52 protein-coding genes, 1 other RNA gene and 3 pseudogenes (2 of these 56 running past the window's edge) are annotated in these 53397 nt (G+C 73.6%); 26 read left to right on the top strand and 30 right to left on the bottom strand.

Features of this window, described 5'->3' with window-relative positions; all coding sequences use genetic code 11:
• Positions 1–620, bottom strand: the 5' portion of a protein-coding gene (locus tag ACFWUY_RS19695; protein WP_384109577.1) for a DUF998 domain-containing protein. The gene continues 187 nt to the left of window position 1, outside the view; the window shows 620 of its 807 coding nt (coding positions 1–620); it begins with the start codon at positions 618–620; its stop codon lies beyond the left edge, outside the window.
• A gap of 199 nt (positions 621–819) precedes the next feature.
• Here ACFWUY_RS19695 and ACFWUY_RS19690 point away from each other — a divergent pair, with 199 nt between their 5' ends.
• Positions 820–2583: an NAD+ synthase gene (locus ACFWUY_RS19690; protein ID WP_384109574.1), complete on the top strand. Its 1764-nt coding sequence runs from the start codon at positions 820–822 to the stop codon at positions 2581–2583.
• Here the strand turns inward: ACFWUY_RS19690 and ACFWUY_RS19685 are convergent.
• Both ACFWUY_RS19685 and ACFWUY_RS19680 read right to left on the bottom strand, forming a co-directional pair.
• On the bottom strand, positions 2546–3784 hold the full coding sequence (locus tag ACFWUY_RS19685; RefSeq protein WP_384109571.1) for an MFS transporter: 1239 nt from the start codon (positions 3782–3784) through the stop codon (positions 2546–2548). The two genes, ACFWUY_RS19690 and ACFWUY_RS19685, sit on opposite strands and share 38 nt — an antisense overlap.
• A gap of 104 nt (positions 3785–3888) precedes the next feature.
• The gene (locus ACFWUY_RS19680; RefSeq protein ID WP_384109564.1) at positions 3889–4920 is read right to left on the bottom strand and encodes an endonuclease/exonuclease/phosphatase family protein; all 1032 of its coding nucleotides are present in this window, start codon (positions 4918–4920) and stop codon (positions 3889–3891) included.
• A gap of 430 nt (positions 4921–5350) precedes the next feature.
• Between ACFWUY_RS19680 and panB the strand changes: the two genes are divergently transcribed.
• The 3 genes from panB to ACFWUY_RS19665 all read left to right on the top strand — a co-directional run bounded on the left by panB (position 5351) and on the right by ACFWUY_RS19665 (position 8176).
• Positions 5351–6214 carry a 3-methyl-2-oxobutanoate hydroxymethyltransferase gene (gene panB, locus ACFWUY_RS19675; protein ID WP_384109561.1) on the top strand — a complete coding sequence of 288 codons (864 nt, stop codon included), beginning with the start codon at positions 5351–5353 and terminating at the stop codon, positions 6212–6214.
• A gap of 118 nt (positions 6215–6332) precedes the next feature.
• Complete coding sequence (locus tag ACFWUY_RS19670; RefSeq protein ID WP_384109558.1) at positions 6333–7325, top strand: ATP-binding cassette domain-containing protein; 993 nt, start codon at positions 6333–6335, stop codon at positions 7323–7325.
• Positions 7322–8176, top strand: coding sequence for an ABC transporter permease (locus ACFWUY_RS19665; RefSeq protein ID WP_384109556.1), 855 nt, complete (start codon positions 7322–7324; stop codon positions 8174–8176). The genes ACFWUY_RS19670 and ACFWUY_RS19665 overlap by 4 nt, the downstream gene beginning before the upstream one ends.
• 27 nt (positions 8177–8203) lie before the next feature.
• Here the strand turns inward: ACFWUY_RS19665 and ACFWUY_RS19660 are convergent, their stop codons facing one another.
• Positions 8204–11752, bottom strand: coding sequence for a BTAD domain-containing putative transcriptional regulator (locus ACFWUY_RS19660; RefSeq protein ID WP_384109553.1), 3549 nt, complete (start codon positions 11750–11752; stop codon positions 8204–8206).
• Between the two features lie 116 nt (positions 11753–11868).
• Between ACFWUY_RS19660 and ACFWUY_RS19655 the strand changes: the two genes are divergently transcribed.
• Positions 11869–12663 carry a site-2 protease family protein gene (locus tag ACFWUY_RS19655; protein ID WP_384109550.1) on the top strand — a complete coding sequence of 265 codons (795 nt, stop codon included), beginning with the start codon at positions 11869–11871 and terminating at the stop codon, positions 12661–12663.
• On the opposite strand, the gene ACFWUY_RS19650 is transcribed toward ACFWUY_RS19655, so the two are convergent.
• Together ACFWUY_RS19650 and npdG are read right to left on the bottom strand one after the other, a co-directional pair.
• On the bottom strand, positions 12660–12845 hold the full coding sequence (locus ACFWUY_RS19650) for a hypothetical protein (protein ID WP_384109547.1): 186 nt from the start codon (positions 12843–12845) through the stop codon (positions 12660–12662). The two genes, ACFWUY_RS19655 and ACFWUY_RS19650, sit on opposite strands and share 4 nt — an antisense overlap.
• 77 nt (positions 12846–12922) lie before the next feature.
• Positions 12923–13621 (bottom strand): NADPH-dependent F420 reductase, encoded by a 699-nt coding sequence (gene npdG, locus ACFWUY_RS19645; protein ID WP_384109544.1) that lies wholly within the window; start codon positions 13619–13621, stop codon positions 12923–12925.
• A 103-nt stretch (positions 13622–13724) separates the two neighbouring features.
• Here npdG and ACFWUY_RS19640 point away from each other — a divergent pair, with 103 nt between their 5' ends.
• Positions 13725–14327 carry a hypothetical protein gene (locus tag ACFWUY_RS19640; RefSeq protein WP_384109541.1) on the top strand — a complete coding sequence of 201 codons (603 nt, stop codon included), beginning with the start codon at positions 13725–13727 and terminating at the stop codon, positions 14325–14327.
• A 74-nt stretch (positions 14328–14401) separates the two neighbouring features.
• On the top strand, positions 14402–15709 hold the full coding sequence (locus tag ACFWUY_RS19635) for an MFS transporter (protein WP_384109538.1): 1308 nt from the start codon (positions 14402–14404) through the stop codon (positions 15707–15709).
• 32 nt (positions 15710–15741) lie between these two features.
• Here ACFWUY_RS19635 and ACFWUY_RS19630 read toward each other — a convergent pair whose 3' ends face one another.
• Positions 15742–15972, bottom strand: coding sequence for a hypothetical protein (locus ACFWUY_RS19630; protein WP_384109535.1), 231 nt, complete (start codon positions 15970–15972; stop codon positions 15742–15744).
• A gap of 62 nt (positions 15973–16034) precedes the next feature.
• Between ACFWUY_RS19630 and map the strand changes: the two genes are divergently transcribed.
• Both map and ACFWUY_RS19620 read left to right on the top strand, forming a co-directional pair.
• Complete coding sequence (map, locus tag ACFWUY_RS19625) at positions 16035–16892, top strand: type I methionyl aminopeptidase (RefSeq protein WP_384109532.1); 858 nt, start codon at positions 16035–16037, stop codon at positions 16890–16892.
• Between the two features lie 114 nt (positions 16893–17006).
• Complete coding sequence (locus ACFWUY_RS19620; protein ID WP_384109529.1) at positions 17007–17657, top strand: heme oxygenase (biliverdin-producing); 651 nt, start codon at positions 17007–17009, stop codon at positions 17655–17657.
• 34 nt (positions 17658–17691) lie between these two features.
• Here ACFWUY_RS19620 and ACFWUY_RS19615 read toward each other — a convergent pair whose 3' ends face one another.
• Positions 17692–18360 (bottom strand): PhzF family phenazine biosynthesis protein, encoded by a 669-nt coding sequence (locus ACFWUY_RS19615; protein ID WP_384109526.1) that lies wholly within the window; start codon positions 18358–18360, stop codon positions 17692–17694.
• 34 nt (positions 18361–18394) lie between these two features.
• On the opposite strand from ACFWUY_RS19615, the pseudogene ACFWUY_RS19610 reads away from it, so the two are divergent.
• Positions 18395–18616 (top strand): annotated as a pseudogene (locus ACFWUY_RS19610) (iron transporter); the annotation flags it as partial.
• Entirely contained in the window at positions 18576–19598 is a 1023-nt protein-coding gene (locus ACFWUY_RS19605; protein WP_384109522.1) for a hypothetical protein, read from the top strand. The pseudogene ACFWUY_RS19610 and the gene ACFWUY_RS19605, both read left to right, overlap by 41 nt.
• A gap of 85 nt (positions 19599–19683) precedes the next feature.
• On the opposite strand, the gene ACFWUY_RS19600 is transcribed toward ACFWUY_RS19605, so the two are convergent.
• Positions 19684–20463, bottom strand: a complete 780-nt coding sequence (locus ACFWUY_RS19600) for a bifunctional DNA primase/polymerase (RefSeq protein ID WP_384109520.1) — start codon at positions 20461–20463, stop codon at positions 19684–19686.
• Between the two features lie 103 nt (positions 20464–20566).
• A complete protein-coding gene (locus ACFWUY_RS19595) occupies positions 20567–21187 on the bottom strand; it encodes a TetR/AcrR family transcriptional regulator (RefSeq protein WP_384109517.1) in 621 nt (206 codons plus the stop codon).
• Positions 21188–21350: 163 nt separating this feature from the next.
• Here ACFWUY_RS19595 and ddaH point away from each other — a divergent pair, with 163 nt between their 5' ends.
• The gene (ddaH, locus tag ACFWUY_RS19590) at positions 21351–22181 is read left to right on the top strand and encodes a dimethylargininase (RefSeq protein WP_384109514.1); all 831 of its coding nucleotides are present in this window, start codon (positions 21351–21353) and stop codon (positions 22179–22181) included.
• 94 nt (positions 22182–22275) lie between these two features.
• Entirely contained in the window at positions 22276–22719 is a 444-nt protein-coding gene (locus ACFWUY_RS19585) for a hypothetical protein (RefSeq protein ID WP_384109511.1), read from the top strand.
• A 132-nt stretch (positions 22720–22851) separates the two neighbouring features.
• On the opposite strand, the gene ACFWUY_RS19580 is transcribed toward ACFWUY_RS19585, so the two are convergent.
• Positions 22852–23835, bottom strand: a complete 984-nt coding sequence (locus ACFWUY_RS19580; RefSeq protein WP_384109508.1) for a small ribosomal subunit Rsm22 family protein — start codon at positions 23833–23835, stop codon at positions 22852–22854.
• Between the two features lie 125 nt (positions 23836–23960).
• Here ACFWUY_RS19580 and ACFWUY_RS19575 point away from each other — a divergent pair, with 125 nt between their 5' ends.
• Positions 23961–24677, top strand: a complete 717-nt coding sequence (locus ACFWUY_RS19575) for a hypothetical protein (protein WP_384109505.1) — start codon at positions 23961–23963, stop codon at positions 24675–24677.
• A 48-nt stretch (positions 24678–24725) separates the two neighbouring features.
• On the opposite strand, the gene ACFWUY_RS19570 is transcribed toward ACFWUY_RS19575, so the two are convergent.
• Entirely contained in the window at positions 24726–26006 is a 1281-nt protein-coding gene (locus ACFWUY_RS19570; protein ID WP_384109672.1) for a multidrug effflux MFS transporter, read from the bottom strand.
• A gap of 83 nt (positions 26007–26089) precedes the next feature.
• On the opposite strand from ACFWUY_RS19570, the gene ACFWUY_RS19565 reads away from it, so the two are divergent.
• Positions 26090–27106, top strand: coding sequence for a Gfo/Idh/MocA family protein (locus ACFWUY_RS19565; RefSeq protein ID WP_384109502.1), 1017 nt, complete (start codon positions 26090–26092; stop codon positions 27104–27106).
• Here the strand turns inward: ACFWUY_RS19565 and ACFWUY_RS19560 are convergent.
• Complete coding sequence (locus tag ACFWUY_RS19560; RefSeq protein WP_384109499.1) at positions 27093–28724, bottom strand: alkaline phosphatase D family protein; 1632 nt, start codon at positions 28722–28724, stop codon at positions 27093–27095. The genes ACFWUY_RS19565 and ACFWUY_RS19560 overlap by 14 nt on opposite strands.
• A gap of 102 nt (positions 28725–28826) precedes the next feature.
• Between ACFWUY_RS19560 and ACFWUY_RS19555 the strand changes: the two genes are divergently transcribed.
• The gene (locus ACFWUY_RS19555; protein WP_384109496.1) at positions 28827–29603 is read left to right on the top strand and encodes an SDR family oxidoreductase; all 777 of its coding nucleotides are present in this window, start codon (positions 28827–28829) and stop codon (positions 29601–29603) included.
• Between the two features lie 125 nt (positions 29604–29728).
• Here the strand turns inward: ACFWUY_RS19555 and ACFWUY_RS19550 are convergent, their stop codons facing one another.
• On the bottom strand, positions 29729–30052 hold the full coding sequence (locus ACFWUY_RS19550; protein WP_384109493.1) for a nuclear transport factor 2 family protein: 324 nt from the start codon (positions 30050–30052) through the stop codon (positions 29729–29731).
• Between the two features lie 171 nt (positions 30053–30223).
• Here ACFWUY_RS19550 and ACFWUY_RS19545 point away from each other — a divergent pair, with 171 nt between their 5' ends.
• On the top strand, positions 30224–30658 hold the full coding sequence (locus ACFWUY_RS19545) for a hypothetical protein (protein ID WP_384109490.1): 435 nt from the start codon (positions 30224–30226) through the stop codon (positions 30656–30658).
• 63 nt (positions 30659–30721) lie between these two features.
• Here ACFWUY_RS19545 and ACFWUY_RS19540 read toward each other — a convergent pair whose 3' ends face one another.
• The gene (locus ACFWUY_RS19540) at positions 30722–31183 is read right to left on the bottom strand and encodes a VOC family protein (RefSeq protein WP_384109488.1); all 462 of its coding nucleotides are present in this window, start codon (positions 31181–31183) and stop codon (positions 30722–30724) included.
• Positions 31184–31399: 216 nt separating this feature from the next.
• On the opposite strand from ACFWUY_RS19540, the gene ACFWUY_RS19535 reads away from it, so the two are divergent.
• Complete coding sequence (locus ACFWUY_RS19535) at positions 31400–31951, top strand: SMI1/KNR4 family protein (protein ID WP_384109485.1); 552 nt, start codon at positions 31400–31402, stop codon at positions 31949–31951.
• Positions 31952–32030: 79 nt separating this feature from the next.
• Positions 32031–32540 (top strand): DUF1203 domain-containing protein, encoded by a 510-nt coding sequence (locus ACFWUY_RS19530; protein ID WP_384109482.1) that lies wholly within the window; start codon positions 32031–32033, stop codon positions 32538–32540.
• Between the two features lie 66 nt (positions 32541–32606).
• On the opposite strand, the gene rnpB is transcribed toward ACFWUY_RS19530, so the two are convergent.
• Both rnpB and ACFWUY_RS19520 read right to left on the bottom strand, forming a co-directional pair.
• Positions 32607–33005: RNase P RNA component class A (gene rnpB / locus ACFWUY_RS19525), an RNA gene on the bottom strand.
• Positions 33006–33071: 66 nt separating this feature from the next.
• A pseudogene (locus tag ACFWUY_RS19520) lies at positions 33072–33356 on the bottom strand (Uma2 family endonuclease); the annotation flags it as partial.
• A gap of 133 nt (positions 33357–33489) precedes the next feature.
• Between ACFWUY_RS19520 and ACFWUY_RS19515 the strand changes: the two are divergent.
• Both ACFWUY_RS19515 and ACFWUY_RS19510 read left to right on the top strand, forming a co-directional pair.
• Positions 33490–34281, top strand: coding sequence for a MerR family transcriptional regulator (locus ACFWUY_RS19515; RefSeq protein WP_384109479.1), 792 nt, complete (start codon positions 33490–33492; stop codon positions 34279–34281).
• Positions 34278–35210 (top strand): hypothetical protein, encoded by a 933-nt coding sequence (locus ACFWUY_RS19510; RefSeq protein ID WP_384109476.1) that lies wholly within the window; start codon positions 34278–34280, stop codon positions 35208–35210. Before ACFWUY_RS19515 ends, ACFWUY_RS19510 begins: the two co-directional genes overlap by 4 nt.
• Here ACFWUY_RS19510 and ACFWUY_RS19505 read toward each other — a convergent pair.
• On the bottom strand, positions 35155–36624 hold the full coding sequence (locus ACFWUY_RS19505) for an RNB domain-containing ribonuclease (protein ID WP_384109473.1): 1470 nt from the start codon (positions 36622–36624) through the stop codon (positions 35155–35157). The two genes, ACFWUY_RS19510 and ACFWUY_RS19505, sit on opposite strands and share 56 nt — an antisense overlap.
• Positions 36625–36827: 203 nt before the next feature.
• Between ACFWUY_RS19505 and yaaA the strand changes: the two genes are divergently transcribed.
• Together yaaA and eda are read left to right on the top strand one after the other, a co-directional pair.
• Positions 36828–37595, top strand: coding sequence for a peroxide stress protein YaaA (gene yaaA / locus ACFWUY_RS19500; RefSeq protein ID WP_384109470.1), 768 nt, complete (start codon positions 36828–36830; stop codon positions 37593–37595).
• Between the two features lie 63 nt (positions 37596–37658).
• The gene (gene eda, locus ACFWUY_RS19495) at positions 37659–38321 is read left to right on the top strand and encodes a bifunctional 4-hydroxy-2-oxoglutarate aldolase/2-dehydro-3-deoxy-phosphogluconate aldolase (RefSeq protein WP_384109467.1); all 663 of its coding nucleotides are present in this window, start codon (positions 37659–37661) and stop codon (positions 38319–38321) included.
• On the opposite strand, the gene ACFWUY_RS19490 is transcribed toward eda, so the two are convergent.
• From ACFWUY_RS19490 to ACFWUY_RS19465, 6 genes are all read right to left on the bottom strand, one after another.
• Positions 38318–39199, bottom strand: coding sequence for a hypothetical protein (locus tag ACFWUY_RS19490; RefSeq protein ID WP_384109464.1), 882 nt, complete (start codon positions 39197–39199; stop codon positions 38318–38320). The two genes, eda and ACFWUY_RS19490, sit on opposite strands and share 4 nt — an antisense overlap.
• Positions 39200–39222: 23 nt before the next feature.
• Entirely contained in the window at positions 39223–40029 is an 807-nt protein-coding gene (locus ACFWUY_RS19485; protein WP_384109461.1) for a GNAT family N-acetyltransferase, read from the bottom strand.
• Positions 40030–40078: 49 nt separating this feature from the next.
• Positions 40079–41767, bottom strand: a complete 1689-nt coding sequence (locus tag ACFWUY_RS19480; RefSeq protein WP_384109458.1) for a bifunctional RNase H/acid phosphatase — start codon at positions 41765–41767, stop codon at positions 40079–40081.
• Positions 41767–42510: a zinc ribbon domain-containing protein gene (locus ACFWUY_RS19475; RefSeq protein ID WP_384109669.1), complete on the bottom strand. Its 744-nt coding sequence runs from the start codon at positions 42508–42510 to the stop codon at positions 41767–41769. Before ACFWUY_RS19475 ends, ACFWUY_RS19480 begins: the two co-directional genes overlap by 1 nt.
• Positions 42507–43325 (bottom strand): Nif3-like dinuclear metal center hexameric protein, encoded by an 819-nt coding sequence (locus ACFWUY_RS19470; protein WP_384109455.1) that lies wholly within the window; start codon positions 43323–43325, stop codon positions 42507–42509. Before ACFWUY_RS19470 ends, ACFWUY_RS19475 begins: the two co-directional genes overlap by 4 nt.
• A gap of 259 nt (positions 43326–43584) precedes the next feature.
• Positions 43585–44622, bottom strand: a complete 1038-nt coding sequence (locus ACFWUY_RS19465) for an ABC transporter substrate-binding protein (protein WP_384109449.1) — start codon at positions 44620–44622, stop codon at positions 43585–43587.
• A 226-nt stretch (positions 44623–44848) separates the two neighbouring features.
• Here ACFWUY_RS19465 and ACFWUY_RS19460 point away from each other — a divergent pair, with 226 nt between their 5' ends.
• Together ACFWUY_RS19460 and ACFWUY_RS19455 are read left to right on the top strand one after the other, a co-directional pair.
• Positions 44849–46036, top strand: a complete 1188-nt coding sequence (locus tag ACFWUY_RS19460) for a hypothetical protein (RefSeq protein WP_384109443.1) — start codon at positions 44849–44851, stop codon at positions 46034–46036.
• A gap of 48 nt (positions 46037–46084) precedes the next feature.
• Positions 46085–46213, top strand: a complete 129-nt coding sequence (locus ACFWUY_RS19455) for a hypothetical protein (RefSeq protein ID WP_384109436.1) — start codon at positions 46085–46087, stop codon at positions 46211–46213.
• A 94-nt stretch (positions 46214–46307) separates the two neighbouring features.
• Here ACFWUY_RS19455 and ACFWUY_RS19450 read toward each other — a convergent pair whose 3' ends face one another.
• From ACFWUY_RS19450 to ACFWUY_RS19440, 3 genes are read right to left on the bottom strand one after another with little or no spacing between them, the layout of a single operon-like run.
• A complete protein-coding gene (locus tag ACFWUY_RS19450) occupies positions 46308–47252 on the bottom strand; it encodes a 3-oxoacyl-ACP reductase (protein ID WP_384109429.1) in 945 nt (314 codons plus the stop codon).
• Between the two features lie 9 nt (positions 47253–47261).
• Complete coding sequence (locus ACFWUY_RS19445) at positions 47262–48338, bottom strand: Zn-dependent alcohol dehydrogenase (protein ID WP_384109426.1); 1077 nt, start codon at positions 48336–48338, stop codon at positions 47262–47264.
• Between the two features lie 33 nt (positions 48339–48371).
• Complete coding sequence (locus ACFWUY_RS19440; protein WP_384109666.1) at positions 48372–49226, bottom strand: MaoC/PaaZ C-terminal domain-containing protein; 855 nt, start codon at positions 49224–49226, stop codon at positions 48372–48374.
• 322 nt (positions 49227–49548) lie between these two features.
• Here ACFWUY_RS19440 and ACFWUY_RS19435 point away from each other — a divergent pair.
• A pseudogene (locus ACFWUY_RS19435) lies at positions 49549–49947 on the top strand (response regulator); the annotation flags it as partial.
• An 89-nt stretch (positions 49948–50036) separates the two neighbouring features.
• Here ACFWUY_RS19435 and ACFWUY_RS19430 read toward each other — a convergent pair.
• The 3 genes in view from ACFWUY_RS19430 to ACFWUY_RS19420 are tightly spaced (at most 40 nt apart) and all read right to left on the bottom strand, a layout consistent with a single transcriptional unit that may run on beyond the window.
• Positions 50037–51329 (bottom strand): phosphatidylserine/phosphatidylglycerophosphate/cardiolipin synthase family protein, encoded by a 1293-nt coding sequence (locus ACFWUY_RS19430; RefSeq protein ID WP_384109423.1) that lies wholly within the window; start codon positions 51327–51329, stop codon positions 50037–50039.
• The gene (locus tag ACFWUY_RS19425) at positions 51326–52810 is read right to left on the bottom strand and encodes an MFS transporter (protein ID WP_384109420.1); all 1485 of its coding nucleotides are present in this window, start codon (positions 52808–52810) and stop codon (positions 51326–51328) included. The genes ACFWUY_RS19430 and ACFWUY_RS19425 overlap by 4 nt, the downstream gene beginning before the upstream one ends.
• A 40-nt stretch (positions 52811–52850) precedes the next feature.
• Positions 52851–53397 carry the 3' end of a lipid-transfer protein gene (locus ACFWUY_RS19420; protein WP_384109417.1) on the bottom strand. It continues 644 nt past the right edge of the window, so the window shows 547 of its 1191 coding nt (coding positions 645–1191); its start codon lies off the right edge, out of view; its stop codon occupies positions 52851–52853.

Below are 53397 nucleotides of genomic sequence, written 5' to 3'. Positions count from 1 at the left end.
AGGACGACGAGGACCGGTCCGGTACGGGCGAGGGGCCGCAGGCGGCCGTAGCGGCGGGCGGCGACGGTCAGGGCGATCATGGCGGCGAGCGCGCCGGTCATGGCGAGGCCGGAACTGACGGCATGGGCCGTATGGGTGGCGGGCACGAGGCCGGCGGCCTCGCGCGCCGCGCAGGCGGGGTCGGTGGTCGGGGCGCAGCTGAGCGGAAGGCGCGAGTCGGCGGCGGTGGCGGCCCCGAAGACGGCGAGCGCGCCCCAGCCGGCGAGGGCCCAGGGCTCACGGAACCGGGCCCCGCCGGCGCGGGACCCCTTCCCGTACCGCCGTCGTGTCCCCACCGGCCCCGTGGCCGCGCCGACAGGCCCCGTCGCCGCTCCTCCCGCGTACCCCGTCACCGCGCCCGCGAGCCCCGTCGCCGCACCCGCCAGGACGAGGAGTCCCGCCGCCAGGTCCGTCGACCGGAACAGGCCGCCGAACGGCTGGTCCGCCGCCGCGAGTTCGGAGACGTACGCCCTGACCGGATCGAGCCCGGTCCCGAGGACGACTTCGAGGACCCAGGCGGTGTACACGAGCGCGCCGAGGGCCGGCAGGGCGGCCGAGACCCGCGTCACCGTTCCGGACATGGTGGGTCAGACGCCACGGCGCGCCCGGGAGTTGCCGGCGGTCGGGGCGGAACCGGCCGCGTCCGGCTCCGCCGGTTCGTCCGTCGTGGTCGTCATGGGGCCATGATCGACGGAGTGCGGGCGCCGCGCACGTCGGGGTTCCGGGACGCGGAGCCCGTACCCCAGGACATAACGTCGGTCTGACGATTACACTGGGCGGGTGCCTCAACTACGCCTCGCCCTCAATCAGATCGACTCGACCGTCGGAGACATCGCCGGGAACGCCGAGGCGATCGTGCACTGGACCCGGCACGCCGCCGGACAGGGCGCGCATCTCGTCGCGTTCCCCGAGATGGCGCTGACCGGATACCCCGTCGAGGACCTCGCGCTGCGCACCTCCTTCGTCGAGGCGTCCCGGGCGGCCCTGCACGCCCTCGCCCGCCGGCTCGCCGACGAGGGCTTCGGGGAGCTGCCGGTCGTCGTCGGCTACCTGGACCGCTCCGATCAGGCCGAGCCCCGGCTCGGCCGGCCGGCCGGCTCCCCCGAGAACGCCGCCGCCGTGCTGCACCGGGGCGAGGTGGTGCTGCGCTTCGCCAAGCACCACCTGCCGAACTACGGCGTCTTCGACGAGTACCGCTACTTCGTGCCGGGTGACACCCTCCCAGTCGTACGGGTCCACGGCGTCGACGTGGCCCTGGCGATCTGCGAGGACCTGTGGCAGGACGGCGGCCGGGTGCCGGCGGCGCGCAGCGCGGCGGCCGGGCTGCTGCTGTCCGTGAACGCCTCGCCGTACGAGCGGGACAAGGACGACACCCGTCTCGAACTGGTCCGCGCGAGGGCGCGGGAGGCCGGTTGCGTCACCGCCTACCTGGCGATGACGGGTGGTCAGGACGACCTGGTCTTCGACGGGGACTCGATCGTCGTGGACGCGGCGGGCGAGGTGATCGCGCGGGCCCCGCAGTTCGTCGAGGGCAGCGTGATCGTCGACCTGGACCTGCCGGCGGCCGAGCCGGACGCGCCCGAAGGGCCGGTCGACGACGGGCTGCGGATCGACCGGGTGGTGCTCTCCGACAAGCCGCTGCCCGCGTACGAGCCGGAGCTGACGGGCGGGTACGCGCACCGGCTCGACGACGACGAGGAGGTGTACTCCGCCCTGGTGATCGGGGTGCGCGCCTATGTCGCGAAGAACGGTTTCCGCTCGGTGCTCGTCGGCCTCTCCGGTGGCATCGACTCGGCGCTCGTGGCGGCCGTCGCCTGCGACGCGCTCGGCGCGGCGAACGTGTACGGGGTCTCGATGCCCTCGAAGTACTCCTCCGAGCACTCGCGCGGCGACGCGGCCGAGCTGGCCCGTCGCACCGGGCTGAACTTCCGCACCGTGTCGATCGAGCCGATGTTCGACGCGTACATGGGCGCGCTCGGCCTCACCGGCCTCGCGGAGGAGAACCTCCAGTCGCGGCTGCGCGGCACGACGCTGATGGCGATCTCCAACCAGGAGGGCCACATCGTCCTCGCGCCGGGCAACAAGTCCGAGCTGGCGGTGGGATATTCGACGCTGTACGGCGACTCCGTCGGCGCGTTCGGCCCCATCAAGGACGTGTACAAGTCGAGCGTGTTCCGGCTCGCGCGCTGGCGGAACCGGGCGGCCGAGGAGCGCGGCCAGGTCCCGCCGATCCCGGAGAGCTCGATCACCAAGCCGCCCAGCGCCGAACTGCGGCCCGGCCAGGTCGACACGGACTCGCTGCCGGACTACGACGTCCTCGACGCGATCCTCGCCCTGTACGTGGACCAGGACCAGGGCAAGGACGCGATCGTGGCGGCGGGCTTCGACGAGGAGCTGGTGACGCGGACGCTGCGGATGGTGGACGCCGCCGAGTACAAGCGGCGCCAGTACCCGCCGGGCACGAAGATCTCGGCCAAGGGCTTCGGCAAGGACCGGCGCCTGCCGATCACGAACCGCTGGCGGGAGACGCCGCTGCCGGGCTGACCTCCGCCCCGGCCGTCTTGAGGGGGCTTCCCGCGACGACGCGGGAGGTCCCCTCCGGAGTACGGCGGTCGAGCAGGCCCGCCACCACCGCGACCGCCAGGCCCACCACCGTGAGCGCCGCGCCGACGAGGGTCGGCGAGGTCCACCCCCAGCCGGCGGCGACGGCGGCCCCGCCCGCCCAGGCGCCGCCCGCGTTGGCCAGGTTGAAGGCGGAGTGGTTGGAGGCGGAGGCGAGCGTGGGCGCGTCCTTGGCCTTGTTCATGACCAGCATCTGGAGCGGGGTGGTCGTCATGAACCCGACCGCGCCGAGCACCACCACCGTGACCAGGGCCAGCCAGGGCACGTGGACGGTGAAGCGGAAAGCGACCAGGGCGAGGACGAGGGCGGCGAGCGAGCCGTACAGGGTGGGGCGGAGCGCCCGGTCGGTCAGCGGTCCCGCCGCGAGCGCCCCGCCGGTCATGCCCAAGCCGAAGAGGGCGAGGACGATCGTGACGGTGGAGTCGCCGAAGCCCATCGCCTCGGTGGTCATCGAGGCCAGGTACGAGTAGACGGCGAAGACGCCCGCGAAGCCGAATACGGCGGTGAGGAGCCCCAGCAGGACCTGCGGGCGGCCGAGGGCGCGCACCTCGCGGCCCAGGCTCTGCCGTTCGTCCGCGGGGACGTGCGGCACGAGACGGGCGAGCGCGGCCATGGCGAGCAGGCCGATGGCGGAGACGACGAGGAAGGTGGCCCGCCAGCCCAGGTGCTGCCCGAGCAGGGTGGCGGCCGGTACGCCGAGGACGTTGGCGACGGTGAGGCCGAGGAACATGGTGGCCACCGCCCGCGCCTGCCGGTCCTCGCGCACCAGCCGGGCGGCGACAACCGCGCCGAGGCCGAAGAACGCGCCGTGCGGGAGCCCGGCGAGGACCCGGCCCGCGACCAGCCAGCCGAAGTCGGGGGCGAGCGCCGAGGCGAGGTTGCCGACGGTGAACAGGGCCATCAGGAGGAGCAGCATCCGCTTGCGCGGAAGGCGGGATCCGAGGGCGGCGAGCAGCGGGGCGCCGAGGACGACGCCGATCGCGTACGCCGAGACGAGGTACCCGGCGGTGGGGACGGAGGTGCCGAGATCGTCGGCGACCTGGGGGAGCAGGCCCATCATCACGAATTCGGTGGTGCCGATGCCAAAGGCGGAGACGGCCAGCGCGAGCAGCGCCAGGGGCATGGTGAGAGCCTTTCCGACAGTTAGTTCTTTGTCGGAACAAAGAGTCTCAGGTGTTTTCTTCCCGGCGGCTTCCGGGGGATGAAGGGAAGGTTTCGGCCGGGGCCCTAGGGGACGTCGAGCTTCACGCGGGCGGCGATCGGGAGGTGGTCGCTCTTCGTCTCCGGGAGGGCCCAGGACGACATCGGCTCGATGCCCTTGACCATGATCTGGTCGATGCGGGCCATCGGGAACGAGGCCGGCCAGCTGAAGCCGAAGCCGTCGCCGGCCGCGCCCTGGGTGGAGCGGAGCTGCGAGGTGACGGCGTTGAGCGCGCGGTCGTTCATGGTGCCGTTGAGGTCGCCGAGGAGGACGACCCGCTCGTGCGGGTCGTCGGAGATGGCCTCGCCGAGGGCGTCGGCGCTGACGTCGCGCTGGCTGGCGGTGAAGCCGGCGTTCAGCTTGACCCGGACGGACGGCAGGTGGGCGACGTACACGGCCACCTCGCCCTGCGGGGTGACGACGGTGGCCCGCATGGCGCGGGTCCAGCCCATCCGGATGTCGACCGGCTGCGCGGCGCGCAGGGGCAGCTTGCTCCACAGCCCGACGGTGCCCTGGACGGAGTGGTACGGATGCGTCTCCGCCAGGCCCCGCTCGTACGCCGGGACCACGTCGCCCTTCAGTTCCTCCAGGGCCAGGACGTCGGCGCCGGACGCGGCGAGCTGCCGGGCCGTGCCTTCGGGGTCCGGGTTGTCCGCGTTCACGTTGTGGGTGGCGACGGTCAGGTCACCGCCGGCGGCCGACTTGTCGGCGACGAGCCCGCCGAAGATGTTGAGCCACACCACGGCGGGCAGCAGCAGGGCGATCAGGGCGGTGGCGGAGCGGCGCAGCAGGGCGAGGACGAGCAGGAGCGGCACGAACAGGCCGAGCCAGGGCAGGAAGGTCTCGGTCAGGCTGCCGAGGTTGCCGATCCGGTTGGGGATCTCGGCGTGGAAGACCATCAGCAGGGTGAGGGCCACCGCGCAGAGGGCGATCAGGACGCCGCGGCGCCAGATCCCGCGGTCGTGGCGGAGCCGGTCGAGGGCGGTCCCGAGGCGGGAACCGGAGCCTTCGTTCCGTCGGCCGTCCTGCTCGGTCTCCGTCATGTCCACCCGCGCCATCGCCTGTCCTCACTGCCTTGCTGCCTTGCCGGTCCTGCTCCGTGACCCGGTGTCGACCCTAGGGGATGACGGGTCCGGCGTACGCCCCGAAGGACGACACCGGTGGCGTGGCGGGTTCCCGCAGGTGACGGGGGTGGGCGGGCTGTGACAGAACGCGCACATTCGAGCGGATCCGGCCGATGCCGTACGGACACGCCGGGCGGACGACGCCGGACGGGCCTCGCCGTACCGCCGCGAGGACGGCGCCGGGCGGGCCTGGCCGTACCGCCGGGCGGACGGCGCCGTACCGCCGCGGTCGTCGGCCGCCGCGACGCGCCGGTGTGAACAGCGCCACTCCCGCCCACTTCCCCGCCCGCCCGGCGAAGTGCCACCATGGATGTGGTCCGGGGACGCCGTCAGGGCGCCTCGAGATGACACAAGGAGCTTCACCATGACGCTTCAGGCTGCCCCGAAAACGCCCGCCGACAGCAGCAAGGCGCTGTACGGCGGCAAGGGCACGCGCCGCATCACCGTCCACGACATCGCCGCCGCCAAGACCCGCGGCGAGAAGTGGCCCATGCTCACCGCCTACGACGCGATGACCGCCTCCGTCTTCGACGAGGCCGGCATCCCGGTGATCCTCGTCGGCGACTCCATGGGCAACTGCCACCTCGGCTACGAGACCACCGTGCCGGTCACGATGGACGAGATGACGTTCCTCTCCGCCGCCGTCGTCCGGGGCACGAAGCGCGCCCTCGTCGTCGGCGACCTGCCCTTCGGCTCGTACCAGGAAGGGCCCGTCCAGGCCCTGCGCAACGCCACCCGGCTCGTCAAGGACGCCGGCGTCGGCGCGATCAAGCTGGAGGGCGGCGAGCGCTCGCTGCCGCAGACCGAGCTGCTCGTCCAGGCCGGCATCCCCGTCATGTCCCACCTGGGCCTGACCCCGCAGTCCGTGAACACCATGGGCTACCGGGTGCAGGGCCGCTCCGACGAGGCCGCGCACAAGCTGCTCCGCGACGCCAAGGCGGCGCAGGACGCGGGCGCGTTCGCGGTCGTCCTGGAGCTCGTACCGGCCGAGCTGGCCGCCGAGGTCACCCGCTCGCTGCACATCCCGACCATCGGCATCGGCGCGGGCGCCGGCACCGACGCCCAGGTCCTCGTCTGGACCGACATGGCCGGCCTGACCGGCGGCAAGGTCCCGCGCTTCACCAAGCAGTACGCCAACCTCCGCGAGACGCTCGGCGACGCCGCGCGCGCCTTCGCCGAGGACGTCAGCGGCGGGTCGTTCCCCGCCGAGGAGCACACCTTCCACTAGCTCCCACCAGTCCATCGCGGTTCCACCGAAGAGGCCGACAGCCCGCCGACATCCCCCATCGGCGGGCTGTCGGTCGTCTGTCGGGGGATTGTCGGTGGCACCTGGTGTAGTGGTGGGCATGACGCGATCACACACCAACGCCGTCGAGGTCCGGGGCCTCGTGAAGCACTTCGGCGCCACCAGGGCCCTCGACGGGGTCGACCTCGACGTGCGGGAGGGCACCGTCCTCGGGGTGCTCGGGCCCAACGGCGCGGGGAAGACCACCCTCGTCCGCTGCCTGTCCACCCTCCTCGTCCCGGACGCCGGGACCGCCGTCGTCGCCGGGTACGACGTGGTGAAGCACCCCCGCCAGCTGCGCCGCACCATAGGGCTCACCGGGCAGTACGCCTCGGTCGACGAGAAGCTGTCCGGCTGGGAGAACCTGTACATGATCGGGCGGCTGCTCGACCTCTCGCGCGCCGACGCCCGCCGCCGGGCCGACGAGATGCTGGAGCGCTTCTCCCTCACCGAGGCCGCCAAGCGGCCCGCGATGAACTACTCCGGCGGCATGCGGCGCCGCCTCGACCTCGCGGCCTCGATGATCGGACAGCCGGCCGTCCTCTACCTGGACGAGCCGACCACCGGCCTCGACCCCCGCACCCGCAACGAGGTGTGGGACGAGGTCCAGCGGATGGTCTCCGAGGGCGTCACCGTCCTCCTCACCACCCAGTACATGGAGGAGGCGGAGCAGCTCGCGAGCGAGCTGACCGTCATCGACCGGGGCAAGGTCATCGCCAAGGGCGGGGTCGACGAGCTGAAGGCCAAGGTCGGCGGCCGGACCCTGAAGGTCCGCCCGGTGGACCCGGGGCAGCTGCCCGCGATGGCCGCCGCGCTCCGCGAGACCGGGCTCGACGGCGTCGCCGGCTCGACGGTCGTGCCCGACGAGGGCGCGCTGTACGTGCCGATCCTCACCGACCAGCAGCTGACGGCCGTCGTGGCCCTGCTCGGTGCGCGGGGCTTCGGCATCGCCCACATCGGCACCCACCTGCCCAGCCTGGACGAGGTGTTCCTGGCGATCACCGGCGAGAAGACCGCCGTTTCCGACGAGATGAACGAGGAGGTCGCCGCATGAGCACGACCACGGTCACCAAGTCCCCCGTCGGCACCCCGGGTCCGGCGGCGGCGCGGCGCGCGCCCGTCGCCGAGGGCAGGATCGGTCTGCGGGCCAACCTCCGCCACATCGGCGCGCTCGCCCGGCGCAACGCGCTGCAGATCAAGCAGGACCCGGAGTCGATGTTCGACGCCGTGATGATGCCGATCATCTTCATCCTGCTGTTCGTGTACGTCTTCGGCGGCGCGATCTCGGGCAAGGGCAACAACGACGTCTACGTCAACTACGTGACCCCCGGCCTGATGGCGATGATGGGCATGAACATCGCCATGGCCGTCGGCGTGGGCATCAACGACGACTTCAAGAAGGGGGTCATGGACCGGTTCCGGACGATGCCGATCGCCCGGTCCTCCGTCCTCATCGCGAAGATCGTCGTCGAGGTCGGCCGGATGCTGATCGCCACCGCGATCCTCCTCGGCATGGGCTTCCTGCTCGGCCTGGAGATCCACACCTCGGTGCTCCACCTCTTCGCCGCGATCGGCCTGTCGATGGTCTTCGGTGCCTCGCTGATGTGGATCTTCATCCTGCTCGGTCTGACCCTGAAGACCGCCCAGGCCGTCCAGGGCATGGCCATGCTCGTCCTGATGCCGCTGCAGTTCGGTTCGTCGATCTTCGCCCCGCCGACGTCGATGCCCGACTGGCTGAAGGCCTTCACCGACTACAACCCGCTGTCGAACCTCGCCGACGCCGCCCGCAACCTGATCAACGGCGGTCCGGTCGCCCACTCCGTGTGGATGACCCTCGGCTGGGCGCTCCTCATCACGGTCGTCACGGCGCCGCTCGCGGTGGCCAAGTTCCGCAAGAAGACCTGAGTCCGGTACGGGGATCCCCACAGGGGTTCAGGACTCGGCGCGCTCACTGATCGCGTCGGCGGCGCGACCGAGCAGGGCGGCGGCCTCTTCCATGGAGAGGCCGTCGCCTTCGGCGTACGCCGCCGCGAACACGTCCTCGCCGAGGACGGAGCGGGTCAGCTCCGTCGCCCGTTCCAGGTTCTCCCGCTCCATCGGCGCCGCCCGGTGCTCCGGCGGCAGCAGGCCCTTGCGGGCGCCGAGCAGCACGGCCCCGGTACGGGCCTCCGGCCCGCCGAGACCGGCGAGCGCCCAGGCCGCGACGACGAGGTGGCTCGCCGGCATCTCCGGGGCGACCATCAGCGACAGCGCCCCCAGGGAGCACTCGTACGCCTCCTTCGCGAGGGCGAGCGCGGAGTCGTACCGTTCGTCGAGGTTGTCCAGCCAGCCCAGGCTGCCGAGCGCGAAGCCCTCGAAGAGGGAGAGGGTCTCGGAGCGGAACTCCCGCCGCAGCGCGTTCAGATGCTCCCGGGCCTCGGCGGTGCGGCCGGTGCGGCCGAGCGCCATGCCGAGGAACAGCCGGGCGCCGAGCATGGGTTCGTGGCCCAGGCCGTGGCGTCCTCCCACGATCTCCCGCAGGATCGCCTCCCCCTCGTCGCCCCGCCCGGTCTCGACGAGGATGCCGGCGTAGCGGACGCGGAGCAGCGCCATCTGCGACTGGGCGCCGATCCGCTCCGCGTAGCCGATCGCGGCGGCGAAGTCCTCGGCCGCCCCCTCGAACTCGAGCCGCCGCTCACGGGCCTCCGCACGGGACTGGAGCGCCTCCGCCGCGCCCCAGGCGTCGCCGAGGCGGACGAAGATCTCCAGGCTCTCGTCGGCGTCGGCGCTCGCCTCTGCGGCCAGGTCGGCCCGGTTGGCGGACATGTTGGCGCGCAGCTGGAGGGCGTTGCCGAGCTCCCAGTCGTAGCCGTGGCGGCGGCAGGTCTCGACGGTCGTGTCGAGGAGTTCGCGCAGCCGGCCGGCCTCGCCGATGAGGAGGACCGCGAAGACGGCGAACGAACCGGGCAGCCGGCAGGTCTGCGGCAGGCCGGGCTCGTAGACGGCCATCATCTCGCGGAGCCGCCGCACCCCGTCCGGGGTGGTCCAGCGGCCGGTCTCGTGGTCCATGTTGAGCAGTTCGACCAGCCGCACCCCGCGCCTGGCCTCCCAGCGCTGCTCGACGGAGAGCGGCGGCGGCGCGGCCGTGCACGGCTCGTGCAGGGGGACGACGGGGGCGGCGGGCGGTACGAACGGGTCGGGGCCGAGGGCGGCGGTGGCCCTGGCCCAGTACAGGGCGTCGGTGCGCAGGTCGCGCATCTGCCAGTACCAGAGCAGCGAGTGGACGAGGACGAGCGCCTCGTCCTCGTCGCGGGCGTCGAGCGCCCGGCGCAGGGCGGTGCGGAGGTTGCCGTACTCGGTCCCGAAGCGGGCGATGGCGGCGACCTGGCCAGAGCCGCGCAGCTCGGGGTCGGTGCGGCGGGCCAGTTCGCGGTAGTACGTGAGGTGCCGCCGCTCGGTCGCGGCCCGCTCCCCGGCCTCGTCGAGCCGCTCTCCCGCGTACTCGGCGACGGTCTCCAGGAGGCGGTAGCGCATACCGGCCTCACCGGGCGCGGAGACGACGAGCGACTTGTCGACGAGGGAGCCGAGGACGTCGAGCACGTCGAGGGGCCGGAGCGCGGCGGGCCGGGGGGATCCGGGCCGGGCGACGGGGGCTCCGCCGGGTCCGGTGAGGGTTCCGGCGCCTCCGGCACCAGCTGCCCCGACCGTCCCGGGGGCTCCGACATCGGCCGCTCCGGGGGTTTCGGCGCACACCGCCTCCGCCGCCTCCAGGTCGCAGCCTCCGGTGAACGCCGAGAGGCGGCGCAGGACCGCCCGTTCGGCGTCGTCGAGGAGGTCCCAGGACCAGTCGACGACCGCGCGCAGGGTCTGCTGCCGGGGCAGCACCGTCCGCGCGCCCGACGTGAGGAGGCGGAAGCGGTCGTCGAGGCGGTCCGCGATCTGACGCAGGGTCAGCATCCGCAGTCTGGCCGCCGCCAGCTCGATCGCCAGGGGCAGCCCGTCCAGGCGGCGCACGATCTCGGCGGCCGCCGCCGGGTCCTCCTCGACGCGGAACCCGTGCCTGACCGCCGCGCCGCGCTCGCCGAGCAGCCGCAGGGCCGTCTCGGTCAGCAGCGGGCCCACCGGCCGCACCCTCTCCCCCGGCACCCCCAGCGGCTCCCGGCTCGTCGCCAGGATCCGCAGCCCGGGGCATCGGGCGAGCAGCGTCTCGGCCAGTTCGGCGGCGACCGCCACGAGGTGCTCGCAGTTGTCGAGGAGCAGCAGCATCCGGCGCCCGGCGCAGTGCTCGACGAGCCGGGCGAGCGGGTCGCCCCCCGCCCGCAACTCCTCGGCTCCGGCGCCGCGCAGCACTGTCTCCCGGGCGCCGACGGCGGCGAGGACCGCCTCGGCGACGGCCTCCGGGTCGGTGACGGCCGCGAGCTCGGCGACCCAGATCCCGTCGGGCCAGGCCCCGGCGCCGCGCTCGGCCGCCTCCTGCGAGAGCCGGGTCTTCCCGGCTCCACCGGGCCCGAGGAGGGTGACGAGCCGGGCCGTCCGCAGGTCCTCCTGGAGGGCGGCGATCTCCTCGTCACGTCCGACGAAGCTGGTGAGCCGGGCGCGCAGGTTCCCCGGCGGGGGCGCCACCGTGTGCGGCGGGAGGCCGGACGGGGAGGGAGAGCCGTGGCCGGGCGCGGGCGCGTACCCGGGCCCCGGCCCGGACCCGGACCCGGGCACGTACCCGGACCCCGGCCCGGACATCGGTCCGGACGTCGGGCCCGGCATCGGGCCGGGTGTCGTCGGGGTCGGGGTGAGCAGTTCCGCGTGGAGGGCGCGGAGGGCCGGTGAGGGGTCGGTGCCGAGGCGGGTGGCGAAGGCGCGGCGGACCGCCTCGTACGCGGCGAGGGCCTCGGCCGCGCGTCCGGTGTCCCGCAGGGCGCGGATCCGCAGGGCCTGGAGGGGCTCGTCGAGGGGGTGGGCCGCGCAGAGGGCGGTCAGTTCGGGGAGCGCCGCGGACGCCCCGCCGAGCGCGAGGGCCGCGTCGAGCCCGGCCCGGCGGGCGTCGAGCCGCCGGGCCTCCCAGCGGGCGGCCTCCGCGTCCCGGTCGGGCAGATCGGCGAAGGCGGGGCCGCGCCAGAGCCCGAGGGCCTCGTCGAGGAGGGCGGCGGCCCGCGCCGGGTCTCCGGCGCCGAGCGCGGCGGCGCCCTCGGCGGCGAGGCGTTCGAAGCGGCGGGCGTCCACGTCCTCCTGGTGGGCGTCGAGCCGGTAGCCGCCCTCCGCGGAGATCACCCGGTCCCGGCCGAGGGCCTTGCGGAGCCGTCCGACGAGGGCCTGGAGCGCGGCGACGGCGTCGGCGGGCGGCTGGTCCCCGTGCCACACCTCGTCGACCAGGTCGGACACGGGCACGGTCCGGCCGGCCCTCAGGACGAGGACGGTGAGCAGCGCACGGACCCGGGGGCCGCCGACGGGCACGTCGGTGCCGTCGGGGGCGTGGGCGAGGGTGGGGCCGAGGACGGAGTAGCGCACCGGCCCATTCTCCGTGAGACGGTCCCCGTCTCCGGAACTCGCCCCGTCCCCCGGTACGTTTCCCGCACACCGGGTCCGTGCGTCGGGCCCTCTTTCGTCCCCTGGGAGCTCCCGCGATGACCACGGCCACCACCCGGCGCCACGAACGGCGGATCAGTCCCGTCTTCCTGGCGATCCTCGCCGTCATGGCCGTCACCGGCTGGGCGGTGTGGACGGACTTCGCCGCCTCGCCCGGCCTGGCCGTCTTCCTCTTCGTGACCTCGGCGTGGGTGGTGTCGCTCTGCCTCCACGAGTACGCGCACGCCCGTACGGCGCTGCACGGCGGGGACATCACGGTCGGCGCGAAGGGCTATCTGACCCTGAACCCGCTGGCGTACACCCATGCCGTCCTGAGCATCGTGCTGCCGGTGCTGTTCGTGATCATGGGCGGGATCGGCCTGCCGGGCGGTGCGGTCTTCATCGAGCAGGGCCGGATCAAGGGCCGCTGGAAGCACAGTCTGATCTCGGCGGCGGGCCCCCTGGCGAACGTGCTGTTCGCCGTGGTGTGCACGGCCCCGTTCTGGCTGGACGCGCTCGACGGCGTGCCGCCCGCGTTCCGGTTCGCGCTTGCGTTCCTGGCGTTCCTCCAGGTGACGGCGGCGCTCCTGAACCTGCTGCCGGTGCCGGGGCTCGACGGGTACGGGATCGTGGAGCCCTGGCTGTCGTACAAGGTGAAGCGGCAGATCGAGCCGTACGCGCCGTACGGCTTCTTCATCGTGATCGCGCTGCTGTTCGTGCCCGCGGTCAACGGGGCCTTCTTCGACGCGATCGACGCGCTGATGCGGTCGCTCGGGGTGCCGGACGCCTTCCGCTACTGCGGTTCGCAGCTGTTCCGGTTCTGGCAGGAGACGCCGGAGTTCTGCCAGGTCTAGCCCTCCGCGGCGGCCGTCCTCGCGAGCTTCGCGCGGCGGAGGTAGTACCAGGCCATGTTGGAGGAGAGGCCGGCGAGCAGGACCCAGACGACGCCGAGGAAGCTGCCCTGGACGAAGGAGACGACGGCCGCGGTGACGGCCAGGGCGCAGACCACGAGGGCGTAGAGGGCGAGGCGGGGCATGGGGGGCGGCTCCTGTCCGGTACGGCTGCTGGTGCCCGTCCAGTGTCCCCCATGCCCGCCGCTCCGCCGGGACCGGCTCAGACGTCGGTGACGCGGAGCCCGGCGTGGGCCTTGTAGCGGCGGTTGACGGAGATCAGGTTGGCGACGAGCGACTCGACCTGGTGGGCGTTGCGCAGCCGGCCGGCGAAGACACCGCGCATGCCGGGGATGCGGCCGGCGAGGGCCTGGACGAGTTCGACGTCGGCGCGCTCCTCGCCGAGGACCATCACGTCCGTGTCGATCTCCTCGATGGAGGTGTCCTGGAGGAGGACGGCGGAGAGGTGGTGGAAGGCGGCGGTGACCCGGGAGTCCGGGAGGAGGGCGGCGGCCTGTTCGGCGGCCGAGCCCTCCTCGGGCTTGAGGGCGTAGGCGCCCTTCTTGTCGAAGCCGAGCGGGTTGACGCAGTCCACGACGAGCTTGCCGGCGAGCTCCTCGCGGAGCGACTCCAAGGTCTTGGCGTGACCGTCCCACGGCACGGCGACGATCACGATGTCGCTGCGGCGGGCGCACTCGGCGTTGTCGGCGCCCTCGACGCCGTGGCCGATCTCCGCGGCCACGTCCCGCGCGCGGTCGGCGGCGCGGGAGCCGAGGATCACCCGCTGGCCGGCCTTGGCGAGACGGTGGGCGAGGCCGCGGCCCTGCTCGCCGGTGCCGCCGAGGACGCCGACGACGAGGCCGGAGACGTCGGGGAGGTCCCACGGGTCCTTGGGGGCGGGCTTGCTGTCAGTCGTAGTCATGGCCCCGACATTACCGAGCGGTCGGGCCGCGGGGAGTCCCGTACGGGTGGAACCGTCGTGACCGCCCGCGCGACCGCCTCCGTCTGGTGCAGGATGCGGACCCATGGATGCCGTACGGGTCGCGTTGCTGCGGGAAGTGCTCGCCGGGACGGAGTGGCCGGCGGCGGCCCGCCGGTTCGCGGGAGCGCTCCGGTCCTCGGTCGTCCCGCACCGGGAGGGGCTGCTCCTGGTCGGCACGGAGGAGTACGAGCCCTGGCACCTGGCGGCGCACCTGGTCGACGAGTCCGCCTGGTCGGGGCTGCCGGAGCTGGCACCGACGCTGGTGCGGCACCGGGTGCGGCCGGGTGATCCGGCGCACCTGGCGGTCGGCCTGGGCCGTCTCGAGGCGGCGGGACGCGGGGCGACGCTCCTCATGGTGGCGCCGGAGCGGCCGGATCCGGGGCTGCTCCAGCGGGTGCACGACGCCCGGCGGGCGGGGGCGACGGTGCTGTCGCTCGACGGGGGCGACGAAGAGGTACGGGGGCTCGCGCACGAGACGCTCACGGTGACGGAGGAGGCGGGGGTGGACCTGGACACGGTGCAGCACCTGGTGAGCGCGGCGGCCGGGGAGAACAGCCTGCCGTCGCCGCGCGGGACCCGGCGCTTCCGTGACCGGCTGGCGGGCCTCGCGGACCGGCTGACGGCCCCGCCGCCGCCGCACTGGTAGAGGCGGGGGGGACGACCGTGCGCCCCGGCTAATTCGGTTGCCCGCGGCACTCTCCCGACGGAACATGACCCCTCGTGTCCTCCCCCCTCCTCGCGAAGATCTCCGCGCTGCTTCCCGACCTGGCCCCGTGGCGCTCGTCCGCCGATTTCCGGCTCCTGTGGATCCAGGGGCTCGTCACGTACTTCAGCAGCGCGATGGCGATGATCGCCCTGCCGCTGCAGATCAAGGAGCTGACGGGGTCGCCGCTCGCGGTCGGCGCGATGGGCGCGGTCGAACTGGTGCCGCTCGTGGTGTTCGGGCTGTACGGCGGGGCGCTCGCCGACGCCGTCGACCGGCGGAAGGTGATCCTCGCGACCGAGGCGGGCCTCGGGCTCCTGGCCCTGATCCTGCTGGTCAACGCGCTGCTCCCGGAGCCGTTGCTCTGGCCGCTGTACGTGGTCGCGGCCGGTGTCTCGGCGCTCGCGGGGCTCCAGCGGCCGGCGCTCGACTCGCTGCTCGCCCGGATCGTGCCGCACGAGCAGCAGACGGCGGCGGCCGCGCTGAACTCGCTGCGCTGGCAGATGGGCTCGATCGCGGGCCCGGCCCTGGCGGGTCTGGTCGTGGCGTACGCGGGTCACGCGCCCGCGTACGGGGTGACGATCGCCGGTTTCGCCGTCTCGGTGCTGCTGTGCCGCCGCCTCTCTCCCGCGCCGCCCGCGCACGACGCGGAGAAGCCCTCGCTGCGGGGCATCGCGGAGGGGGCGCGGTACGCCTGGTCGCGGCCGGTGCTGCTCGGCACGTACGCGATCGACCTCGCGGCGATGTTCTTCGCCTTCCCGAACACGATCTTCCCGTTCCTCGCGGACGAGCTGGACGCGGACTGGTCGCTCGGCCTGATGTACGCGGCGGGCTCGGTCGGCTCCCTGGTGCTGGGGCTGACCAGCGGCTGGACGTCGAGGGTGCGGCGGCACGGGCTGCTCGTGGTCGGGGGCGCGGCCGCCTGGGGTCTCGCGATCGCGGCGGCGGGCTGGTTCGGGAACATCTGGCTGGTCCTGCTCTGCCTGGCCTTCGCGGGAGCCGGCGACATGCTGAGCGGTCTCGGCCGCGCCACGATCTGGAACCAGACGATCCCGGAGGAGCTGCGCGGGCGGCTCGCCGGCATCGAGGTGCTCTCGTACAGCGTGGGCCCGCAGCTGGGCCAGGTCCGGGCGGGCGTGATGGCCGGCTGGACCGGCACCCGTTCGGCGGTCTGGACGGGCGGTGTGGCCTGTGTGGCCTCGGTGGGGCTGCTCTGCCTCGCGCTCCCGAAGCTCCTGACGTACGACTCCGGGACGGACGAGGACTCACTGCGCCGCAAGGCCCAGCAGGAGGCGGCGCGGCAGGACACGGCCGGGACCGTCTGAACGGCCCCGGCCGCGGTTCGCGCGGACCCGCCCTAGTCGGGCGGCTCCTGCGTCCGGCCGCCGTCGTGCCAGCGCGGGTCGGTCTCCCACTCCAGGTTCCGCTCGCGGGCGGTCTCCATGGCGCGGGTGGCCTCCTCCCGGCTGGTGTACGGGCCGAAGCGGTCCTTCGCCGGGCACTCGGGGCCTTCTTCGACCTGTCTGTGCTCCAGGCAGTAGTACCACTCGCCCGGTTTGCCCGCTGTGCGCTTCTTGAACAGGGCCATTGTCGTTGGGCTCCTTCCTCCAGGACCATGCTGCCCCAGACCCGGTCGTTAGACTCGCTGTCATGTCTGGCCAGTCGCTTCTCGTACCGGGGGAGCTCTCCCCCCATCGTTCCGTTCCGGGCTCCATCCGCCGCCCCGAGTACGTCGGGAAGCCCGCCCCGACGCCGTACACCGGGCCCGAGGTGCAGGACTCCGACACCGTCGAGCGGATGCGGATCGCCGGCCGCATCGCCGCGCAGGCGATGGAGGAGGCCGCCAAGCACATCGCCCCCGGCGTCACCACCGACGAGCTCGACCGGGTCGCGCACGAGTTCATGTGCGACCACGGCGCGTACCCCTCCACCCTCGGCTACCGCGGGTTCCCGAAGTCGCTGTGCGCCTCGGTCAACGAGGTCATCTGCCACGGCATCCCGGACTCCACGGTGCTGCGGGACGGCGACATCGTGAACCTGGACGTCACGGCGTACATCAACGGCGTCCACGGCGACAACAACGCCACCTACCTCTGCGGGGACGTCGACGAGGAGTCGCGGCTGCTCGTGGAGCGGACCCGGGAGGCCCTGAACCGGGCCATCAAGGCGGTGCGGCCGGGGCGCCAGATCAACATCATCGGGCGGGTCATCGAGTCGTACGCCAAGCGCTTCGGCTACGGCGTCGTCCGTGACTTCACCGGTCACGGCATCAACTCGTCCTTCCACTCGGGCCTGATCGTCCCGCACTACGACTCGCCCCACCACACCACCGAGATCAAGACCGGCATGACCTTCACCATCGAGCCGATGCTGACGCTCGGGACGCACGACTACGACATGTGGGACGACGGCTGGACCGTCGTCACCAAGGACCGGAAGCGGACCGCGCAGTTCGAGCACACGCTCGTCGTGACCGAGAACGGGGCCGAGATCCTCACGTTGCCCTGACCCCGGAGATGGGTAGCGTTTTACCGACAGGACGTCGGGAACCAGTTGACTTAGGTAAGCCTAACTTGGCAGGATCGTCACTGGTTCCCGTTCCATCGGTCTCGGAGGCACGCCTTGGACACCCCCTTCTCCACCCTGATCCGTACGGCTTCGCACGAGCAGCACACCGAGGCGGAGACGTCGTCCTTCATGGGTGACCTCCTGGGCGGGCGCCTGGCGGTCGACGCGTACGCGCGCTACACGGAGCAGCTGTGGTTCGTGTACCGGGCCCTGGAGGAAGGCGCGGAGGCACTGCGCGAGGACCCGGTCGCCGGGCCGTTCATACAGCCCGAGCTGTTCCGCACGGCCGCCCTCGAACAGGACCTCGCGCATCTGCGGGGTCCCGACTGGCGGGCCGGACTCTCGCCGCTGCCCGCCACCGCGGCGTACGCCGAGCGGGTCGCGGAGTGCGCACGCGACTGGCCGGCCGGGTACGTGGCCCACCACTACACGCGCTACCTGGGCGACCTGTCGGGCGGTCAGATCATCCGGGACAAGGCGGAGCGCACCTGGGGCTTCTCCCGCAAGGGCGACGGCGTCCGCTTCTACGTCTTCGAGGAGATCGCCAACCCGGCCGCGTTCAAGCGGGCCTACCGGGAGCTGCTCGACGGGGTGAACGCCGACGACCTGGAGAAGCAGCGGATCGTCGACGAGTGCAAGCGCGCCTTCGCCTTCAACAGCGCCGTCTTCCACCAGCTGGGAGGCGAGTTCCCGCTCAGCGCGTGAGCGTTCAGCGCGTGAGCGTTCAGCGCGTGAGCGTTCAGCGCGTGAGCGTTCCTTCGAGGCGGACCCGTCCGCCCAACTCCACGATGCCGTCAGGGCCGGGTGCGGTGAGCAGCTGCGAACCCCGGCCCTGTGTGATGTTCAGGGCCCGGCCGAGCTCCGCCGTGAGCAGCAGCGCCGCCGCGCCGGTCGCCTCGTCCTCGTCGATGCCGTCGCCGCGCCCCGGGAACGCCCGCGCCCTGACCCGGCCGGCGGCCTCCTCCTCCCAGGCCCAGGCGTAGATCCACTCACCGGGCTCGGGCACGTCGAGGGCGTCCACCTCGGCGGCGGAGCCGTACCGGCGCAGGGTCCGCGGCGGCGCCCACTCGGCGCGCGCCTCGATCCAGGTGAACTCCCCGTCGCCGCGCACCCACACCTCGCCCGCGGGCGGGCAGATCACCTCCAGGTCGAGCAGCCAGGCGGCACCGACGAGCGGGTGTCCGGCGAACGGCAGCCGGAGACCGGGGGTGTAGATGTCGACGATCCCGCGCTCCGGGTCGTCCACGAACACCGTCTCGCTGTATCCGAGTTCCTTGGCGAGCGCCTGCCGGGAGGACTCGTCGGGGTGGGTGCGGGCGTCCCGTACGACTCCGAGCGCGTTGCCGTACCGGCCGTCGCCCGCGCAGAAGACCCGGAGGACGTCGATGTCAGTGGCGGTCGTGTTCATGGCAGAAATTGAACCATTCCGCGACATGGCGGCAGGGCCGTACCCGCCGGACAGCTGGTACGGCACGCTCCTCGAGGACGTCTTCCACTCCCGGCCGGATCCGACGGTCCTTCAGGTCACGGTGTGGGCGCTGTATCCGGTCCCGACACTCGCGCTGTCCCCGGCCCCGATAGGGTCGGATCCGTCCGTGCGGGTGAAGAGGCAGAAGGCGACCGATGAGAAGGCTGAGGCTGAGGCGAGCGCCGCGACCGCTTGAGCGGCTGTCGGCACGGCCCGCGAGGTTCCTCGCGGCCACGGCGGCGGTGACCGTCCTGGCACTGACGGCGAGCGGCTGTGTGACGGTGCACGGCGAACTCGCCCTGCTGCCGCCGGCGACGAAGACCGAGGCGGCGCAGGCCCTCGCGGACTTCACGAGCGCCTACAACCGGGCCGACAAGGCCCATGATCCCGCCCTGGACGCGGGCCGGGTCACCGGCCCGCTCGGGGAGATCAACCAGGCGGGCCTGCGGTCGCGGGCGATCACCTCCCCCGGGGGCAACCCGGACCACCGGCCCCTCGAATTCACGGACGCGCGGTTCGTCCTGCCCCGGAAGGCGGGCTGGCCGCGCTGGTTCCTCGCGGACGCCGACTCCAACCGGGGCAGCGGCGACCGGCGCTGGCTCATGGTCTTCGTGCGCAACGGACCCGAGCAGCTGTGGGAGGTCGCCCACCTGACGGTGCTCGACCCGTCCGAGGTGCCGGAGTTCGCCGAGGAGGAGGGGTACGCGGTGCCGGTGGCCGCGGACACCGAGACCCTGGCGGTCGCGCCCGAGGACCTCGGCGAGGAGTACGTCTCGTTCCTGAAGGACGGGCGGCCGGGACGGTTCGAGGCGGGGCCGCACACCACGCTGTGGCGGGAGCAGCGGCAGAAGACGGCCAAGCGGCCGGGGCTCGCCACCCAGTACATCGACCGGGCCGTGAACCAGGGCGACTTCGCGCCGCTCGGACTGCGGACGAAGGACGGCGGCGCGTTCGTCTTCTTCGCCACCCGGTTCTTCGAGCGGCAGACGGCGGCGCCGGGCTACCGGCCCAAGGTCGCCCCGGACATCAAGGCGCTGCTGACCGGCGAGATCAAGAACACGGTCACCAAGGAGTGGGTGTCCAGCCAGGCGGTCCTGGTGAAGCCGGCGGGCGCGGCCGGCGACGCGGTCTCGATCAAGGGCCGGCTCCAGGGCGTGGTGGGCGCCGAGGGCTCGTAGACCCCGCGCGACGAAAAGGCGGGGCCCGCGAAGCACGGGCCCCGCGGTCCGGCACCGGAGCCTGTAGCGGGGTCGGCGACCGCGGTCAGCGGGTCAGCGGCCAGGCGATCTCGTGGGCCGTGTGCTCGCCGTTCCCGTCCGCCTCGCGTGCCGCCGCGTGGCGGGCGCAGGCGTCCTGGAGGGTCTCCAGGAGGTTCAGCGGGTCGGGCAGCGGGTGCTCGGGGCCGCGGACCCAGGCGACGACCGGATGGGCGCTCTCGTCCCCGGGGAGCCGGGCGGGCGGTACGAGGACGTAGCTGCCGCGGCAGTGCCAGCGAAGCCCCGGGTGCTCGTCCATGGTCTCCGGGTGGCAGTCGAGCTCACACGGCCACCACTCGTCCTCGTCCTCGGGGGTGCCGCGGGTGGCGGTGAAGAAGAGCATCCGGCCGCCGACGGTGTCGATGTCGGCGGACTCGGCGACGGGCCCGACCTCGACGCCCTCGGCGAGGAGGCGCTCCAGGGCGGCGCGGCCGGCGGCCATCGGTACGTCGAGGACGTCGTGGACCATGCCGGTGGCGGTGATGAAGTTCGCCCCGGGCTCGTTCCGGGCCCAGCGCTCGATCTGGGCGCGGTCGGTGGTCGACTGGGTCTGCCAGGCGAAGGAGACGGGGTGCCGGGCGGGGGTGGGACAGCCGATCCGCTCACAGGAGCAGCTGTAGCCGACGGGGTACGCGGCGGGGGCCAGGGGCAGCCCGGCGGCGGCGGTGGCCAGGAGCAGCTTCTCGCGGTCGTTCTCGTCGTCGACCGCGGTGCGTTTCGGGCGCCTGCGCAGCCACTGTGCGAGTTTGCTCTCCGTGCCGCGGAAGCGGCCGATGCCGTCGCCCATCTATCCCCTCACACCTCATGCTCGCCCGTTCGGCTCTGCCCATGGTCCCACCATCCTGCGCCTCGGGTGACCGGAGTGCGGAACCGGGGTGGGCCGGGACGCCTCAGCGCTTCGTGGCGAGGCCTCGCAGGGCGAGGTCGACGAGGGTGTCGGCGTAGGCGTGGGTGAGCGGCAGGGTGCGGTGGATCCAGCGGTGGTGGAGGGGGCCGACGAGGAGTTCGAGGGCGATGCGGGGGTCGACGTCGGGGTCGATGTGGCCGGCGGCCTGGGCGGCCTCGATGCGGCGGGCGTAGTACTGGAGCTGCGGTTCGAGGAGGGCCTCGGTGAAGCGGGCGCCGAGCTCGGCGTCGACGACGCCCTCGGCGGCGAGGGCGCGGGTGGGGCGGTCGACGGCCGGGTCGTTCAGTTCGTCGACGGTGGCGCGCAGGACGAGCTTCAGGTCGGCGGCGAGGTCGCCCGTGTCGGGGATCTCGCTCCCGGCGTCGCCGCCGAGGGCTTCGGCGGTCCGGGCCTGGAGGTCGAGGAAGGCGTCGAGGAGGACGGCGGCCTTGGAGGGCCACCAGCGGTAGATGGTCTGCTTGCCGACGCCGGCGCGGGCGGCGATGCCCTCGATGGTGGTCTTCGCGTAGCCGGTCTCGGTGACGAGGGCGAGGGCGGCGTCGAAGATGGCGCGGCGGGAGCGTTCGCTGCGGCGGGAGGCGTCGGGGGCCTTGGTCTCGGACATGGGCCCAACCTAGCAGCATGCGAGACGCAACGTCTCGCCTGAGGGGGTCGGTGGGCCGCTCCCGAACCACCCGAACGGTCCACAGCGTGCGGGGCCCCGAAGGCGGACCATGGGGTCCACCGATCCTCGGTTCTTCCGTCCACCCGTCCGTGAGGAGCCCTCATTGCGCCCCACTCCGCGCTCGTCCTCGCCCCGCCGTTACCTGATGTGCCCACCCACGCACTTCGCGGTGACGTACTCCATCAACCCCTGGATGGACCCCACGAAACCGGTCGACCTGCCGCTGGCCCTCGCCCAGTGGGAGGACCTGCGCGACCGCTACCGCGCGCTCGGCCACACCGTCGAGCTCCTCACCCCCGACCCGGCGCTGCCGGACATGGTCTTCGCGGCGAACGGCGCCACCGTCGTCGACGGCCGGGTCCTCGGCGCCAGGTTCGCCCACCGCGAGCGGGCGGCCGAGGCGGACGCGCACCTGGCCTGGTTCCGCCGGAACGGCTGGCCGGACGAGGCCGTACGGGTTCCGGAGCACGTCAACGAGGGCGAGGGCGACTTCGCCGTCACCGCCTCCTGGATCCTCGCCGGGCGCGGCTTCCGCTCCAGCCCGCTCTCGCACCACGAGGCGCAGGAGTTCTTCGGCCGCCCGGTGATCGGCCTCGAACTGGTGGACCCGCGCTACTACCACCTGGACACCGCGCTGTGCGTCCTGGACGACGCCCGCGACGAGATCATGTACTTCCCGGACGCCTTCTCCCCCGGCAGCCGCGCGGTGCTCGCCCGGCTCTTCCCCGACGCCCTGATCGCGACGGCCGAGGACGCGGCGGCCCTCGGTCTCAACGCGGTCGGTGACGGCCGCCACGTCCTGCTCCCCCAGGCGGCGGTGGGCCTCTTCGAACCCCTGCGGCGGCGGGGCTTCGAGCCGGTCGGCATGGACCTGAGCGAGCTCCTCAAGGGCGGCGGCAGCGTGAAGTGCTGCACCCAGGAGCTCAGGCCCTAGGGCGGGACGGGCGGTCCAGGGGGTCGACTCCCCCGGCCCGCGTCCGTAGAGTCCCCCTGATCCGCGGAAACGTGACGTCAGGGGGGCGTTGTCGATGCGCGTGCGTGACAGGCTCCGGTACGCCATGGTCCTCGTCGCCGTCGTGCTGCCGGTCACCGGCTGCCAGGTCGGGGAGCCGCTCGCGTGCACCAAGGTCGGCGCCGATTCCGGAGTGGGCGTCGCCTACCGGCCGGCCGACTTCCCCGCGGGCGCCCGCCTCCGGCTCTGCGCCGACGAGGTGTGCCGGGACCTTCGCGCCACGGAGCCGTCCGCCCCCTTCGGCCTCCTCGACGTGGTCCTGCCCGAGGCCGTGGGGGAGCAGCGGACGGCCGTGCGCCTCACGGTCACCGACCCGGCCTCCGGCCGTGCGGTCTACGACCGGACCGCGCAGGTCACGCTGCGGAAGTTCACCCCCAACGGCCCGAACTGCGAGCCCACCGTCTGGCGGGCCGGCCTCCGCGCGGACGTCCGGAACGGCCTGGTCCCCACCGACGACTGACCGAGCCCCTCGTCCCTCCGACGACCGGCCGAGCCCCTCGTACCACCGACGACCGACGACCGACCGGGCCCCTCGTCGCCCGGCGGCGACCGACCGGGCCCCTCGTCGCCCGGCGGCGACCGGCCGGCTTCCTCAGTCCTCGTCCCGCGGCGGCCAGGAGTCTCCCCAGTCGACGTCACGGGCGTGCTTGTAGAGGGGCCCGTGGCGCTTGGTGACCGTCTCCCGGGCGAGCCCGTCGGGGCCGCACAGGTCGAGGAGGACCAGGCCCTTGCGGATCTGGGGCCTCCGGGTGACCCGGGAGACCGCAGGAGCCGCCGGTTCCCTGGTCGCCGCCACGTAGCTGAACTTCTCGTCCTCGTACGGCAGCGAGCCGCCCTTCACCTTCCGGTGGAGCGAGGAACGGCTCACCCGGGCCGAGAAGTGACACCAGTCCGTGCCCGGCTCGATCGGGCAGGCCCCGCTGTGCGGGCAGGGCGCGGCGACGGTGAACCCGGCGTCGACGAGCAGGGCCCGGGCGGCGATGATCCGCTCGTAGCCGTCGGGGGTGCCGGGCTCGACGATCACCACGGTCCGCGCCGCGCGCGCCGCCTCGGTCACGAGCGCCGCCCGGTCGGCCGCGGTCAGCTCCTTGAGGACGTACGAGACGGTGACCAGGTCCGTGTCCGCGAGCCGGAGCGCGCCCCCGATCCTGGCCGTGCGCCACTCGGCATCCAGGGTCCCCGCGGCGAGTTCCCGGCCGAGCGCGAGGGCCGGCTCCGCCCAGTCGAGGACGGTGGTGCGGGGCGGCTCTTCCGCCCAGGCCTCGGCGACGGCCCAGCTCGCGGCGCCCGTACCGCCGCCGACGTCGGTGTGCGTACGCGGCTCCCAGTCGGGCGCGGCCTCGCGCAGCGCGCCGAGGGCGCCGCGTACCGCCTCGAAGGTCGCCGGCATCCGGTACGCGGCGTACGCGGCGACGTCGGAGCGGTCGCGCAGTACGGGGGCGTCCGTGGGAGTGGTCCCCCGGTAGTTGGCGATCAGCCGCTCGACGGCCTGGGCTGCCCGGTTGGGCGGCAGCCCGTCGAGGAGCCCGGCGAGGGCGGCGCGCAGGGAGTCGGCGGAGGGGGCGGAGGCGTTCACCTCGACATTTTAGGGGGTGGGACGGGGCCGGCGGAGTTGGTCGATCTCCCGCCGATGATGTTGGGTGTCCATGCCAAGTTGATCACTTGTCATCGGACACAGAATCGGACACAGAAGGAGTTCAGGTGAGGACTGCCGTACGGGGGACCGCCGTGGCAGCGGCACTGGTGCTCGCGCTGACGGGATGCGGGCCGGAGGGAGACCCGGCGACGGGGAACACGAAGCCCTCGGCCGCTCCCGGCGCGAACCAGCAGGAGGCGGAGCAGGGCGGCGGGCAGGACGGCGGGCAGGGGACCGACCAGGGGGCGGATCCGTCGCAGGCCCTCATGCTGGACGCGACCGGGCTGCTGAACGCGCTGCCGATCGAGTCCCAGGTGGGGGACGTCATGGTCGGGGGCGACCGCTTCGTGGTCCAGGAGGGCGAGGCCGCCGAGTACTGCGCCAAGGAGGAGGGCATCTCCTGCGCCGGTCTCGTCGCCGCCTCCGGGAAGGACATGGAGGCGCGGGGCAGCTCCGACGACGCCCGCGTGGAGTTCCGGCTCTACTCGTTCGAGACGGCCGATCAGGCGAAGACGGCGATGAAGGGCCAGGTGGACCGGTGGCGTGAGGCGGACGCCTCGTCCGGCGGCCGCTGGCAGCGGAAGACCGTGGACTCCGGGGCCGACGAGACCGAGGCGGTCCGGGACGACGAGGTCGACGTCGACGTCGTGGTCATGCGCCTCGGCACCGTCGTGGCGCACATCGTCGCGAGCGACGTCCTGCCCGAGAACGTGCGGCACGCCGCCATCGTCCAGGCCAGTCAGGTCCAGGCCCTCGGCGAGACCGGGAGCCGCGGGTACTGACCCCCCGGGGCGCCCCGGCACCCCGACGCCCCGGCGGGCACCGTCCCGTCAGACGCCCGTGGCCTCCCTGCCGGAGCGCCACGGGCGGCACAGGCCGAGGAAGCAGGCGACGGCGAGGGCGGCGCACGTGAGCTGGACGACCGCCATGGGGACGGCCGTGTGCTCGCCCGCGATGCCGACGAGCGGGGAGGCGACGGCGCCGACGAGGAACGAGGTGGTGCCGAGGAGCGCGGAGGCGGACCCGGCGGCGTGCGGGGTGCGCATCAGGGCCTGGGCGTTGGTGTTCGGCATGGCGAGGCCCATCGCGGACATGAGGACGAACAGTCCGGCGGCCACCGGCCCGAGCCCGACCTCGCCGAAGACGCCGCTGGTCATGAGGGTCAGCGCGAGGGCGGCGAGGAGGATGGTCCCGAGGCCCCAGCCGAGCGCCTTGTCGAGGCTGACGCGGCCGATGAGCAGCTTGCCGTTGATCTGGCCGACGGCGACGAGCCCGATCGAGTTGAGTCCGAAGAGCAGGCTGAAGGTCTGCGGCGAGGCCCCGTACAGGTCCTGCACGACGAACGGCGAGGCCGCGATGTACGCGAAGAGGGCCGCGAAGGCGAGGCCGCCGGTCAGCATGTAGCCGGTGAAGACCCGGTCGGCGAGGAGGCCCTTCATGGTGCGCAGGGCTTCGCCGACCCCGCCCTCGTGGCGCCGCTCGGGCGGCAGCGTCTCGCCGAGGAAGCGCCAGACGACGAGGGTGAGGAGGACGCCGATCACGGTGAGGACGTGGAAGACGCCCCGCCAGTCGGTGATCCGCAGGATCTGGCCGCCGATGAGGGGCGCGATGATCGGGGCGGCGCCGGAGATCAGCATCAGGGTGGAGAAGAAGCGGGCCATCTCGACGCCGTCGTGGAGGTCGCGGACGACGGCGCGGGCGATGACGATGCCGGCGGCGCCCGCGAGGCCCTGGAGCAGCCGGAAGCCGATGAGGAGTTCGGCGGTGGGCGCGAGCGCGCAGACGGCGGTGGCGAGGACGTAGACGACCATGCCGACGAGCAGCGGGCGGCGGCGCCCCCACCTGTCGCTCATGGGGCCGACGACGAGCTGGCCGAGGGCCATGCCGGCGAGGCAGGCGGTGAGGGTGAGCTGGACGGTGGCGGCCGGGGCGTGCAGGGCGTCGGTGACGTCCGGCAGCGCCGGCAGGTACATGTCCATGGAGAGCGGGGGCAGGGCGGTGAGTCCGCCCAGGACGAGAGTGACGAGCAGCCCGGCCCGCCGGGCGGCGGTGACGACGGGCGCGGTTTGGGTTATGTGGCCTTGTGTTGTTTTCTGGCCGCTTTCCGGCATCGACTGCTCCATCTCGTTGAATCCTTGCCTATGCTCTCAGCTCGACCGGCATGGTCGAGACCTCTCAGGGATGGGTGGGGAACATGGGTGAGAAGGTGCGCTGGGGAATCCTGGCGACGGGCGGCATAGCGGAGCGGTTCACGACGGACCTGCTGACGCTCGACGGTGCGGAGGTCGTCGCCGTGGCCTCCCGCACGGAGGCGTCGGCGAAGGCCTTCGCCGACCGGTTCGGCATCCCGCGGGCGTACGGGGGATGGGACGGGCTCTTCGCCGACGAGGACGTCGACGTGGTGTACGTGGCGACCCCGCATCACGCGCACCGGGAGGCGGCCGGCCGCGCCCTGGAGGCGGGAAAGGCGGTCCTCTGCGAGAAGGCTCTCACGCTCAACGCCCGCGAGGCGGAGGAACTCGTCACTCTCGCCCGGGACCGTGGCCTCTTCCTGATGGAGGCCATGTGGATGTACTGCAACCCGCTGATCCGGCGGCTCGTGGAACTGGTCCGCGCGGGGGCGATCGGCGAAGTCAGGACCGTACAGGCGGACTTCGGGCTCGCGGGCCCGTTCACGGCGGACCACCGGCTGCGGGACCCCGCGGTGGGCGGCGGGGCGCTGCTCGACCTGGGCGTGTACCCGGTGTCGTTCGCGCAGCTCCTCCTCGGCGAGCCGGACTCCGTCCAGGCGCACGCGCTGCTCTCGCCGGAGGGCGTCGACCTCAACACCGGCATGCTGCTCGGCTGGTCGGAGAAGGGCGCGTCGGCACTGCTGTCCTGCTCGCTCGTCGCGGACACGCCGCTGACGGCGTCCGTGACCGGCACGCTCGGCCGGATCGACCTGCCGCGCGGCTTCTTCTTCCCCGAGCGGTTCACGCTGCACCGCGACGGCCAGGAGCCGGAGGAGTTCGTGAACGAGGACGATCCGCACTCCCTCCGGCACGAGGCCGCCGAGGTCATGCGCTGTCTGCGGGCGGGCGCGACCGAGTCCCCCGTCGTGTCCCTCGACGGCTCGCTCGCCGTGATGCGGACGCTCGACGCGGTACGTGACCGCGTCGGCGTCCGCTACCCGCAGGAAGAGCCGCGGGAGGCGCTGGTCACGCCGGTGTGAGGCCCGGGGCGCCCGCCTCCGTGACGAAGGAGGCGGCCGTGGTGACGGGGGCGCCCGGGCTCGTCACGTACGGCACCGTACGGAAGTCGGCCCGGGCGCCGTCCTCGCCGAGGGCGACCGTGACGTAGCCGCGCCGCCCGTTGAAGAACCTCAGGTGCGGGTTGGCCTGCGTGAGCCTGTCGTAGTTCGACGGGCGGTCGGCGCCGTCCTTGCCGCTGCTGATCGAGGTGGCGACGATCTCGGTGCCGACGGTCCGGGAGGCCGGGTCGCGGAAGTCGGCCTTGATGTCGAGTCCGTAGCCGACGTGGACGTCCCCGGTGAGCACCATGAGGTTCTCGACCCCGGCGGCCTCGGCGCCCGCGAGGAGCCGCCGCCGGGAGGCCGGGTAGCCGTCCCAGGAGTCCATGGAGAGCTTGAAGTCGGCGGTGGGCCGGTCACGGCGCTCGGCGAACACGACCTGCTGCGGCAGGACGTTCCAGCGGGCGCGGGAGGCTCCCCAGCCGTCGAGCAGCCAGCGCTCCTGGGCGGCGCCGGTCATCGTCCGCGCCGGGTTCTCGGACTCCGGTCCCGGGACCTGCCAGCCGTCCCCGTACGCCTGGTCGGAGCGGTACTGGCGGGTGTCGAGGATGTCGAACTGGGCGAGGTTCCCGAAGCGCAGGCGCCGGTAGAGCCGCATGTCGGGGCCCTCGGGCCGCTGGGGCGCGCGCAGGGGCTGGTGCTCCCAGTAGGCGCGGTAGGCGGCGGCGCGGCGGAGCAGGAACTCCTCCGGCGGGACGCTGTTCTCGGGGGTGCCGCCCGCGTAGTTGTTCTCGGTCTCGTGGTCGTCCCAGGTGACGACGAAGGGGTGGGCGGCGTGCGCGGCGCGCAGGTCGGGGTCCGACTTGTAGAGGCCGTAGCGCAGCCGGTAGTCCTCCAGGGTGACCGTCTCGCGGTTGAAGACGGCCGGCAGGACGCGGTCGGTGTGGGCGCGGGCGCCGCCGGTGGCGTTCACGGCGTACTCGTACAGGTAGTCGCCGAGGTGGAAGACGACGTCGACGTCCTCGTCCGCGAGGTGACGGTAGGCCGTGAAGTACCCGTCGTGGTAGGCCTGGCAGGATACGGCGGCGAGCTTCAGCGCGGAGTTCCGGGCCCAGGGGGCGGGCGCGGTGCGGGTGCGCCCGACGGGGCTGGTCCAGCCGCCGACGCGGAAGCGGTAGAAGAACTCGCGGTCGGCGTCGAGGTGCTCCACCTCGACATGGACGGTGTGGCTGAACTCCGGGTGGGCGGTGGCCCGGCCGCGCCGGACGGTCCGGGTGAAGCGCTCGTCGCGGGCGAGCTCCCAGTGGACGGACACCCGCTCGGCGGGCAGCCCGCCCCCCGGCTCGAAGGGGCGGGGCGCGAGCCGGGTCCAGAGCAGCACGGAGCCGGGCAGGGGGTCGCCGGAGGCCACCCCCAGGGTGAACGGGTCCTCGGTGACGCGCCGGCCGTCGAGCTCGGCGGCGGCCGCGGCGCCGGCCGCGGGCAGCTGGGTGGCGAAGGCGAGCGCGGCGGCGGCGCCGGTGACGGTGAGGAACCGGCGGCGGCCCACGTGCCGTGCGGCGGCCCGTATTTCCTCGCTGTGGCCCTGTGTGTGCGTCATGTGCCCCTCCCCGGACGGATGTTCTCCTTCCGGTATTCGAGTGGGGCGGGGCGACGTCACGTTGTCGGGTACAGGACATCCACGTGTCGGACGGATGAGTTCATGGGGCACGCGTCTCGCGTACGCTGCGCGCCCATGAGCATCGCAGTGGTGACGGGAGCGGGATCGGGCATCGGCCGGAGCGTGGCGCTGGCCCTCGCGGAGGCCGGCTGGTCGGTGGCCCTGGCGGGGCGCAGGGCACAGGCCCTGGAGGAGACGGCCGCGGCCCTCCCGGCCGGGGACTTCCTGGCCGTCCCCACGGACGTGACCTCGGCGGAGGAGGTCGCGGCCCTCTTCACGGCGGTACGGGACCGCTACGGCCGCGTCGACCTGCTCTTCAACAACGCCGGTACGTTCGCGGGGGGCGGCGTCCCCACCGAGGACCTGGACCCGGCCACCTGGCGCGCGGTCGTCGACGTCAACCTGACGGGCGCGTTCCTCTGCGCCCAGGCCGCCTTCCGGGCCATGAAGGAACAGGACCCGCGGGGCGGCCGGATCATCAACAACGGCTCGATCTCCGCCCACGTGCCGCGCCCGCACTCGATCGCGTACACGGCGACGAAGCACGCGATGACGGGCCTGACGAAGTCCCTGTCGCTCGACGGCCGCCCGTACCGCATCGCCTGCGGCCAGCTCGACATCGGCAACGCGGCGACCGAGATGACGGCCCGCATGCAGACCGGAATCCTCCAGGCCAACGGGCAGCTCGCGGCGGAACCGGTGATGGACGCGGCGGACGTGGCGGCGACGGTGGTGCACATGGCGTCGCTGCCGCTGGAGGCGAACGTCCAGTTCGCGACGGTGATGGCGACGGGGATGCCGTACATCGGACGGGGCTGACGGGACGGGACCGGCGAAACGGGGCGGCCCGGCGGGACCGGACGGCCCCGCCGACCCGGCCCCGCGAGCCGGCCCCGTGCCGGCCGGACCCGCGCGGCTGGACCCGCGCGGTCAGACCCGCGCGGTCAGACCTGCGCGGTCTCGAAGCGGGCGATCTTCCCGGCCTCGACGGTGAAGCGCCAGCGGGTCCGCATCTCGCCCCAGGTGTCGTTGCGGAAGCGGGCGACCAGGTCGAGCCCGCCCTCCTTCTCGGACTCGATCTGCATGTGCCCGCGCGAGGCGAACACCTCCTTCTCCGTCCACTGCTCCAGGTCCCGGTCGGACCCGTCGTCGGACATGGTCGCGCCGGGCACGAGAGCCGCCCGGAAGGCCTCCTCGTCGTGGGCGTTGAGGGCCGTGACGAAGGCACGCACGGCGGGGTCGCTGAGCTGGTTCACGGGAATCGTCATGCCCCCACCCGTACACCGGGCGGGCGCGCGCCACGGCCCGGGCACGCGGAACTGTCACCTCCCTGACGACTTCTCAGCTCCACCCAGCCTACGAGCCGCGTGTTCACCGGCCCGGGGCGCGGCCGTCCGGGCATGGTCGGGGCAACCCCCGAAGCCACCCCAGGAGGAGCGATGCCGAACGTCGGCAAGGTCGTCAAGCTGTACGTGAAAGGGGCCCCGCTCGGGGTCGAGGACGGGGTGCCGGTCGGCTTCCTCGTCGACCGGGAGCGGGCGCCGGAGTGGCTGATCAGCCACGAGGCCGGCGGGTTCCGTCTCACCGCGAAGGGCACGGAGGAGACCATCGCGTCGGAGGGCACCGAGCGCGCCCCGGCGGTGGTCCGCCCCGACGACTCCCCCGCCTCGGTCTGGCGCCTCCAGCGCGTCGACGGCGACGGCGTCACGACGATCACCTCGCTCGCCGACCTCCGGGACGGCACGTACGTGATCGACCAGAACGGTCTGGCCCTCGGCCGCGACCTGTTCGAGGACCGGTCCCTCCTCCCCAAGCGCGTCTTCGTCCGTACGGACGACCGGGACCCCCAGTGGAGGATCGAGGTCCTCGACTGACCCCGTGAGGCCGTACCCCGTCCGGGACCCGAGTCCCCGGGCGGGGCGCGCGTCATCCCGGCGTCAGTCCAGACAGAACTCGTTGCCCTCGGGGTCGGTCATCACGATGAACCCGGTGCTCATCGGGGGCTCGGGCTCGAAGCGGCGCACCCGCTTCGCCCCCAGTCCGACGAGCCGGTCGCACTCGGCCTCGAGCGCCGCCATCCGCTCCTCGCCCTCGAGTCCGGGCGCCACGCGGACGTCGAGGTGGACGCGGTTCTTGGCGACCTTGTCCTCCGGTACCTGCTGGAAGAACACCCGCGGGCCCTGCCCGGCCGGGTCCTCGATGGCGGACCTCGTGTTGCGCTGGTCCTCCGGTACGCCGATCCGGGCGAGGAAGTCGTCCCACGCGGCCAGCGGGTCGGCGCCCTCGGGCAGGTCCACCCCGGGCGGGCCGGGGTGGACGTAATCCAGCGCGTCGCGCCAGAACGACGAGAGTGCCCGCGGGTCGTGGGCGTCGAAGGTGACCTGGAAGTGGCGGCTCATCGTGCTGCTCCGTTCGTTGCGGGTTCCGCTTCGATGGATCCACCCTGACACCCGTGGAGGACAGGATCGGTCCGCCATGCCAGGACGGCTCCGTGAACGAATCGAGCGACCCCGGATCTCGGTGGACGCCGCCGCGCTCCGGCGGAGAGACTGCCGAAGGCCGGTGCGACGCTCGGGCCGGACGAGAAGCACCCGACCGGGACGTGAGGGCACGGGATGACGAGCTGGGACGAGGCCGCCGTACGCGCGCGGATACGCGCGAGGGCGACGCGCGATCCGGAGCGAAAGCGCTTCGGGGCGGTCACGCACCGGTACGAACTGGCGCCCGCGCTGCCGGACGCGGAGATCAGCGCGTTCGAGGAGGAGCACGGCATCCGGCTGCCTCCGGACTACCGGTCCTTCGTGGCGGAGGTGGGCAACGGCCCCGCCGGTCCCGCGTACGGCCTGATGCCGTTGACCGTCCCCCGCTCCGGTGTCGACGACGACTGGGCCGTGGACGACGAGTGGCGGGAGGACCGCCGGCCGGGCCGGCTTGCCACGCGGTTCCCCCTCGCCGAGCCGCTCCCCGGCGCGATCGGCGCCAAGGACGAGGAACTGACCCCGGGCACGCTCATGCTGGCCGAAGAGGGCTGTGGGATGTACATCCGGCTGGTCCTGACCGGCCCGCGAGCGGGCGAGATCTGGCGCCTCGATCCGGACTGGGGCGGCTTCACGCCGGCGCGTCCCGACTTCCGCACCTGGTACACCGACTGGCTCGACGCCACGTAGTCCCTGCCCCGCCTCACCGCACAGCGCCCCGTCCGAATTCCGCCGGTAATACGGGGTCCGCCCCCGCCACCCTGGCCGTATGAGCACCCACCCCACCGCCTACCGCGCCCGTCCCATCCCTCCCTCGGCCCTCGCCGAACTGCGCGCCTCCGACGACGCCGGGCGCCCCTGCGTGCCGCACACCGCCACCGACGGCGGCGACCCGCTCCGCTGCTGCCTGCGCCCCTCCGCGCCCGGCGAGCGGATCGCGCTCGTCTCGTACGCGCCGCTGCGGCGCTGGGCCGCCGAGACCGGGGCCGAGCCGGGCGCGTACGACGAGCAGGGCCCCGTCTTCATCCACACCGAGGACTGCGGCGGCCCCGCGCCCTCGACGACGTACCCCTTCGCACGGGCGGGGGCGCTCCGGGCCCTCCGCCGCTACGACGCGGCGGGCCGAATCGCCGGAGGCCGTCTCCTGGAGCTCCCCGAGGCGACGGGCGAGGCCTTCGACCGGGCCCTCGAGGACGCCTTCGCCGACCCGGCCGTGGCCCTGGTGCACGTCCGGGCGGTCGAGTACGGCTGCTTCCACTTCGAGGTGCGGCGCCCCTGACCGGCAACGGAAGAGGGCCCCTGACCAGGCAAAGTGCCTGACCAGGGGCCCTCCCACGCGGGCCGACAGACGAGTCGGGCTGTACGCCGGGTTCTGTGCCCCGGGACCTCGCGGTCGTCGGGGCGACGGCCATCCATCTAGGACCGGCGTTGCCGCCGGCCTCCTGCGGTCTACCCGCGGACTCGGGCGAGCAGCCCTCGAACATCCGCGCAGGGACACCGGGGTGTCCCCTCTTGACCTTGCTCCGAGTGGGGTTTACCTAGCCGCCTGAGTCACCTCAGGCGCTGGTGGTCTCTTACACCACCGTTTCACCCTTACCGAGGACCGAGGTCCCCGGCGGTCTGTTTTCTGTGGCACTGTCCCGCGGGTCACCCCGGGTGGCCGTTAGCCACCACCCTGCTCTGTGGAGCCCGGACGTTCCTCGGGGAGATCCGGAGATCTCCACGCGGCCGTCCGCCCGGCTCGTCTGCCGTGCCGACCATGCTACCCGCCGATTCAGAGGAACTCCGCCGTCTCCAGGTCGAAGCCGAAGGGGGCGAACGTGAGGTCCGGGATGACGTGGTTCCTCGGCCGCTCCCCGGTGCCCGCCATCTTCAGGCCCTTGTTCCCCGAGACGTCCATGTCGACCAGGGATCTCCTGATCGCCTGCCTCATCACACGGCTGATGTACTTCTCGTGCTCCCCGTCCGGCGGCGGTGTCACGACGATCTCCCCCTCGACCAGCTCCGCGCGGAAGCCCTCCGGCGCGTCCAGCGCCAGGAAGCCCTCCAGCAGGACGTCCGCCTGCGTGAGCGATTCGTGCGGCATGGCAGTCATGTCGTCGGACTCGGGCATCGAGGCACCTGCCGTCCGTCGGATCGGGGTCGTTCTCCCGAGCGTGGCACACGATCCGGACGGGGCGGTGGATCACGCTTGACCCTGCCGCAGCGTCAGGGTTTCTACTGGGCGCATGCGTATCGGCGAGATCGCCGCCCTCGTCGGGGTCACCCCCCGGGCCGTGCGGCACTACCACCAGTCGGGGCTGCTGCCCGAGCCCGTGCGGCGGGCCAACGGGTACCGGGAGTACGGCATCAGGGACGCCGTCCTGCTCGCCCGGATCCGGCGGCTCACCGAGCTGGGCCTCGGGCTCGACGAGGTACGGGACGTGATCGCCGACGACGAGGGGCGGGGGCTCGTGGAGGTGCTGGAGGAGCTGGCGGAGGACCTGGCGCGCCAGGAGGCGGTGATCCGGGAGCGCCGGGCACGTCTCGCACCGCTCCTCGCCGAGGCGCGGGCCGGTCGGCTGCCCGCCGACGGGCCCGTCTCGCCGGAGCTCACGGCGCTGCTCGCGGGTCTCGGCGAGCTGCCCGAGTCGCCGATGGCGGCGAAGGACCGGGAGATCCTGGCGCTGCTCGACACCGTCGTCCCCGAGGCGGAGCGGGCCGGGCTGATGAGCCTGATGCACGAGGCGGCGGGCAGTGCGCGGGAGGTGTACGGGCTCCTCGACGCCCTCGCCGACGCGGAGCCGGACGATCCCCGGGTGGACGCGGCCGCCCGCGCCCTCGCCGCCGTCCTGCCGGACGGAATGGCCGTGGACCTGCCCGCGGAGGGCTCCGGCGGTCTCGCCGACGCCTTCTTCTCGGACCTGGCCCCGGCCCAGTCGGCGGCGGTACGGCGGGCGATCGGGCTGGTACTGACACGGCGGGTCGAGGACTCGTCGGAGGCGTCGGACGGATTCGGGAGAGGGGAGGCGGGACGGTGACGAGTACGGAGAACCCGCGGCTGCCGGCCGACGTGACGCCGACGGTCGGCGTCCCCGCCCCCGGCACCACGGGCGGGCCGCCACGCGGGCGGGTGCTGCGGCTCCTGCGCGGGGCCGCGTACGCCGCGCTGCCCGCCGAGGTCGTGCTCTTCGTCTGTCTTCTCGCCGGGGTGCGGATGCCCGGGGCGGTGCTCCTGGGCGGGGAGCTGCTCGCCCTGGGGCTGCTCGCCGCCGAGGGCGTCGTCTGGACGCGGCTGCGGCGGCGCGGGCTCTCCCGGCGGGAGGCGCTGGCCGAGCTGGTGCCCGGGCCCGTGCTGCGGATCATGGGGCACGAGCTGCGGATCATGGTCGGTGTGGTGCGGTGGGTGGCGCGGCGGCCGCAGGGGGTGGACGGCGCGGACGCGGTGTTCCCGCACGCCAGGGACCAGGCGGCGCTGATGTACGGCTTCGCGTTCGTGTGCCTGGTCGAGACGGTCGGCATGTCGTACCTGCTCGCCGACTGGCCCCTCGTCCACGCGGTCGTCCTCGTCCTGGACGTCTACACCGTGCTCTTCGTCCTCGGGCTGCACGCCGCCTCCGTGACCCGCCCGCACACCCTCACCGGGAACGTCCTGCGGCTGCGGCAGGCCGCGCACGTCGACGTGCGCGTGCCGCTCGACCGGGTCGCGGCCGTCCGGCACGAGCTGCTGTTCACGCACGAGAAGACCGAGGGCGAGCTGAACCTCGCCGTCGGCTCCCAGACCTCCGTGACCATCGTGCTGGCCGAACCGGTCGACGTGCCCAGGTTCCTCAGTGGCGCGCCCCGCCCCGTACACACCCTCCGGGTGCACGCCGACGACCCGCGCGCCCTGTACAGGGAGGTCTCGCGCGCGCTCACGCGGGCGCGAACAGCACCTTCGCCGATCCTGGATCCGCCTCCGTCAGCCTGACCCGCAGCCACTCCCCCAGCGGCAGCCGCGTCCCGCCGCCCGCGATCAGGGCGACGACCGCCGGATCGTCCAGGTGGACGGTGCCGACGGACGGCTCGCGTTCCTTCACGTCGATCACGTACGCGTCGAAGATCTCGCCGACCCTCTCCTTGAGCAGGGCCGCTTCGACGATGTCGACGCTCTCGCGCTCGACGGTGTTCGCTCGGCGCGAGCCGGCGGCCATCTCGTCGGGGAGGGCGGGCAGCGCGGCCCGTACCCACTCGGGCGGTTCGTCGCCCGCCACCGCCGCCACGCACAGCTCGCCCGCGTACCGGTCGACGAGCCGCCGCAGCGGTGCGGTGCAGTGGGTGTACTCGTCGGCGACGGCGGCGTGCACGGCCGGGGTGGGGACGTGGCCGTCGGTGAAGACGGTGTATCCGGCACCGCGCAGGAGGGTGGTGCACTCCTGGAGGAAGGCGGCGTGGCGCGGGTTCGTGGGGTCGGCGGCACGGACGACGTCCGCGTACGAGACGTGGTGCGGCCAGTCGACGCCGAGGGCCTGCGCGGAGCGGCGCAGGCGGGCGACGGCGCCGTCGGGGGCGGTGGGGAGGGTGCGCAGGATGCCGGTGCCCGCCGCGGTCATGAGGTCGGCGGCTGCCATTCCGGTGAGGAGGGAGATCTGGGCGTTCCAGCCGTCGGCGGGGAGCGGGGCCCGGTAGGCGAGGGAGTAGGTGCGGTCGCCGGGGCCCCGCTCGTCGCGCGGGGCCTGCTCGACGATCTCCTGTTCGGGGACGTTGAGGGAGATCCCGCCGCGTTCGGCTTCGAGGGCCTCGCGGAGCCGGCCGATCTCGCGGAGGAGGGCGACGGGCTCCTCCGCCGTACCGGTGTCGATCTGCCGCTGCACGCCCGCGTAGTCCAGTTTGGCGCGGCTGCGGACGAGGGCGCGGCGGACGTCGGTGGCGACCCTGCGGCCCTCGGCGTCGAGGTCGATCCGCCACAGCAGGGCGGGGCGGGGGTCGCCGGGGAGGAGGCTGGCGGCGCCCTCGGAGAGGACGGCGGGGTGGAGGGGGATCCTGCCGTCGGGGAAGTAGAGGGTGAGGGCGCGCCGGTGGGCCTCGGCGTCGAGGGCGGAGCCGGGGGTGACGAACGCGGCGACGTCGGCGATGGCGTAGTGGACGCGGTAGCCGCCGTCGGCCCGGCGGGCCAGGTGCATGGCCTGGTCGAGGTCGGTGGAGGTGGGCGGGTCGACGGTGAAGAAGGGCAGGTCGGTGGCGTCGTGCGCGGGAAGCCGGGGGGCTTTCGCGGCGGCCTCGGCCTCGGCGAGGACGGCGGGCGGGAAGTCCTCGGGGATCGCGAGCTCGGTACGGAGTGCGCGCAGGGCGGCCCGCAGCGGAGCCTCGGCTGCGCCGGTCACGTGCATGTGGCGGCGGGGCATGGACCGAGCGTAGGGCGGGGTTCCGGCGGCGGCACCCTGGACGGCGGTACGGCGGGGTCCGGAGCGGGCGTGAGCGGGGCCGTACGGCGGCACTCCGGCCGCGGCCCCCTTGAAGGCCGGGCGGCGGGGAAGGGGGCTCGCGCTTTGTAGTCTTGACGGCCGGGGCCGCACCCCCGATCCCGTACGGACGAAGGAGAACCACCGTGCTCGTGCTCTTGCCGCCCTCCGAGGGCAAGGCCTCCTCGGGGCGCGGGGCGCCGCTCAAGCCGGAGTCGCTGTCCCTGCCGGGGCTCGCGGAGGCGCGGGCGGCGGTCCTGGACGAGCTGGTCGAGCTGTGCGCGGCCGACGAGGAGAAGGCGCGCGAGGTCCTCGGCCTGAGCGAGGGCCTGCGCGGCGAGGTCGCGAAGAACGTGGAGCTGCGGACGGCGGGCGCCCGCCCGGCCGGGGAGGTCTACACGGGCGTGCTGTACGACGCGCTGGGTCTGGCGACCCTGGACGCGGCGGCCGGGAAGCGGGCGGAGGAAGCGCTCCTCGTGTTCTCGGGGCTGTGGGGCGCGGTGCGGGTGACGGACCGGATCCCGTCGTACCGCTGCTCGATGGGGGTGAAGCTGCCGGGGCTCGGCGCGCTGGGCGCGCACTGGCGCGGGGCGATGGCGTCCGTGCTTCCCGAGGCGGCCGGGGAGGGTCTGGTCCTGGACCTGCGTTCGTCGGCGTACGCGTCGGCGTGGAAGCCGAAGGGGGAGGTGGCGGCGCGGACGGCGACGGTGCGGGTGCTGCACGCGCCGACCCGGAAGGTGGTCAGCCACTTCAACAAGGCGACGAAGGGGCGGATCGTACGGAGCCTGCTCGAGGCGGGCGCGGCGCCGGGGTCGCCGGAGGAGCTGGTGGTGGCGCTGCGGGACCTGGGGCACGTGGTGGAGGAGGGCGGGAAGGCGGGAGCCCTTGACGTGCTGGTGGACGAGATCCACTGAAGGCTCATTGCATCCTACGCAACGATCGTTGCGCATCACGCACGTCATGGTCAGGATGAGGCCATGACGAGCGTGTTCGACCTTGCCCCGGAAGCCGCCCCCGTCCCCGTCGTTCCGGTCGTCGTGATCGAGGACGCCGCCGACGCCGTGCCCCTGGCGCGGGCCCTGGTGGCCGGCGGGCTGCCGCTGATCGAGGTGACCCTGCGCACCCCGGCCGCGCTCGACGCCGTCCGCGCGATCGCGGCCGAGGTCCCGGGCGCGGTCGTCGGCGCGGGGACGGTCGTCTCGGCGGCCGGGGTCGCGGACGCGGTCGGCGCGGGCGCCCGGTTCCTGGTCAGCCCCGGGTGGACCGGGCGGCTGCTCGGCGCGATGCGGGAGTCGGGGGTGCCGTTCCTGCCGGGGGTGTCGACGACCTCGGAGGTCGTGGCGCTGCTCGAACAGGGGGTGGACACCATGAAGTTCTTCCCGGCCGAGGCGGCCGGCGGCGTCCCGTATCTGAAGTCGCTCGCGGGGCCGCTCCCCCAGGCCCGTTTCTGCCCGACCGGCGGCGTCTCCCTCGCCTCCGCCCCCGCCTATCTGTCCCTGCCCAACGTCGGCTGCGTCGGCGGTACGTGGATGCTGCCGCCCGACGCCCTCGCGGCCCGCGACTGGGCACGGGTCGAGTCCCTCGCACGCGAGGCGGCGTCGCTGCGCCGACCGGGCGGGCCGTGCCTGCCGGGGCGCTAGAAGCCCAGGAGCGGGGTGTTGGCGAGCACCGCGAGGACGAAGAGGGACATGGGGACCAGGCCGAGCAGGCCGAGGACGACGCTGCGCAGCGCGAAACCGACGGTCGGGGGCACACCGGCGCGGCGCGGGCACTCGGGGTCGTAGAGGATCTCCGCCGTGCGGCGCACTTCCCCCCAGGCCCACATCGAGACCCTCGACGGCACGCGCGCGTACTTCTCGCCGTCGACGGTCGTGTACGAGAGGTAGGGGAACACCCAGAGCGAGGCTCCCTTCGACCAGATCTTGACGTGGCCGTCGATCCGGGCGACGACGCCGATACCCCGCCGGCGCAGGACCGCCATGGCGTGGAAGCGGCGGCCGACCCGCCAGAGCGGGACACCGCCGAGGATGCCGAGCAGCCCGCCGAAGGAGAGGGACACGGCGGCCGTCACGGCGGCGCGCGGGCCGGTCACGCCGATCACCGCGAGGAGCAGCGCGTAGCCGGCGAGCGCGGCTCCGACGCGGACCGCGCGCCGCGCCGACTCCCCGAGTCCGCCGCCCGCGCGGGCGGGTGCCGGGCGTACGACGGTGACCAGGGCGTGTCCGTCGGCGGCGGGGGTGACGCGTCCCAGGGCCGTACGGACATGGCCGGCGAACGCTCCGGCCGCGCGCGCGTTCGGTCCTGACAGGGCGACGGAGCCGCCGAGGCCGTGCCGGGCGCCGGAGGGATCCCCGGCGAGGACGACCCGCACCGTGCCGCCCGCCGTCTCCTCCACGGAGGCGATCGCGCGGACCGGCACCGTCCACGTCGTGCCGTCCCGCACGATCCTCAGGCGCGTGCCGTCGAACCGCGCGCGCGTACCCCTCCCCGACAGCACCGTCTCCACGGTCTCACCCACCCCTCCGGTCGACGTCCGCGCGATCATACGACCGCCGGTGCGAACTCCACCCCGAGGTGGTCGGTCACCGGTCGGTAACCGAGGCGCCGGTAGAGGGCGTTGCTGGTGGGGTTGGCCAGGTCCGTGAAGAGCAGGACCTGCTCGGCGCCGCCGTCCAGGGCGGCCCGGCTGACGGCGGCGGTGACCGCCGCCGCGTGGCCCCGGCCACGGTCGGCGGGCGGGGTGTAGACGAGGTGGACGCGGGCCTGGCCCTCGATCGTGCGGGAGACCGCGGCCATCGAGACCGGGCGGCCGTCGGGGGTCTCCCAGAGCAGCAGCCGGCCCTCGGAGACCCGCTCGGTGACCGGGCCCGTGAAGTCCTGCTCGGGGTCCTCCCCGATGTCCCGGGCGAAGCCGCGCGCCCAGGCGGTGGCGAGCGGTACGTCCGTCGTGTCCGCGACGCGGGCCCTGCCCGCGGGGGCGGGGTCCGGCGGGGTCAGCTCGCCGAGCCGGAAGAGCCGCATCCGGACGGTGGGCGTCCAGGGGCGGCCCGAGGCCTCCGCGTACGCCTCCACGGCAGCCGTCTCGCCGCGCAGCTCGGTCGGCTCCTCGCCCGCCGGGAGGACGAGGGCGCGGGCCGCCTCCACGGTCATCGCCCCGAAGGCGGGCACGCGGGGCGGCGACACGGCGAGCACGCCCGTGACGCGGCCGTCGGGCTCGGTCCACCAGCCGAGCCGGTCCGCCCGGTCCATGAGGGTCAGCACGGCGGTGTTGCGGGCGGGCTCGGCGGCCAGGTGCTCCGCCGCGGCGGTACGGAACGCGGCGGCGTCCTCGGTGAAGTGCCAGGTCATGACGGGATGGTGGTACGGGGTGAGGGCCCGGCGCCAGCCCTTGACGGCCTCAGTTCCGCAGGTGCGAGGTGTCGTTGAGGAGCCGCACGGAGGCGTTGCCGTCCGCGTAGTACGCCACGGCGGAGATCGACGCGGCCGACAGCTCCATCCGGAACAGCGACTCCGGCGGGGCGCCGAGCGCGAGCCGGACCAGGGTCTTGATCGGCGTGACGTGGGTGACGAGGAGGACGGTCCGGCCCGCGTGGGCGGCGGTCAGCCGGTCGCGGGTCGCGGCGACGCGGCGGGCGACGGCCGCGAAGCTCTCCCCGCCGCCGGTCGGCGCGGCCTTCGGTGAGGCGAGCCAGGCGTCGAGGTCCTCGGGGTGGCGCTCCCGGACCTCGCCGAACGTCAGCCCCTCCCAGGCGCCGAAGTCGGTCTCCCGCAGGCCCTGTTCGATCCGCACGTCGAGCCCGAGGCGGGCGGCGACGGCGGCGGCGGTCTGGCGGCAGCGGGTGAGGGGCGAGCTGACGATCTCCTGGATGGTGCCGCGCGCGGCGAGCGCCTCGGCGACGGCCTGCGCCTGCCGCAGTCCGGCCGGGGACAGCTCGGGGTCGGACCCCCCGCTCCCCGAGAACCGCTTCTCGGGCGTGAGCGCGGTCTCGCCGTGCCGCAGCAGCACGAACGTGGCGGGCGCCCCCATGTCGGGCCCGGCCCAGCCCTGCCGGGCGCCGGGGGTGCCGGGCATCGGATGCGCGGATCCGGGGGCGGCCACGGCGACGGTCTCGGCCTCCACGGCGGCGTCGGCGGCCATGCCGGGGAGCCCGGGAAGTCCGGCGACGGAGTGGTCGGCCTCGACGGGCCCGGCGTGGGTCCGGCCCGGCGCGGCAGGGGCCCCGGCAGGCCCGGCGGGGGCCTCGGCACCCGTGTCGGCGGTCCCGGCCGGCACGGCGGGGAGCTCGGACAGCACGGCAGGGGTCTCGGACGGCCTGGCGGCGCGTGGCGCGCGGTTCGGCGGCGTCGCGATGCCCGCCTCGGCCTCGAAGTCGCCCGACGCCACGAGGGCTTCCGCCGCGAACAGGCCGTCGTCCGGCCCGGTGCCCGGGGCGGACGGCCGCGACGCGGCGCTCGGCCAGGCGGCCGTTCCGGTGGCGGCGACCGGGGCGCCCTCGGTCCTGCCCGTACGGGCAGGCCGCGACGCGCCGAGCGCCGCCCTCGCACGGGCCGCGCCCGCCGCCGGGTCGCCGGGCGGGCCCGACGGGGGCAGGGCGGCGGCGTTGCGGGCGGCGGAGGCGTCGAGGCCGGCCGTCGAGGCGGAGGGCTCCCACGGGCGGCCCCGCCTGCCCGCGTCCATCGCCTCGTTCGCGAGCCGGTCCGCGTGCTTGTTGCGCTCGCGCGGGATCCACTCGTAGCGGACCCGGCCCGCGGGGAAGACCCGGCCGGCCTCGGCGGCGAGCGGCTTCATGTCCGGGTGCTTGATCTTCCAGCGGCCGGACATCTGCTCGACGACCAGCTTGGAGTCCATGCGGACGTGGACGGTGGCGTCCGGGAACAGCGCCCGGGCCGCCTCGAGGCCCGCCACCAGGCCCTTGTACTCGGCGACGTTGTTCGTCGCCACGCCGATGTACTCGGCCGTCTCCGCGAGCGTCTCACCCGTCACGGGGTCCAGGACGACCGCCCCGTAGCCGGCGGGCCCCGGATTGCCCCGGGAGCCCCCGTCGGCCTCGACGATCAGCTCTCGCGAAGACGGAAGCACGGACATTACAGACCGGACTCCGAGGTGCGGACGAGGATGCGGCGGCAGTTCTCGCAGCGGACGACCGCGTCGCGGGCGGCGGCGCGGATCTCGTTGACCTCGGTGATGTTGAGCTCGATGTGGCAGCCCTCGCACCTGCGCTGGTACAGCCGGGCCGCGCCGACGCCGCCCTGCTGCTCGCGCAGCTTCTCGTACAGCTTCAGGAGGTCGGCCGGGACGGAGGCCGCGATGAGCTCGCGCTCCTTCGCCACCGAGGCGGCTTCGGCGTCGAGCTGCGCCTCTGCGGCGTCGCGCCGGGCGGTGGCGTCGTCGGTCTTGGCCTGGACGGCGGAGACCCGCTCGGTCAGCTCGGCGAGGCGCTCCTGCACGGACTCGCGGCGCTCCATGACCTCGAGGACGATCTCCTCCAGGTCGCCCTGGCGCTTGGCGAGGGAGACGATCTCGCGCTGGAGGTTCTCCAGGTCCTTCGGGGAGGACACGGCGCCGGAGTCGAGGCGCTGCTGGTCGCGGGCGGCCCGCTGGCGGACCTGGTCGACGTCCTGCTCGGCCTTGGTCTGCTCACGGCCGCAGTCGCTCTCCTCGGTCTGCGCGGCGACGAGCAGGTCGCGCAGCTGGGTGAGGTCCTTGGTCAGCGACTCGATCTCGGCGTGCTCGGGCAGCGACTGGCGCTTGTGGGCGAGCTGCTGGAGGCGGACGTCCAGGGCCTGGACGTCGAGGAGGCGGATCTGGTCGGCGGGCGCGGCGTTCAGTTGGGGGCTCCAGGGGAGGTGTGGTGGGAGGACCAGGGGTCGGTGACCGTCTTCGAGACGTGGACGCGGAGGTCCCAGCCGTGGCGGTCGGAAATCTCGTCGAGCTGGGCGGCGGCCTGCTCGCACCAGGGCCATTCGGTGGCCCAGTGGGCGGCGTCGACCAGGCCGAGCGGTGAGTGCTGGGTTGCCTCGGAGACCGGGTGGTGGCGCAGGTCGGCGGTGAGGAAGGCGTCCACGCCGGCGGCTCGTACGGCGTCGAAGAGGCTGTCGCCGGAGCCGCCGCTGACGGCGACGCGGCGCACGGTCATGGCGGGGTCGCCGGCGACCCGGATGCCCTGCGCGGTGGCGGGCAGCCGCTTCGCGGCGCGCGCGGCGAACTCCGCGAGGGTCTCGGGGTGGTCGAGTTCACAGATCCGGCCGAGGTTGTTCTCGGGCACGAGGGGGCCGGTGACGCGGAGGTCGAGGGCACCGGCGAGGGCGTCGGAGACGCCGGGGTCGGCGGTGTCGGCGTTGGTGTGCGCGACGTGGAGGGCGATGTCGTGCTTGATGAGGCCGTGCACGACACGGCCCTTGAAGTGGCCGGCCGCGACCGTCGTCGTACCGCGCAGGTAGAGCGGGTGGTGGGTGACGATCAGGTCGGCGCCGAGGACGATCGCCTCGTCGGCGATCTCCTGGACGGGGTCGACGGCGAAGAGCACGCGGGTGACCTCGGCGTCGGGGTCACCGCAGACGGTGCCGACGGCGTCCCACGACTCGGCCCGCTCGGGTGGCCAGAGGGCGTCGAGCGCGGCGATGACTTCAGACAGACGGGGCACGGAGGAAAGGCTACCTGGCTCACGTGTCCCACCGTCGTGCCCGGTGCGGGGGCCACCGGTCCGGGGGCGTGCGGCCGCCGGTCCGGGCGTACGGCCGCCCGGCCCGGGACGTACGGCCGCCCGGCCCAGGGACGTACGAAGGCCGAGGCGGCGGCGTACGGGTCCGCGTGTACGGGGTACTCGCGGGCGCCGGTCCGGGGAGGGCACGGAGGCCGGTACGGGGGCGCCGCAGCGCCTCCGCACCGGCCTCCGGTCGTCTCTACTTCTTGACGAGGTCCGCGCGCAGGTCGTCGAGGACGCTGTTCGCCGCCGTCACGCCGAGGCCCAGGTACCAGGTCTCGTCCGGGACGTCCTTCGCCCGGCCCGACTTGACCGCCTTGAGGTTCTTCCAGAGCGGGTTGGCCTGGGCGGCGTCCTTCTTGGTGGCCTTGGCGTCGCCGTACACGCCGGTGAAGATCCAGTCGGCGTCGGCCTCGTCGATCTTCTCGGGGCTGATCTCGGCGGCGAGGTCGTCGATCTGCTGGTTCTTGGGCCGCGGCAGGCCGGTGTCCTCCAGGATGGTGCCGATGAAGGACGCCTTGGCGTAGAGGCGGATCTTGCCGGGGAGGTAGCGGACCATCGAGATGGTCGGCTTGTTCGGGCCGATGTCCGTGCCGAGCTGCTTCGCCTTGGTCTCGTACGCGGCGAGCTTCTCCTTCGCCTCGGCGGTCTTGTCGAGCGCGGCGGCGTTGAGGAGGTAGTTCTCCTTCCAGGTGAAGCCCGGACGGATGGAGAACACGGTCGGCGCGATCTTCGACAGCTCGTCGTACTTGTCGGCGGCGCGGAGCTGGCTGCCGAGGATCAGGTCGGGCTGGAGGTTGGCGATGGCCTCCAGGTTGAGGTTGTTGATGGTGCCGACGGACTTCGGGGCGCCGGCGTCCTTCTTGAGGTAGCCGGGGATGCCGTCGTCGCCCTCGGAGGGGGCGTAGCCGACGGGCTGGACGCCCAGGGAGACGACGTTGTCGAGCTCGCCGACGTCGAGGACGACGACCCGCTTGGGGGCGGACTTCAGTTCGGTCTTCCCCAGTGCGTGCGTCAGGGTGCGGGGGAACTGACCCGCCTTCGCGTCGGTGCCCATGGCCGCGGTCTTGGCCGCCGCGTCGCCGAAGTCCTTGCCGCCGGTGGCGACGTCCTTCTTCTTGGTCGTGTCGTCCTTCGCGGAGGCGTCGGAGCCTCCGTCCCCTCCTCCGCAGGCCGCGAGCGAGAGCGAGGCGGCGAGGGCGACGACGGCGGCGGTGCCGCGGCGGCGGAGGGACATGAGAAGGCTCCTGTACGGGTCCTGGCGGGAGACGGGCACGACCTGACGGAGTCACAGACTCCGTTTAGGTTCGCCTTACCTTACTCACCACCGGCAACTCCAGCACAACCGCCCCCCACCCCTCAGCCGAATCGCCGCGGGGCCACCCTTATGTGTGAAGTGACCCTGCTCGTGTTGTTCGGCTGGAAGTGCGAAAACTAGCTTCGTTGCCGGAGGTGACGAGTCGATGACAGCGTGTGCCATCGAGACGGCGGCCGAGGACGACGACCGCGAGGGAAGCCGGGAGGGGGAGCGCCCCGCGGGCGCGGCCTGGCCGACGGGGTTCACGATCACGGCGAACGGCGCGTACGCGGCCAGGCTCGCGGGCGCCGGGGACGCCCTGTACGTGGAGCGGTGGACCCTCGACGGCCCGGAGCCGTACGCCGTGCCGCTCCCCCTCGACCAGCCGGAGGACCCGAGCGCCCAGCTGCTGCCCCTCGCGGACGGCCGGGTCCTCGTCGCCCGCCGCGTGGACGGGCGGCGGAACACGTTCTCACTGCTCTACCCGACGGGCCCGGCCACCGGCGAGCTCCGGCTCGGCTCGGTGGAGGCCCCGGGCTCCGAGCACCTGGTGCTGCTCCCGCCCTCGCCGGACGGCATCTGCGCGTACGCGATGTGCGTCGGCCCCGACACGACCACGCTGTGGCTGGTCGCGGGCGGGGCCTTCGGCCCCGAGCAGGTGGCGGAGGTCGGGGGCCGCTGCACGGGCGGGGTGTGGCTGGACCGTACGGGCCGGATGCTCGCGCTCGACCGGCGGCTCGGCGACGGTCCCGTGAAGGCGGTCGCCGTCGACCTGGAGCGGGGCGGGGAGGTGACGCCGCTGCTCCAGATCACCGAGGAGAGCGACGACCGGCTGCTCCTCGCGGATCCGGACAGCGGGCTGCTCCTGATCCGTTCCGACGCGCCGTCGCCGGGGCACGACCGGCTCGGCTGGGGCGTCCTCGGGAGTCTGCTGCCGGTGCGGTTCCCGGAGTGCCTGCGGCTCGACGACGCGGCGGTGACGCCGTTCGCCGTGCAGCCGGGGCAGGTGCTGATGCCGGAGAGCTGCGCGGTGGCGCTGCGGATCGACGCGGCGGGCGGGAGCTGGGTGGGGACCTGGCAGCCGGCGGCCCGGCGGATGGGCCAGATGGCCGCCCCCGCGGGCTGGCTGGCCGGGGCGGGCCTGTGGACGGCCGGAGGCGTACTGCGGCTGCCGTACGTGACGGCCGGGGCGCCGTGCGGGCTCGCGGACCTGGAGGCGCCGCCGGAACCGGAGCCCGAGCCGGAGCCCGAGCCGGAGCCGGCCCCTGCGGTGGCGGCCGTCGAGGAGCCCCGGGTGTGCCGTCCGGTGCCGCTTCAGCAGGCACCCCTCACCGACCGGAAACCCGCTGGCTAGAATCTTGGGCTGCACAGCAAGAACGATGTCAACGGGGTGAGTTCGACCATGTCGGAAAACAGCACGCACGGGCAGGAGCGGAACGGCTCCGGCAAGCACCGGGGTGAGGCCTCGCCGGTGGAGGACTCCGCGTCCTCCCCGCACGGCCGCCACCGCCGCGAGCCCGACGCGCAGTGACGGGGTACACCGGCTGAGGCGAAGGGCCCCGGGGTCTCCCCCGGGGCCCTTCGTCTTCCCCACCGCTGACCGTCCGCCTTCGACGGCCGGTCCCTCAGCCCTTCTTCAGCCCCAGCACCTCCGTCGCCGCGAAGGTCTCGCCCGCCGGGCGGGCGGCGTAGTGCGGGGTGAGCAGGCCGTCCAGTTCCTCGTACGTGAACGCCTCCTTGGCCGTGTCGAACGTGGCCGACACCCGTGGCCGGTCCACGACCGCCACCATCCCGCCGTGCACGACGAGCAGCTGACCGTTGACCCCGGACGCGGCCGGGGAGGCGAGATAGCCGACGAGCGGCGCCACGTGCTCGGGCGCCAGCGGGTCGAGCTCCCCCTCGGCCGTCGGCTCGGCGAAGCCCGCGAACACGTCCTCCGTCATCCGCGTCCTGGCCCTCGGGCAGATCGCGTTGGTCGTCACCCCGTACCGGGCGAGCGCGAGCGCCGTCGAGGTGGTCAGGCCCACGATGCCGCCCTTGGCCGCCGCGTAGTTGGGCTGACCGGCCGAGCCGGCGAGGAAGGCCTCGGAGGAGGTGTTGACGATCCGGCCGTAGACGCCGGTCTCCCCGGCCTTGGCGCGGCTCCGCCAGTGCACGGCGGCGAAGTGGGTGGTGTTGAAGTGACCCTTGAGGTGGACCCGTACGACCGAGTCCCACTCGTCCTCGGTCATCGAGAAGACCATCCGGTCACGCAGGATGCCCGCGTTGTTGACCAGGACGTCCAGTTTCCCGAACTCGGCGACGGCCAGGTCGACCAGGGCCCGCGCGGTCTCGAAGTCGGAGACGTCGCCGAGGTGCGCGACCGCCCGGCCGCCCGCCGCGCGGATCTCCGCCGCGACCTCCTCGGCGGGCGCGGCGGAGGCCGCGCCGGAGCCGTCGCGGCCGGGCTGCCCGTAGTCGTTGACGACGACGGCGGCACCGAGCCGGGCCAGTTCGAGGGCCTCGGCACGGCCGAGACCGCGCCCGGCGCCGGTGACGATCGCGCTCAGCCCATCGAGCGGAAGAGTCATGGTTCCCTCTCAGATCTCGATGCAGGTGCGGAGCGCCACGCCCGTGCGCATCTGCTCCAGGGCCTCGTTGATGCCCGCGAGCGGCACCCGGTGGGTGATGAGCGACTCCAGGTCGATGCGGCCCGCCCGCCAGAGCGCGATGGCCCTCTCGTACGAGCGGAGCACGTCCCCGCCGCCGTACATGGAGGGCAGGATCCGCTTCTCGTCGAAGAACAGCTCGAACATGCTGAGCTGGAGGTGGTCGTCGAGGGCGCCCGCGCCGACGACGCAGAGGGTGCCGCCGCGCCGGGTCGTCTCGTACGCGGTGCGGGCCGTGGCGGACTTGCCGACGACCTCGAAGACGTAGTCGAAGCCCTCCCCGCCGGTGACGCGCTGCTTCGCGTCGGCGAGCGCGTCCGGGGCGACCGCCTCGGTGGCGCCGAAGCGCAGCGCGGCCTCGCGGCGCGACGCGACGGGGTCGACGGCGACGATCTGGGCGGCGCCCTGGAGCCTGGCGCCCTGGATCGCGGAGATCCCGACGCCTCCGCAGCCGATGACGGCGACCGACGAACCGGCCTCCACCTTGGCGGTGTTGATGGCGGCGCCGAGGCCGGTGGTGACGCCGCAGCCGATGAGGGCGGCGATCTCGAAGGGCACGTCGTCGGGGATCGGGACGGCGCAGCCGGCGTCGACGACGACCTCCTCGGTGAAGGTGCCGGTGCCGGCGAAGCCGAAGACGTCACCGCCGGGGCGCTTGAAGTTGGGCGTGCCGGCGTTCATGAAGCCGGCCAGGCACAGCTGGGTCTGGCCGCGCCTGCAGGCGGGACAGCTGCCGCAGGCGGGCAGCCAGCAGAGCAGCACCCGCCGGCCCTGGTCGAGGCCCGTGACGCCGTCGCCGACGTCGAGGATCTCGCCCGCGCCCTCGTGGCCGGGGACGAAGGGGGCGGGCTGCGGGAGGACGCCGCTCATCGCGGAGACGTCGGAGTGGCAGAGACCGGTGGCCCTGACCCGGATCCGCACCTTGCCGGGGCCGAAGCCCACCGCCTCGACGTCGTCGACGACTTCGAGTTTGTCCTGGCCGATCTCGTGCAGTACGGCTGCGCGCATGGTGCGGCTCCCTCCGGGACGGATCTGACGGATCTACGAGTGTTCGACGAGGGTGTCGGCGAGCACGGGGGCGTCGTCGCGCTCCACGGCCGTCGCCGTCACCTGGACGCGGCCTTCCCCGGCCCACATCCGGATGCGCAGGGTCTCGCCGGGGAAGACGACGCCGGCGAAGCGGGTGCGGTACGAGGTGACCCGGGTGACGTCCCCGCCGAGGACCGTGTCCACCACCGCCTTGAGGGTCATGCCGTACGAGCAGAGGCCGTGTAGGATCGGCCGGTCGAAGCCGGCGAGCTCGGCGAACTCGGGGTCGGCGTGGAGCGGGTTCCAGTCCCCGGAGAGCCGGTAGAGCAGCGCCTGCTCCTCGCGGATCGGGCGTTCGGCCGTGACGTCGGGCGCGCGGTCGGGGAGGGCGAGGCGCTCGGACGGGCCGCGGTCGCCGCCCCAGCCGCCCTCGCCGCGTACGAAGATCTGGGCGTCGCTGGTCCAGAGCGGGCCCTCCTCGTCGGCGGCCTCGGAGCGCAGGACGAGGACGGCGGCCTTGCCCTTGTCGTACACGGCGGCGACGCGGGAGGTGGAGACGGCGCGGCCGGCGACGGGTACGGGGCGGTGGAGGGTGATCGACTGCCCGCCGTGCAGGACGGCGGCGAGGTCGATGTCGACGCCGGGGGCGGAGAGCCCGCCGACGACCCCCATGCCGGCGCCGGCGACGGTGGCGAAGCTGGGCAGGACGTGGAGCCGTGATTCGAGGGTGTAGCGGAGCTCGTCGGGGTCGGTGGCGGGGATGCCCGCGCCCAGTCCCAGGTGGTAGAGCTGGACGTCCTTGTGGTCCCAGGAGATCCCGGCGCTGCGGGGTTCGGCGGCGACGGCCTTCGCGGGGTCGATGGGCATCGGCTGCTGCTCCTCGTGGCTCCTGGTGGCGTGGAAGACCTCGGCACGGCCGTCCGCACCGTCGGCCGCACCGAGGCCGTGCGGGGACCGTCCCGTACGCGGCCGTTCTAGAACGCGTTCTAGGTCGGTGGTCCCCATGTATAGCCGAGCCGATCGCGGTTGGGAACCCTCCTGACGGTATGTCAGGTCCGGTGTCGGCGCGTCTGCGCGCGCGGGTCGCGCCCCCGGGCGGCACGCTTGTCCCAGGACCGTCCTCAGGGCGGTCCGGGTCGCCGCGGAGCCCCGTGGCGACCCCGGCCCACACGACGGGGAGCCCCGCGCGATGATCAGGATCCTGCTCGCCGAGAACCGGGCGACGACACCGGGCGCGCTGGCGCTGCTGCTCGGGATGGAGCACGACTTCGAGGTCGTCGCCCGGATCGGGCGGGGCGACGAGGTGGTGGACGCGGCGCTCGTCGGGCGGCCCGACGTGGCGCTGCTCGACGCCGAGCTGCCGGGGCGGTCGGGGTTCGACGCCGCCGGGGACCTGCGGGACGAGGTGCCGGACTGCCGGGTGCTGCTCCTGGCGACCTCCGGCCGGCCGGGCTACCTGCGGCGGGCGAGGGAGGCGGGGGCGGCCGGGCTGCTGGTCAAGGACGGGCCCGTGGAGGAGCTGACCGAGGCGGTCCGGCGGGTGCTGCGCGGGGAGACGGTGATCGACCCGGTGCTCGCGGCGGCGTCCGGCGCGGACGAGGACTGACGGGCGCGGAGAAGGACTGACGGGAGCGGCCCGCGACCGCATGGAACGGTGCGGTGCGGGCCGTACCGGCGCTACAGGTCGCGTTCCGCGAGGGAGGCCGCGCGCTGGGCCTCGAAGTTCGTCGCGTACTGGTCGAAGACGGCCGTGTCCTCGTACTTGAGCAGCGTCTCGTCGTTGACCGTGAGCGCCATCCCCGTGTACGTGTGACTGCCGGTGAAGACGATCTTCTTGTCGGTCCCGCCGAGGTACGTGCCCTCGACCAGCAGGTACTTGGTGTGGGTGTCGGAGCCGCCCCTGCCGTCGTTGTCGAGCTTGTGCAGGATGACGCGGCCCTTCCCCGAGGTCGGCCTCGTCAGCCAGGAGGACACCTCGGACTGGGGCTTGCCGGTCGCCGCGTCCCAGTTCTCCAGCGAGCGGTACACGATCTCGACGTGGCAGCCCTTCTCCGCGAGCTCCCACAGCTGCCGGGCCACCTCGGTGCGGGTGATGTGGCCCTGCGCGATGCGGATCTTCGTACGGCCGTCGGCGGTGCCGAAGCCCGGGGAGTTGCCGCCGCACGGGTTCGCGGTGCCGGCCGGGGCCACCGTCTTCAGGATGTTCACGACCACGTCGGTGCCGGAGCGGGGGAAGAAGTAGACCTTGGCCTTGCCGGCCTGGGTGTCGTGGGCGTAGTCGGCGACCTGCGGCCTCTCTCCGACGGCCGCCGCCGCCTGGTCGTCGAAGTACCGGGTGTACGCGGCGAACAGCTCCGTGTTGCCCACCACCGTCAGGGCGTCGTTCCACCAGGCGTCGGTGTCCTGCCCGGTGAGGTTGCCGGAGGACTGCACCACCACGTCGTCGACGGGGGTGTCGCCCTTGCCCTTGGTACGGGAGAACAGGAAGAACTTGTTGTGGTTGACGTTGGCGTACCAGCCGTCGGGGTCCGCGGCCGTGGTGCCCGGGTCCAGGGCGAGGCAGGCCTCCGACGCCTTGCAGGTACGCACCCAGGACGGCGCGCCGCCGGGCTTCGCCAGCTCGGTCGCGAGATAGGTGGCCGCCCCTGAGGTGCTGTCGGCGTCGAGGACCACCTGGACGGAGACGCCCCGCCGGTGGGCGGCGACCAGCCGGTCGGCCATGTACTGGGAGTGGAACAGGTACAGGGAGATCCGGATGGACGACCCTGCCTCGGCTCCGTCGACGAGGCCCGTCAGGTGGAAGAGGATGCGTCCCGTCGCGGCCTTGTCGGTGCTCGACGGGTCGTTGAACAGCGCGCCGGTGGTCACGGCCACGACCGGTTCCGCCGACGCGGAGGGCGCGACCGTCAGGGCGGCGCCGACGGCGAGCGCGGTGGCGGCCGTTCTGAACTTGCTCTTGATCGATATCACCCGGGCATTGTCGCCTCATGCCGCGCGGCGGGCTTCGGGAGCCAGAGCAGCATCAGCGCGGCCGCCGCCACGAGGACCCCGGTCGAGACGCGGAAGGCCGCCGCGTATCCCGGGACCAGGTACGACGGGTCCGGTGCGCCGAAGGTGACGATCGCGGGCGTGGCCGCCGCGGCGACCGTCGTGAGGACGGCGAGGCCGATCGCGCCGCCCATCGTGCGGGAGGTGTTGACGAGGCCGGAGACCAGGCCCGCGTCACCCGGCGAGGCGCTGGAGGTGGCCAGGGTCGCGAGGGGGGTGGTCGCGAGGCCGATGCCGGCCATCATGAGGACGCCGGGGCCCAGGATCGTGCCGAGGAAGGTGCCGTCGGCGGTGAGCGTCGACTGCCAGGCGAAGCCCGCGGCGGCGATCAGCGCGCCGATGACGGCGAGGTTCCTGGCGCCGACCGCCGGCATCAGGTGGGGCGCGAGCTTGGAACCGAGGAGCACGCTCAGGGAGCTGGGGACGAGCGCCAGACCGGCCTGGAGCGGGGTGTAGCCCAGGACGTTCTGCGCGTACACCGTCATGAAGAACCACATGCCGAAGGAGCTGCAACCGCACAGCAGGATCGCCGCGTTGGCCGCCGACACGGCCCGGTTCCGGAAGATGCCGAGCGGCACCAGGGGTTCCCGGGTGCGGGACTCGACGAGGACGAAGACGGCGAGGAGGGCGAGGCCTCCCAGCAGCGGCACCAGGGTGACGGGGGTGGTCCAGCCCGTCACCTCGGTCTGCACGATGCCGTACGCGAGGGTGGCGAGGCCCGCGGTGACGAGGACGGCGCCCGGGAGGTCGAGGCGGCGGCCCGCGGCGGTGCGGCTCTCGCGCAGCCACAGGGCCCCGGCGGCGAGGACGAGGATGCCGACGGGGACGTTGATGAGGAGGACCCAGCGCCAGGAGAGCAGGTCGACGAGGAGGCCGCCGACGAAGCCGCCCGCCGCGCCGCCGGCCGCGCCGACCGCCGTCCAGGTGCCGATGGCCCGGGTGCGGGCGGCGCCCGCCGGCACGGCGGCCGTGACCAGGGTGAGGGTGGCCGGCGCCAGGAGGGCGGCGCCGAGGCCCTGCGCGGCACGGGCGCCGATCAGGTACTGCCCCTCGGGGGCGAGGCCGCCGACGACGGAGGCCGCGGTGAAGAGGCCGAGGCCGAGCAGGAACATCGCCTTGCGCCCGTAGAGGTCGGCGGCCCGCCCGCCGAGCAGCATGAAGCCGGCGAAGGCGATCGAGTAGGCGTTGAGCACCCATTGGAGTCCGAGCGTGGAGAGTCCGAGGTCGGCCTTCATCGACGGCAGGGCCACGTTCATGACGGAGACGTCGAGGACGACGAGGAACTGCCCCGCGCAGGCGGCGAGGACGACCAGCCAGGGCCGGGGCGGGGCCGGTATGGACGGGAGGGGGGCGGAGGCCGTGGCGGCCTTGCTCAGGGGGTCGTTCTGCGGCATGAATGTCATGGTCGCAGACGGCCTCCACCCCGTACATACGCCAAGAGTCCTACGGCTTCCGCAGCAGTGTCACCACCGCCGCCCCGCCCAGGCCGATGTTGTGCGCGAGCCCGACCCGCGCCCCTCTCACCTGTCGTGCCCCCGCCTCGCCCCGCAGCTGCCAGACGAGTTCGGCGGTCTGCGCGAGGCCCGTCGCGCCCAGGGGGTGGCCCTTGGAGATGAGGCCGCCCGACGGGTTCACGATCCAGCGCCCGCCGTACGTGGTGGCGCCGGACTCGACGAGTTTGCCGGAGGCTCCCTCCTCGCACATGCCGAGCGCCTCGTACGTGAGGAGCTCGTTGACGGAGAAGCAGTCGTGGAGTTCGACGACGTCGACGTCCTCGATGCCGAGCCCGGAGCGCTCGTACGCCTGCCGGGCGGCGGCCCGGGACATGGGGCGGCCGACGGCGTCGATGCAGGAGCCGGACGCGAAGGACTCCTCGGTGTCGGTGGTCATCGCCTGGCCGGCGATCTCCACGGCCCGCCCCCGCAGCCCGTGTTCCTCGACGAACCGTTCGGAGACGACGAGGGCCGCCGCCGCGCCGTCGGAGGTGGGC

Origin of the sequence: Streptomyces sp. NPDC058664 (assembly GCF_042716635.1) — a bacterium.
Taxonomy (GTDB): domain Bacteria; phylum Actinomycetota; class Actinomycetes; order Streptomycetales; family Streptomycetaceae; genus Streptomyces.
The sequence above is the reverse complement of the archived record's forward strand: the minus strand, read 5'-3'. Positions and strand labels throughout refer to the sequence as shown.

What these genes read in the sequence shown, in the direction of transcription:
- ACFWUY_RS19505 (WP_384109473.1), bottom strand. Translation starts at nt 36,624, where the DNA reads ATGCCCCGCCGCCACATGCACGTGACCGGCGCAGCCGAGGCTCCGCTG.
- ACFWUY_RS19535 (WP_384109485.1), top strand. Translation starts at nt 31,400, where the DNA reads ATGACGAGCTGGGACGAGGCCGCCGTACGCGCGCGGATACGCGCGAGG.
- ACFWUY_RS19585 (WP_384109511.1), top strand. Translation starts at nt 22,276, where the DNA reads ATGCGCGTGCGTGACAGGCTCCGGTACGCCATGGTCCTCGTCGCCGTC.
- ACFWUY_RS19665 (WP_384109556.1), top strand. Translation starts at nt 7,322, where the DNA reads ATGAGCACGACCACGGTCACCAAGTCCCCCGTCGGCACCCCGGGTCCG.
- ACFWUY_RS19595 (WP_384109517.1), bottom strand. Translation starts at nt 21,187, where the DNA reads ATGTCCGAGACCAAGGCCCCCGACGCCTCCCGCCGCAGCGAACGCTCC.
- ACFWUY_RS19455 (WP_384109436.1), top strand. Translation starts at nt 46,085, where the DNA reads ATGTCGGAAAACAGCACGCACGGGCAGGAGCGGAACGGCTCCGGCAAG.
- ACFWUY_RS19485 (WP_384109461.1), bottom strand. Translation starts at nt 40,029, where the DNA reads ATGACCTGGCACTTCACCGAGGACGCCGCCGCGTTCCGTACCGCCGCG.
- ACFWUY_RS19480 (WP_384109458.1), bottom strand. Translation starts at nt 41,767, where the DNA reads ATGTCCGTGCTTCCGTCTTCGCGAGAGCTGATCGTCGAGGCCGACGGG.
- ACFWUY_RS19555 (WP_384109496.1), top strand. Translation starts at nt 28,827, where the DNA reads ATGGGGCACGCGTCTCGCGTACGCTGCGCGCCCATGAGCATCGCAGTG.
- ACFWUY_RS19615 (WP_384109526.1), bottom strand. Translation starts at nt 18,360, where the DNA reads ATGAACACGACCGCCACTGACATCGACGTCCTCCGGGTCTTCTGCGCG.
- ACFWUY_RS19545 (WP_384109490.1), top strand. Translation starts at nt 30,224, where the DNA reads ATGCCGAACGTCGGCAAGGTCGTCAAGCTGTACGTGAAAGGGGCCCCG.
- ACFWUY_RS19460 (WP_384109443.1), top strand. Translation starts at nt 44,849, where the DNA reads ATGACAGCGTGTGCCATCGAGACGGCGGCCGAGGACGACGACCGCGAG.
- npdG (WP_384109544.1), bottom strand. Translation starts at nt 13,621, where the DNA reads ATGACTACGACTGACAGCAAGCCCGCCCCCAAGGACCCGTGGGACCTC.
- ACFWUY_RS19605 (WP_384109522.1), top strand. Translation starts at nt 18,576, where the DNA reads ATGAGAAGGCTGAGGCTGAGGCGAGCGCCGCGACCGCTTGAGCGGCTG.
- ACFWUY_RS19450 (WP_384109429.1), bottom strand. Translation starts at nt 47,252, where the DNA reads ATGACTCTTCCGCTCGATGGGCTGAGCGCGATCGTCACCGGCGCCGGG.
- eda (WP_384109467.1), top strand. Translation starts at nt 37,659, where the DNA reads ATGACGAGCGTGTTCGACCTTGCCCCGGAAGCCGCCCCCGTCCCCGTC.
- ACFWUY_RS19570 (WP_384109672.1), bottom strand. Translation starts at nt 26,006, where the DNA reads ATGCCGGAAAGCGGCCAGAAAACAACACAAGGCCACATAACCCAAACC.
- ACFWUY_RS19440 (WP_384109666.1), bottom strand. Translation starts at nt 49,226, where the DNA reads ATGCCCATCGACCCCGCGAAGGCCGTCGCCGCCGAACCCCGCAGCGCC.
- ACFWUY_RS19650 (WP_384109547.1), bottom strand. Translation starts at nt 12,845, where the DNA reads ATGCCCCGCCTCGCCCTCTACGCCCTCGTGGTCTGCGCCCTGGCCGTC.
- ACFWUY_RS19515 (WP_384109479.1), top strand. Translation starts at nt 33,490, where the DNA reads ATGCGTATCGGCGAGATCGCCGCCCTCGTCGGGGTCACCCCCCGGGCC.
- ACFWUY_RS19465 (WP_384109449.1), bottom strand. Translation starts at nt 44,622, where the DNA reads ATGTCCCTCCGCCGCCGCGGCACCGCCGCCGTCGTCGCCCTCGCCGCC.
- ACFWUY_RS19560 (WP_384109499.1), bottom strand. Translation starts at nt 28,724, where the DNA reads ATGACGCACACACAGGGCCACAGCGAGGAAATACGGGCCGCCGCACGG.
- ACFWUY_RS19655 (WP_384109550.1), top strand. Translation starts at nt 11,869, where the DNA reads ATGACCACGGCCACCACCCGGCGCCACGAACGGCGGATCAGTCCCGTC.
- ACFWUY_RS19630 (WP_384109535.1), bottom strand. Translation starts at nt 15,972, where the DNA reads ATGGCCCTGTTCAAGAAGCGCACAGCGGGCAAACCGGGCGAGTGGTAC.
- ACFWUY_RS19540 (WP_384109488.1), bottom strand. Translation starts at nt 31,183, where the DNA reads ATGAGCCGCCACTTCCAGGTCACCTTCGACGCCCACGACCCGCGGGCA.
- panB (WP_384109561.1), top strand. Translation starts at nt 5,351, where the DNA reads ATGACGCTTCAGGCTGCCCCGAAAACGCCCGCCGACAGCAGCAAGGCG.
- ACFWUY_RS19445 (WP_384109426.1), bottom strand. Translation starts at nt 48,338, where the DNA reads ATGCGCGCAGCCGTACTGCACGAGATCGGCCAGGACAAACTCGAAGTC.
- ACFWUY_RS19600 (WP_384109520.1), bottom strand. Translation starts at nt 20,463, where the DNA reads ATGGGCGACGGCATCGGCCGCTTCCGCGGCACGGAGAGCAAACTCGCA.
- ACFWUY_RS19670 (WP_384109558.1), top strand. Translation starts at nt 6,333, where the DNA reads ATGACGCGATCACACACCAACGCCGTCGAGGTCCGGGGCCTCGTGAAG.
- ACFWUY_RS19425 (WP_384109420.1), bottom strand. Translation starts at nt 52,810, where the DNA reads ATGACATTCATGCCGCAGAACGACCCCCTGAGCAAGGCCGCCACGGCC.
- ACFWUY_RS19565 (WP_384109502.1), top strand. Translation starts at nt 26,090, where the DNA reads ATGGGTGAGAAGGTGCGCTGGGGAATCCTGGCGACGGGCGGCATAGCG.
- ACFWUY_RS19680 (WP_384109564.1), bottom strand. Translation starts at nt 4,920, where the DNA reads ATGGCGCGGGTGGACATGACGGAGACCGAGCAGGACGGCCGACGGAAC.
- ACFWUY_RS19685 (WP_384109571.1), bottom strand. Translation starts at nt 3,784, where the DNA reads ATGCCCCTGGCGCTGCTCGCGCTGGCCGTCTCCGCCTTTGGCATCGGC.
- map (WP_384109532.1), top strand. Translation starts at nt 16,035, where the DNA reads ATGTCTGGCCAGTCGCTTCTCGTACCGGGGGAGCTCTCCCCCCATCGT.
- ACFWUY_RS19530 (WP_384109482.1), top strand. Translation starts at nt 32,031, where the DNA reads ATGAGCACCCACCCCACCGCCTACCGCGCCCGTCCCATCCCTCCCTCG.
- ACFWUY_RS19640 (WP_384109541.1), top strand. Translation starts at nt 13,725, where the DNA reads ATGGATGCCGTACGGGTCGCGTTGCTGCGGGAAGTGCTCGCCGGGACG.
- ACFWUY_RS19550 (WP_384109493.1), bottom strand. Translation starts at nt 30,052, where the DNA reads ATGACGATTCCCGTGAACCAGCTCAGCGACCCCGCCGTGCGTGCCTTC.